The organism is Actinomycetospora aeridis, assembly GCF_037400275.1.
Taxonomy (GTDB): Bacteria; Actinomycetota; Actinomycetes; order Mycobacteriales; family Pseudonocardiaceae; genus Actinomycetospora; species Actinomycetospora aeridis.
Window position 1 is genome coordinate 224,989 of record NZ_JBBEGL010000006.1, and the last position, 56,689, is coordinate 281,677.

Below are 56,689 nucleotides of genomic sequence, written 5' to 3' on the forward strand. Positions count from 1 at the left end.
TCCTGCCGGACGGTGAAGGCCGACGCCGCCGAGCGGACCTACGGCGCGGACGGCCGTGGCGTGGTGTGGGCGGTGATCGACTCCGGGGTGGACGTCGGACACCCGCACTTCGAGGGCGGGGATCCCGACGGCGGCGCCCTGAGCCACCCGGACGTCGCCGAGCTCCACGCCGACTTCACCTGGCTCGTCCGCGGCGAGCAGCCCCCCGCGCACACCGACCCCAAGGCCGCCCTCGTCGACCCCGACGGCCACGGCACGCACGTCGGGGGCATCATCGCCGGGCGCCTGGCCGCGGACCGGACCGCGCTGATCGCCAGCATGCCCTCGACCGACGACCAGGACGACGACCTGCCGTCCTGGGAGGAGCGCCGCCTCGAGCGGGGCGCCGAGCTGCGGGGCGTCGCCCCGGCCGCCCACCTGGTCAGCCTGCGCGTCCTCGACGCGACCGACGGTGAGCCCACCACCACGTCGAGCGCGGTGATCGCCGCGCTGCGCCACGTCCAGGACGTCAACGCCTACGGGCAGGACATGCGGATCCACGGGGTGAACCTCAGCCTGGGCTGCCCGTGGTTCTACCGCGACTACGCGGCCGGACGGAGCCCGCTGTGCCGCGAGATCGACCTGCTCGTCGCGAGCGGGGTCGTCGTCGTGGTGAGCGCGGGCAACGGCGGCTACGGCACGGGCCTCGGGCCGGGCGAGGGCGGCGACGTCCGCGGCGTCCTGTCGACGATCACCGATCCCGGCAACGCCGAGCGCGCCATCACCGTCGGGTCGACCCACCGCGACCGCCCGCACACGTTCGGCGTCACCTACTCCTCGTCGAAGGGCCCCACCCTCGACGGGCGGCTGAAGCCTGACCTCCTCGCGCCGGGTGAACGCATCACGTCGGCGGCGGCCGGGCGCCTGCGCGAGCGCAACCCCGTCCTGCAGGCCGCCGACCCCACCGCGGCCTGCTACGCGGAGGACAGCGGGACGTCGATGGCCGCCGCGCACGTCTCGGGGGCCGTCGCGGCGTTCCTCTCGGTCCGCCCGGAGTTCCAGGGCCGGGCCGAGGACGTCAAGGAGCACCTGCTGGAGAGCGCGATGTCGCTGCAGCGGGAGCGGTTCTTCGAGGGCCACGGGCTGGTCGACCTCATGGCGGTGCTGGCGCGGGTGTGACCCGGTCGCCGGCCGGACGGGACGGGAACGAGGAGACGGCATGCAACCCATCGCGGGGCGCCCCTTCTGGGTCGTCGACTTCGACCAGGACGGGCGGCCGCTCGGCGACGACGGGCTCGCGCAGAGCCCGCAGCGCGGGCAGGTGCGGGACCTCGTGGTGCTCTGCCACGGGTGGAACAACTCCCGGGAGGGCGCCCTGGGTCTCTACGCCGACCTGTTCGGGCGCATGGCCCCGCTCATCGCCCCCGACCGGTCCGTCGGGTTCGTCGGGGTCCTGTGGCCGTCGCTGCTGCTGCCCGACGACGTGCCGGCCGCGACGGGCCCGGTGATGGCAGGGTCCGCGGGGGCCGGCGGCGGCGCCCAGGCGTCCGGCGCCGCCCCCACCCCCGTCCCGCCGGGGCCCGCCGCGTCCGGCGCCGCGATCGCCGAGGCCCTCGCGCCCGCCTTCCCCGGGCGGGAGGACACCCTCGCCGAGATCGGGGCCCTGCTCGACCGGGCGCCGGAGGACGGGGCGGAGCTCCGGCGCTGTCACGACCTCGTCGTCTCGCTCGTGGCGCGGCCCGACGCGGGCAAGGACGAGGACACCGGCGAGCTCGCGCTGCTGGACGCCACGCCGCGGGAGGCGTTCGAGACCATGGCCGGTCTCGCCCGGCCGGACGTCGGCGACGCCCAGGGCACCAACCCCTTCGCGGGCCTGTGGCGCGGCGCCAAGGAGGTGCTGCGGACGCTGAGCTACTACGAGATGAAGGACCGGGCCGGCGTCGTCGGCGCCTCCGGCCTCGGCCCGCTGGTCGCCGGGCTGGCGCGCCCCGACCTGCGGGTGCACCTCGCCGGGCACAGCTTCGGGGCGCGGCTGGTGTCCTTCGCCCTCACCGCCCTGGAGCCCGCGACCTCGCCGGTGGCCTCGCTGACCCTGGTCCAGGGCGCGTTCAGCCACTTCGCGTTCTCCGCGACGGCGCCGGTCGCCGCGGGAGCGGGCCGGCTCGCGGGCCACGTCGACCGGGTGCACGGCCCGCTCGTCAGCACCCACACCCCGAATGACCGTGCCGTCGGCTGGTGGTACCCCAACGCGAGCGTCCTGGCGCGGCAGGACAACCAGGCCTCGACCTCGGCGCTCTACCGCTGGGGCGCGGTCGGCCACGACGGCTACCAGCAGGTCGCCGCGGCGGAGACCCGTGTCGTCCCGACGCGCACGCCCTACGGCTTCCCGGCCGGGCGGTTCACCAACGTCGAGGTCAGCGACGTCGTCCGGCACGACCTGTCGTGGTTCTCCGGGGCCCACAGCGACATCCGCCACGACGAGATCGCCTGGCTGCTCGTGTCGGCGGCGGGACTGGCATGAGCTTCGACATCCCGCTGCAGGGCCCGATCGGGCCGGTGACGATCGCGGGGATACCGACCCAGTTCGGGCTCGGCGTGACGGCCCTCCCGCCGGTGTCGGCCGACGCCCACGTCGCGCTCGACCCGGTCGCCGCCGACGCCCACGTGGCGCTGGACCCCGTCGCCGCCGACGCGCACGTCGCCCTCGACCCCGTCACCGCGGACGCCCGCGTCGCGCTGGAGCCGGTGGCGGTCGACCTCGCGGTGTCCCGCCTGCCCGACGTCCGCGCGCACGTCCCGGCGAACTTCTCGGTGAGCCTGTGCCTGTTCGGGATCACCGTGTTCTCGATCCATCTCTGCGGCGAGGCCCAGGTCGTCACCGAGCCCTACCGGCCCACGCCGTCCGAGCTGGCGACCGGCACGGGCGGGCCGCCCCCGTGACCCCACCGGACGGGCCGGCCACGATCCGCTTCCACGGCCCGCCGGGGGCGCTGCGGGCGCTCGCGGCCGCCGACGACGCCCCGACCGGCTCCGCCGAGCTGGCGCTGGGGGCCGCGCCGGGCGTCCCGGTCTCCGTCGCCCCGGCCGGGCCGGGGGCGGTGTGGCTGACCGCCTCCCTGCCCGCCGACACCGCCCCGGGGCCGTACCCCGCGACGCTCACCCCGGCCGGCGGTGCCGGTGCGACCGCCGCCGAGATCGCGGTCGAGGTCCACCCCGAGCCGCGGGTGGTCGTCTCCCCGCCGTCGCTGGTGGTCCGCGGGGCGCCGGGCGAGCACGTGCCGGTGGTGCTCACCGTCGCCAACGTGGGCAACGTCGCCACGCCCCTGCCGCGCTTCGGCGCCTTCGGCGTCATGGCCCGCCGCGGCGTGGAGGACGCGATCGGGGCGGCACTGCGCTCGTCCCGCGACGGCATCGACCGCGTCGCCGTCCTCGCCGACGCCCTCGCCCGGCGCCACGGGGGCCTGGTGGTGGTCTCCGACATCGCGGGGCACGGCGATCTCGCCCCCGGCGAGGTCCGCGACCTCGCCGGCACCCTGCGCATCCCCGGGGACCAGGAACCCGGCCGCTCCTACGCCGGCACGTGGCTGCTGGCCGGCACCACCTACCGCGTGGAGATCCACGTCGGGCGGACCTCGACACGGGCCTCGACGGGAAGGGCACCGACATGAGCGTGCTGCACCACCTCCTCGCCGGCGTGCGCTGCACCCACCCCGGGTGCCGCGGGGCCGCGTCGACCCCGATCTGGGTGCCGCGGTGGCTGGGCGAGCTCCACACCGCCCACGGGCCGGACGCCACGCTCCACCTCGACGTCCGCAACGCCTCGGCGTGGTCGCGCACGCTCACCGTCGAGTCGGACTCGCCGCGCGCCCTGCCCGAGGTCGCCGCGCTGCAGCTCGCCCCGCACAGCGCCCGGTCGATCCTCGTCGCGCTCACCGACGCCGACGGTGTGCGGGACCCCCTCGACGCGCTGATCCGCGTGCGCGGCGCGCACGAGCACCAGCTGCGGTGGGTGGTGCGGGCCGCGAAGGGCCTGCCCCGGCGGACCGGCGCGACGATCGTCGACGCCCCCGTGCTCGTCCACGAATGGAGCGACCATTTCTCGGCGTCCCCACCGTGATCACCGGCCGGGCACCCCGTGCACCGGGTGCGCCTGTTCGGGATCCTTGGGGCCGGCGAGATTGTCGAGGATGGTCCGCGCCCGCCGGTCGATGAGTCCGGTGAGGAGCTGCTGCGCGTATCCGAACACCAATGCGTAGGCGAGAATCTGTTCCTGGCTGTCCAGTGCACTCAGACCCGGGATGAACTGTCCGCGAATGGCGATGAGCGCCCCGACGGCTGTCAGCGCCCCGGTCGGCACCTTGAGCAGCGCGAGGCACACGGGGATGTCGTACGGCGTGGCCGTGGCGCGCATGTTGCGGATGGACACCGCCGCGGCGAGCGAGCCGCCGAGCAGCCCGAGCAGCGCGACGACGACCATGTCGAGCCGGTCGGGGACGCGGCCGAACCCGTCGCCGGTGGGACACGCGACCTCGACCGCCACCGTGCTCGAGGCGCTCGGCTCGAAGCAGAGCGGGAGGATGGCCGGGGTCTCGAACGCGATCCAGCCGAACAGCAGGTCGAGCACCGTGATCAGCACGGTGGCGATCAGCAGCACGTTGCGCAGGTTGCGCACGCGCGTGAGCTGCCGGTCCGCCGCCTCGAAGCCGTCGGCGACGACCGTCCGCAGCAGGGCGCGTGTGGCGGGCGTGGCCGGCGCGGCGTGGTCCACCTCCGCCAGACGGCCCGCGGCGATCCGCACCGGGTCGTCACGCTCGAGGGCGATCTCGACCCGGGCGAGGGCCGCCGGGATCTCGGCCGCGATGTCGGCCTCGTCGTACAGGCGGATCGCCTCGACCTGCGCCTTGTGCAGGTGGCCGAAGGCCGCCTCGATGTCCGTGCCGCGCCACCAGCTCACGAGCCACACGCGCTTCGGGTCCTGCCCCCGCGCCGCCTCCTCGGCCCGGACCAGCAGCCGCTCGACGTTGTCGCGGACCACGGCGACCTCGCGCGGAATGCCCTCGGCCGTCGTCCTCTCGGCGACCGTGACGCACATCTGCGCGCGCAGCGCCGCCACCGACACCTCGACCTGTTGGGCCCAGGCGCGACCGACCCGCGGTTTCGGCGCGGCACCGGAATACTGGTCCTGCGACATCCCGACCCCCTCCGGGAGGACCATTCCTCCCATTCATCGTCCTCCTTCCCGGGCGCGGCCCCGGCAACGATGCTGCGACGATTCCCGCCATTCCCGGAAACCGGGGACGGCGGGACGCTCTTGACACCGTCGGGCCCGCGGCCCTACCTCTGGGGCGGACACACCGGCGAGGACGGGCGGGCCGATGACGACTGGTGCGACGACCGGAGTGATCACCGGCCGGGGCATGACCCTGAGCGACATCCAGGCCCGCTGGGCGCGGGTCACGCCGGACGCGGAGTTCCTCGTCGACGGCGGCGGCGAGCGGCGGACCTACGCACGGTCCGGCGACCGCATCACGCGGCTGGCCAACGTCCTGGCCGCCGAGGGCGTCGAGCCCGGCGACCGCGTCGCGGTGCTCGGGCTCAACGCGGCCGACCTCCTCGAGTCCTACCTCGCCGTCCTGCGCGCCGGGGCGATCTGCGTGCCGGTCAACTTCCGGCTGGTCGCGAAGGAGGTCGCGTACGCGCTGGACGACTCCGGCGCGGTCGTCGCGATCGCCGACACCGCGACGTCGGACCTGCTCCGCGACGCCCTCCCCGACGCGCCCGGCGTGCGGCGGACGATCACGATCGGCGGTGACCTCGAGCAGGTCCTCGCCGCCGCCGACCCCACCTACCGCGAGCTCGCGGTCCCCGACGACGCCACCGCGTTCATCATGTACACCTCCGGCACCACCGGGGCGCCGAAGGGCGCGATGCTCACCCATCGCAACCTGTACCTGCACGCGTTCTCGTCGACCATGCACCTCGGCGGACCCGGCGGCCCGGGCGTCTGGCTCTCGGGCACCCCGCTGTTCCACATCGCGGGCGTCGCCGGCTTCCTGCCGTCCCTCTTCGCGGGCGGCACGACGGTGATCCCGCCGTCCACGGGCTTCGACCCCGACGCGATGCTCGCGACCCTCGAGCGCGAGCGGGTCTCCGCGTGCTTCTTCGTCCCCGCGCAGTGGGCCGCGCTCTGCGCGCGGGTGGGCGCCCGGGAGCGCGACCTCTCGGCCCTGCGCAAGGCGTCGTGGGGCGCCGCCCCCGCGTCGGACGCCCTGCTCCGCACGATGATCGAGACGTTCCCCGACGCGGAGATCGTCACGTCGTTCGGCCAGACCGAGTGCAGCCCGGTGACGACGACCCTGCGCGGCGAGGACGCCGTCCGCAAGATCGGGTCGGTGGGCACGCCGATGATCAACGTCGAGGTCCGGGTGGTCGACGACGACATGCGCGACGTCGCTTCGGGCGAGGTCGGCGAGATCGTCTACCGCGGCCCGCTCGTCATGTCCGGCTACTGGAACAAGCCCGAGCAGACCGCCGAGGCGTTCCGCGGGGGGTGGTTCCACTCCGGCGACCTGGTCCGCCAGGACCCGGACGGCTACTACTACGTGGTCGACCGCAAGAAGGACATGATCATCTCCGGCGGCGAGAACATCTACTGCGCCGAGGTCGAGAACGTGCTGGCCGGCCACCCGCAGGTCGCCGACGTCGCCCTCATCGGCGTCGCCGACCCGACCTGGGGCGAGACCCCGCTGGCCGTGATCGTGCCGAAGGACCCGGACGACCCGCCCACCGCGGCGTCGATCGACGACCACTGCCGCGAGCACCTCGCCCGCTACAAGCGGCCGCGCCGCATCGCGCTCGTCGACGTGCTCCCCCGCAACGCGACGGGCAAGGTGCAGAAGACGGTGCTGCGCGACCGGGACCTCGAGGGCTCCCTCGCCTCCGAGGTCGTGGCCTGAGGAGTCGTCCGGGGGTCGTCGTCCCGCGGCTCGTCAGGTCCGGCGTTGCGGGGTCGTCTCGTCGACCAGCCACTGCGCCACGTCCACCAGCTTGAGGTTGGTGTCCTGCGAACTGCGCACCAGGCGCTGGAAGGCCTCGTCGTCGCCGATGCCGAAGCGCTCCATGAGGATGCCCTTGGCCATCCCGATCACCCCGCGCGACGCCACCGCCTGGTCGAGGTGGGCGACGCGCTGCGCGCCGCGGAGCGCGAGGCCCGCCTGGTTCGCGAACAGCGCGCCGAGGATGCGGTCGTCCTCGCCGAAGGCCCGCTTGCGGTGGCTGAACAGGTTGAGCGACCCGGCCTGCTTGCCCTCGCTGTAGAGCTGGAAGGACAGCGAGCTGTGGACGTCGTGGTCGAGGGCGCTGCGGGCGAAGTGCGGCCAGCGCTCGAGCTCGTCGGAGAAGTCCTCCACGACCACGATCTCGTGGTCGAAGATCGACTCGACGCACGGGCCCTCGGTGTACTGCGCCTGCACCCGGTCCAGCTCGTTGACCACCTCGTCCGTGGTGGCCGGGGACGTGATCGTGTTGCGCCCCTCGAGCAGGAGCACACCGGCGAGGTCGGTGGCCGGTGAGGTGTCGACGGCCGACGTGAGGATCAGCTGGAGCGTCTCCTCGACGCTCGTCGCGGCGACGAAACGTCGTCCGGTGGCCAGGAAGTCGCGCAGTCGTCCGTCCTGCTCGGTGAACACGGACGGGACGTACCCACGGAACGCACGCCCCTACGCCCGCCGTCCTGCGGCCGACATGAGGACCTCAGGCGGGGTCGTGGGCACGGGCGATGAGGTCGTCCAGGCGCCGGTAGGCGTTCTGCTGGCAGCAGCCCAGCTCGCGGCGGGTCTCGAGCAGCCGCGCGACCGCCCGGCCGGTGTCGACGTCGACGACCCGCACGGCCGAGGGCAGGACACGCTCGGCGTGCTGGAGCACGACGGCCGCGAGACGGGCGTCGGGGAGCAGGCACACGCGGGTGGTCAGCACGGCCGGACCGGCGCGGAGGCCGCCGCCGCGGAACCCGCGGCGGCGGCTCGTCTCGTCGCCATGCTCAGCGTTCGTAGACCGCGGTGATGGTCGCCCGGGCCAGGGTGTGGCTGAACAGGTTGAACCCCAGGTACGCCGGGGAGGCGCCGCGCGGGATCCCCAACGTCGGCACGTCCACCGCGTGCACGACGAAGTAGTAGTGATGGACCCCGTGGCCCTCGGGCGGCGCGGCCCCGAGGTACTGGTGGATGCCGGCGTCGTTCGGGAGGGCGATCGCGCCCTGCGGCAGGCGCGAGCCGTCCGGGTCGCCCGCCGCCGCGACGAGCTCGGTGACGTCGGCCGGGATGTCGGCGACGGCCCAGTGCCAGAAGCCGCTGGCGGTGGGCGCGTCGGGGTCGTAGCAGGTCACCGCGAAGCTGCGGGTGGCCGTCGGGAAGCCCTGCCAGCGCAGCTGCGGCGAACGGTCCTCGCCGCCGGGCACGCCCATGATCCCGCTGGTGTACGGCGGGGCCAGGGGCGTGCCGTCGGCGATGTCGGTGCTGGTCAGGGTGAAGGTCGGCACCTCCGGGAGGAAGGTGTACGGGTCGGGCGGAGCGAGAGCGGTGGTCATCGTGTCTCCCCTCAGGCCAGGGTCTTGTTGAGCTCGGTCGCGATGTACTCGGCCTGGCGCGTCGCGAGCGCGACGATCGTCAGGGTCGGGTTCGCCGCGGCGCCGGTGGTGAAGACGCTGCCGTCCGCGACGAACAGGTTCGGCACGTCGTGGGCGCGCCCGAACCGGTCGACGACGCCGTCGCGGGGCCGCTGGCTCATGCGGGCGGTCCCGAGGTTGTGGGTCGACGGGTACGGCGGGGTCTCGATCGTCTTCAGCGCCCCGACGGCCTTGTAGACCGCCGCCCCCTGGCGCTGGCCGTGGGCGCGCATGGCGACGTCGTTCGGGTGGTCGTCGAAGTGCACGTTGGCCACCGGCAGGCCGTGCTGGTCGACGGTGTCGCCGGAGAGCGTGATGCGGTTGTCCGCCCGCGGCATGTCCTCGCCGACGATCCACATCCCGGCCGTGTTGCGGTAGCCGTCGAGCAGGTCGGAGATGTGGCTGCCCCAGCGGCCCGGGGCGATGAACTTGGCCAGGAACGCCGGGCCGAGGCTGATCGTCTCCATGTAGTAGCCGCCGACGAAACCGCGGTCGGTGTCGAGGCGCGACTCGTCGGCGATGACGCCGGCCATGGTCTCGCCGCGCCACATGCGCACCGGCTTGTCGAACTGGCCCCACACCGTGCCGGTCGTGTGGCGCATGTAGTTGCGCCCGACCTGCCCGGAGGAGTTCGCCAGACCGTCCGGGAACTGGGGCGACCCGGAGAGCAGCAGCAGGCGGGCCGTCTCGATGGAGTTGCCGGCGACGACGACCACCGCGGCGCGCTGGCGGCGCAGCGTCCCGTTGCGGTCGATGTAGAGCACGCCGGTCGCGCGCCCCTTGGCGTCGTGCTCGATCTGCGCGACGTGGCTGTCGGGGCGCAGGTCGAGGTGGCCGGTCTTCTCGGCCTTGGGCAGCTCCGCCACGAGTGTCGACCACTTCGAGCCGTGCTTGTCGCCCTGGAAGTTGAAGCCGTCCTGCAGCGTCGCCGGGCGCCCGTCGTAGGGCTCGGCGTTGGTCGCGTAGGGGCCGGTCGAGTAGTAGCGGTAGCCCAGCTTCTCGGCGCCGTTCGCGAAGACCTTGTAGTTGTTGTTCGCCGGCAGCGGCGGGCGCCCGTGCCGGTGGGTGACGCCCATCTTGATCTCGGCCTTGTCGTAATAGGGCTCGAGCTCGCCCAGCGCGATCGGCCAGTCGAGCAGCGACGTCCCCTCGAGGTCGCCGTACGTCGAGCGCGCGGTGAACTCGTGGGCCTTGAACCGCGGGCAGGCGCCCGCCCAGTGCGTGGTCGTGCCGCCGACGGCCTTGACCAGCCACGCCGGGAGGTTCGGGAAGTCCTTGGCGACCTGCCAGCTCCCCGACGTGGTGCGGGTGTCGCCCCAGGCCATCTGCGCGAAGGCGGGCCACTCGTCCTGGTGGTAGTCCTCGCCGGTCAGGTGCGGCCCCGCCTCCAGGACCACGGTCTTGAGGCCCCGCTGGCAGAGCTCGTTGGCCACGGTGCCGCCGCCGGCCCCGGAGCCGACCACCACCACGACGTCGGAGTCGTCGTAGGAGAAACGCGTCATGCCGGCACCTCGTCCTCGAACTCGATCTTGGGGTCGGGCAGCCAGTCGAGGTCGTCGAACCCGCGGTCGACGTAGCCGCCTTTGTCGTAGGAGGGCCCCTCGTAGCCGAGCAGGTCCCAGACCTCGGGGTCGCTGTAGAGGGTCACGATCGCGCTGTCGACGATCGAGGTGAGGAACGGCGACCCGTCCGCCCCGCGCAGCACCGCGCCCGCGGTCTCCGCGTCGAGCTCGGAGAAGCGCACCTCGCGCTGCGCGTCGAGGTCCGTGAGTCCCTGCAGCAGCTGCGCGAGGAACCTCGGGTCCGTCCCGGCCTGGGCGATCACCGCGTCCGCGGCGCGCTCGTAGGGCCCTCGCGGGAACGTGCTGTGCGGGAACGCCGCAGACACGACGTTCACCAATGTCTGACGGTCCTGTGCCGTCACCAACGTGCTTCCCACCGCACCCGTCCTCTCTCGTGATGGCGTACTCGGGGCGTGCTCGTCCGGCCGGCGTCCCGGGCGGGACGTCGGAAGTGGGTGTGGTGGTGGTGTTCTTCTGTGCTCCGGGCTACGACGGGCTCTCGGCGGGCAGCCGGATGCCGTAGCGGGCGATCCGCCGGTAGATCGTCGAGCGGCTCATCCCCAGCCGGCTCGCGGCCAGGGCGGGCGTCGCGCCGGGCTCGGCGAGCGCGCGGACGATCTCGTCGCGCTCGAGGGTCTCCAGGCGGGTGAGCCGGCTGTGGGTGCCGGTGAAGACCTCCGGCGGCAGGTCACGCTCGGAGACGAGGTCGGTGCGGTCCACCGCCCGGCGGACCACGTCGCGCAGCTGCGCGGCGTTGCCCGGCCAGTGGTAGGTGGCGAGGACCTGCTCGGCGCCGGCGGTGAACCGCACCGGGCGGCCGCGGGCGTCGCGGGCGAACCGCCGCGCGAGCGGCAGGACGTCGTCGCGCCGGTGGCGCAGGGGCGGGACCTCGACGACCGCACCGACGACCCGGCGCAGGACCTCGGGCACCGCGGCCGGGTCCTCAGCGGTGATCGACAGCTGGGCCCCGTCGCCGGTGACGAGCCCGGCGAGCTCGCCCGCGGCCCACGCGGGGAGCCGGTCGACGCGCCCGACGATGACGCTCGTCCCCGGCTTGCCCAGCTCGGGCGACCACAGTGACCACCAGGACGTCACGTCCTCCGGCTCGGGGGGCCGGACGTGCAGGACCCGGCGTCCGCGCGCCTGGACGCCGCCCAGAAGCACGGTCTTGCCCACGCCGGGCTCGCCGACGACGGCGACGCCCCGTCCCGCGAGCAGGGCGGCGCGCGCCGCGTCCGCGGCCGCGCGCCACTGGGCGCCCAGCTCCTCGGGGCACGCCGCGTCGCCCTCGTCGCGACCCGTCCGGACGCGGACCACACGCCCGCGCGACGCCGGGCGCGCCTCGCGACCGTGGCCGCGGGCGAGCATCAGCGCCTCGGTGGTGCGGGCGGCCGTGCGCGCGAGGGCGAGCAGGAGGTTGTAGGACTGCTGCGACCAGGTCGTGAGGTTGACGCTGCCGACGAGGTCGCCGGACACGGGATCCGACACCGGCGCGGCCGCGCAGGTGTAGCCCCAGAGGCGGGTCGAGTAGTGCTGGTCGGCGCGCACGAGCGTCGGCACCCGGTCGGCGAGCGCGAGGCCGAGCCCGGTGGTGCCGGTGGTGCGCTCGGAGTAGTCGAAGCCGGGCGCGAGGGAGACGCCGTCGAGGGCGCCCAGCAGGACCCGGTTGCTGCACACGCGGTTGAGCACGAGGCCGTCGGGATCGGTGAGCATGAGGCTCACCGGCTCGTCGGCGAGCGTGTCGTGCAGTTCCGCGAGGACCTGGTGGCCGGACTCGAAGAACAACGACTGGTCGTCGACGGCGCCGGCGAACTCCGGTTCGACCGCGTCCAGCGGGACGCCGTAGCCCGCGCTGCGCTTCCAGGAGGCGACGAGCCGGTGCGGCAGGACCGCGGGGTCGTGGTGCTGCGCGAGCGCGAGCCGCTCGCGCTCGCACGGCACGGTGCCGGTCATGTCGCCTCCCCCGCGCCTCGTCGCGCCTCATCAGCAGGAATTCGACTGTGGCAGACACGACATCCGGGGACAGGGCCTCCGAGTGTCAACCTGAGACGCACCGCGGCGGGGCGGTGGTCGTCGGCGAACCTCGGTGACATGAGGTGAGGCTAACCTCACAACGCCGCATCGAGATAGCCCTCGTTCCGGAGCGGGGGTCAGCTCTCGGCGCCGTAGCGCAGGCCGCGCACGCCCGTCCCGGCGTCGGTGACCGTGAGGACCACCAGGCGGTCGAACTCCGTCTCGAGGATCGGCGGGACCGTGTCGCCCGCCAGCGCGAGGACCAGCGCGGGCACCGTGTTGCTGTGCCCGGCCACGAGGACGACCTCACCCAGGTCGCCCGCCCGGAGGGCGTCGGCACGCACGGCGGGGTCGTCCTCGACGAGCGGCTCGAGGCCGGGCCGCTCGTCGAGGACCGGCGCCACCGTCTCCCGGGTGCGCCGCAGCGACGACACGACGACCGTGTCGACGACGAGGTCGCGGACGACGTGGGCGAGCGCGGCCGCCCGCCGCCGTCCGGCCGGCGACAGCGACGGATCGCCGCCGGCCGCCGGCGCGGCGACGTCGGCGTGCCGGACGGCGAGGACGGTGATCACGGGCTCAGCGCGGGGTCCGCGGCGAGCCGTTCGTCCCGCTCGACCGACATGTCGAATCCCCCTCGTGGCGATGGATGTCGCACGAGGAGCATGCGCCGCGATCCGCAGATCACCGGACTCGACACCGACCTGTGACCGAACACTTCCACTCGTGCCCGCGCGGTCGCCGACGGTCACGGTTCTTTCAGCGAACCCGCCGTTCCGTGGGCCGGGACGAAAGTCGATCTGGTCCGTCCGGGGCGTCAGACCTGCGCCCAGGTGGGGTCGCGCAGGAGCTCCGCCGCGACGTCGACATCGGCGGCGAGGGGCCGGTCGCCGGTGCGGGGGTCGAGGACCTCCTCGGCGCGGGCGAGGGCCTCCTCGACGGGCACCGGACCGCCGTTCGCCGCGCTCGCCGTGACTGCCCCGGCCTCCCGCCGCAGGCGCAGGGCCCGCACCGCCGCCACGAGCTCGCACGCCAGCACCCGGGTGTAGGCCGTCGCCACCTCCGTCGTCGCCCGCGCCGCCTGGGTCGAGAAGCTCGCGTGGTCCTCGAGGCCCCGGGACACGACCGCGCTGCCCAGCGTCACCGGCAGCGCGGCCTGCCGCAGCGCCGCGAGCGCGTCGTGGCTCATGTACTCGAGGATCATCACGCCGGAGCTGCCGGGCGGGCCGTCGGCGAGGAACGCCCGCAGGCCCGTCTGCTCGGGCTCCACGAGGTCCCCGAGGCGGGCCGCGGACAGCTCGGCGACGCCGTGGACGCACGCGCGGACGTGGTCGAGCGCGCCCGCCACGTAGGCGGTGTGGAAGTGGGCGTGGTGGTACGCGTCGTCCTCGGCGACGGCGATCATCGGGTTCTCCGCGCCGGCGTTGATCTCCACGTCGAGCACGCCGTGCAGCGTCGCCAGTGCGTCGATGGCGGGCCCGTTGACCTGCGGGAACGCGCGGAGGCCGAACGGGTCCTGGATGCGGCGACCCCGGGGCGGGGTGCGCTCCATCCCGAGCAGGTGCCGCATCCGTTGGGCGCAGCGGACCTGGCCGGGGTGCGGGCGGGCGCGGTGCACGGGGTCGGCGTAGGCCTCGGGGCTGCCGTCGAGCGCGAGGTAGGACAGCGCCGCGACCGCGTGGCTGGAGGCGAGGACGACGTCGAGCGTCCCGGCGGCGAGCGCGGCCTCGGCGAGCGTGACCGCGTTGCTGGAGACGAACGCGAGCGCGTCCCCGGCACCGACCTCGACGCGCGCGGGAGGTGACACCGGCGCCGGCGTGTCCCAGGCCCCCTCCCCCGCGAGCGCCAGCGCGATCTGCGCCAGCGGCGCGAGGTCCCCGGTGCCGATGGCGCCGAGGCGGTGCACCACCGGCCGGGCGCCGGCGGCGACGGCGTCCGCCAGCGCCCGCACGAGGGCCGGGGACACCCCGGAGCGCCCGGCGAGCAGCTGGTTGAGCCGGATCAGCAGCGCCGCGCGCACGAGCTCGGGGTCGAGCGGATCGCCCGTCCCGCCGGAGTGGCTGCGCAGCAGGCGCAGGCCGTGCTCGCCCTGCTCCGGCACCAGTTCGTCACGGTTCGCCCCGACGCCGGTGGTCCGCCCGTAGACGGCGCGGCGGGTGCTGAGGTCCGCGCCGAGCCGGGCGGCGCGCTCGACGGCGACCAGCGCGGCGCGGTCGAGGTGCAGGTCGGTGGGCCCGACCGTCCGCGCCACCGCCGCGACGACGTGGGCGGACAGCGACGCGCCGTCGAGCCAGAGCGGGGGTCGGCCGTCGAGGAGCGGGAGGTGCGCCCCGGGGTGGGCGGTGTCGGTGCTCATGGGCGGGCCTCCTCGGTGATCGGACAGCGTGGGGCGGGCACGCGGCGCCCGGCCCGCCAGACCGCGGCGGTCAGCGGGACGCCGGGGCGCTGGGCCAGGTGCACGACGGTCGGCGCGTCCAGGACGTGCAGGTCCGCGCGGGCGCCGACGCGCAGGTGGCCGACGTCGTCGCGGCGCAGGGCCCGGGCCCCGCCGAGCGTCGCGGCGCGGACGGCCTCGGGGACGGACAGCCCGCACTGCAGGACGGCGAGGGCCACGCAGAGCGCCATGGAGGTGGTGTAGCAGCTCCCGGGGTTCGCGTTGCTGGCCAGCGCGACGGTCGCCCCGGCGTCGAGCAGCCGGCGGGCCGGCGGCGGGGGCTGGCCGGTGGAGAGGTCACAGGCGGGCAGCAGCGTCGCGACCGTGGACGAGCCGGCCAGGGCGTCGATGTCGGCGTCGCCCAGGTGCGTGGCGTGGTCGACCGACGCCGCGCCCGCCGCGACGGCGACGCCGACCCCCGGGCCGGGGCCGAGCTGGTTGCCGTGCACCCGCCCGCCGAGACCGCGCGCGGCGCCCGCCGCGAGCACCCGCGCGGCGGCGTCGCCGCCGAACGCCCCGTCCTCGCAGAACACGTCGATCCACCGGACGTGCCCGGCCTCCTCGACCACGGCGTCGAGCATCGGTCCGCAGACGAGGTCGAGGTACTCCTCCGGCGTGGTGCCGGCCGGGGTGAGGTGAGCGCCGAGGTAGGTCACCTCGTCGACCGCGGCGGCGGCGATCCGGGCCGCCCGGACCTCGTCGGCGACCGTCAGCCCGTAGCCGGTCTTCGTCTCCAGGCAGGTGGTGCCCTGCCGCGCGGCCTCGTCGACGTGGCGGCGCAGCCGGGCGGCGAGGTCGTCGTCGGACGCGGCGCGGGTCGCGTCGACCGTGTCCTGGATCCCCGAGGCCGCGTAGGGCCGGCCGGCGACACGCTGCGCGAACTCCTCGCCCCGGTCGCCGGCGAAGACGAGGTGGGTGTGGCTGTCGACCCAGCCGGGCAGCACCGCGCGGCCGCCGACGTCGACGGCGGTGTCGGCCGCGGGCGCATCCCGGGCCCGCCCGGTCCAGGCGACGTGCTCGTCCTCGATCACCACCGCGCAGGGACCCGGTCCGGCCGGCTCGTCGTCGTGGGTGGTCAGCTCGCCGATGCCGGTGACCAGCAGGGACGTCACGCGTGCACCGCCGCGATCTCCCGAGCCAAGTCCGCGGCGGGACGCTCGACGAGCTGGTGCTCGCCGTCGCGGACCACGACCCGGCCGCCGACGCGGACCTCGCGGACGTCCGCCGACGCCGCCGCGAGCAGCACCCCGTCGGGCCGGGCGCCCGCGGTGCGGATCGTCTCCGTGTCCAGGGTGACGAGGTCGGCCGGGGTGCCGACCACGATCGCGTCGCCGTCCGCGCCGGCGGCGAGCAGGTCGGCGGGCGTGAACCGTTCCCGGACGCCGTGCGCCAGGCGCTCGTGCATCTCCAGGGCGCGCATCTCCTCGAGCGGGTCGATCACGGCGTGGCTGTCGCTGCCCAGGCACAGCCGGACGCCCGCGACGGCCAGGGCGCCGGCCGGGCCGATCCCGTCGCCCAGGTCGCGCTCGGTCGTCGGGCAGAAGCAGACCCGCGTGCCGGAGCGGGCGAGGGTCTCCACGTCACCGCTGGTCAGGTGGGTCGCGTGCACGGCCGTGGTGGCCGGGCCGAGCACGCCCTCCGCGTCGAGCAGCCCGGTCGGGCTCAGGCCGTGGGCAGCGAGGCACGCGGCATTCTCGGCGGGCTGCTCGGAGAGGTGGACGTGCAGCGGGCGGCCGCGGGTCCACCGCGCGACCGTTCCCAGGGCCGCCCGGGGCACCGCCCGCACCGAGTGGATCGCCGCACCGACGCGGGTCCGGTCGCCGTCGTCCAGCTTCGCGACGAGCGTGGCGCGCTCCGCCCACGCGTCGACGTCGGCGTCGGCGAAGCGCTGCTGCACCCCCTCGGGCGGGCGGTCGAACCCGGCGGCGAGGTAGCAGGTGTCGAGCAGGGTGATCCGCAGTCCCGCGGCGTCGGCGGCCTCGACGAGCGCGCGGTCCATCGCGATCGGGTCGGCGTACGGGCGCCCGCCCGGTGCGTGGTGCAGGTAGTGGAACTCGGTGACCGCGGTGTGCCCCGCCAGCGCCATCTCCGCGTAGACGGCGGTGGCGAGGCGCCGGTAGGCGTCGGGGTCGAGGGCCCCCGCGACGCGGTACATGCCCTCGCGCCAGCTCCAGAACGAGTCCGCCGCCCGTGCGGGCCGGCCGCGCAGGGCGCGGTGGAACGCGTGCGAGTGCCGGTTGACCAAGCCGGGGACGGTGAGGCCGGGCAGGACGGTGCCGCTCCGGTCGGCGCCGGTCGTGATGCTCGTGATCGCGCCGTCGGTGATCTCCAGGAGGACACCTGCGACCGGCCCGCCCGGCAGCCAGGCCTGCTCGCACCACAGCGTCGTCGATCCGGGGGTCAGCGACACAGCTCCTCCAGGACGTCGGCGAGAGCGGTCACGCCGGCCTCGGCGTCGGCGTCCTCGGCGTGCTCGTCGGGGGCGTGGCTCACGCCGGTGGGGTTGCGGACGTGCAGCATCCCGGTCGGGACCTGCGCGGCGAGCACGCCGGCGTCGTGGCCCGCGGCGGTGGCCAGCCGTCCGGCGCCCGTGACGGCGGCGAGCGTGTCGGCGAGCGCGGGGTCGAGGGTGACGGCGCCCGAGCTCGACTCGGAGCGGACCTCGAGCGTCACGCCCTCGGCGTCGGCGGCCTCCCGCGCCGCGGCGACGACGTCGTCGACGAGCGCCTGTGGCAGCGGCCCGCGGGCGTCGAGCCAGAGGTCGACGCGGGAGGCGACGACGTTGGTGCCGTCCGGGGTCGCGTGCAGGCGCCCGACCGTCGCCCGGGCCTCGTCGCCGTGGCGCACCATCGCGGCGCGGGCGGCGAGCACCGCGGCGGCCGCCGCGAGCATCGGGTCGCGCCGGTCGTCGAGACGGGTGGTGCCGGCGTGGTCGGCGCGGCCCGTGAACGAGAGCCGCCACCGCCCGTGGGCGACGATCGTCGAGCCCACCGCCAGCGCCTCCCCGCGCGGGGCCAGCACGCGGCCCTGCTCGACGTGCAGCTCGACGAACCGGCCGATCCGGGCGAGGCGCTCCGGATCCGGCCCGAGCCGTGCCGCGTGGCCGCCCAGCGCCTCGACCAGCGTGATCCCGTCGGGGTCGCGCAGGCCGCGCGCCCGGTCGGGGTCGAGCGCGCCGGTGAGCAGCCGCGACCCCAGGCACGGGACCCCGAAGCGCCCGCCCTCCTCCTCGGCGAAGACGACGACCGCGAGCGGCCTCGACGGCCGGACGCCGCGCTCGCGCAGGGCGTCGACCGCCGCCAGCGCCGAGACCACCCCCAGTGGTCCGTCGTAGGCGCCGCCGCCGGGGACGGAGTCGAGGTGGCTGCCGGTGACGACGGCGTCCGGGCCCGGAGAACCCCACCAGGCCCAGAGGTTGAGGTTCGCGTCGGTCTCCACCTGCAGGCCCCGGCGCTGCGCCTGCTCGGCGAACCACTCCCGCAGCGTCGCCTCCCCGTCGTCGCCGAGGTGGCGCGACCAGCCGCCGCGGCGGGCGTCGCGGCCGACGTCGGCGATGTCGTCGAGGAGCGTCACGGCTGCGTCTCCCGTAGCGGGATCCGGACCCCGCGCTCGTCGGCGACCTCGAGGGCGCGGGCGTAGCCGGCGTCGGCGTGGCGGATCACCCCGGTGCCGGGGTCGTTGGTGAGCACCCTGGTGATCTTGTCGCGGGACAGCGCCGTCCCGTCGGCGACGCACACCTGCCCGGCGTGGATCGAGCGCCCCATCCCGACCCCGCCGCCGTGGTGCAGCGACACCCAGCTCGCCCCGGACGCGGTGTTGAGCAGGGCGTTGAGCAGCGGCCAGTCGGCGATCGCGTCGGAGCCGTCGGCCATCGCCTCGGTCTCGCGGTGCGGCGAGGCGACGCTGCCGGCGTCGAGGTGGTCGCGGCCGATGACCACCGGCGCGGACAGCTCGCCGGAGGCCACCATGTCGTTGAACCGCTCCCCCGCCCGGTGGCGCTCGCCGTAGCCGAGCCAGCAGATGCGCGCGGGCAGGCCCTGGTGGCGCACCTTCTCCCCCGCCAGGCGCATCCAGCGCGCGAGGGGCTCGTCGTCACCGAACAGGTCGAGCACCGCGCGGTCGGTGGCCGCGATGTCGGCCGGGTCGCCGGAGAGGGCGGCCCACCGGAACGGCCCGCGGCCCTCGCAGAACAGCGGGCGGATGTAGGCGGGGACGAACCCCGGGATGTCGAAGGCTCGCTCGACCCCGGCGAGGCGGGCCTCGGCGCGGATCGAGTTGCCGTAGTCGAAGACCTCGGCGCCGTCGTCGGCGAACGCCAGCATCGCCTCGACGTGGGTGCCCATCGACGCCCGCGCGCGGTCGGTGAACTCCTCGGGCTTGGCGCGGGCGTACTCGGCCCAGTCGGCGAGGTCGACGCCGATCGGCAGGTAGGAGAGCGGGTCGTGCGCCGAGGTCTGGTCGGTGACGACGTCGACCGGCGCCCCGGCCCGGCGGATCGCGGGCAGCAGCTCGGCGGCGTTGCCGACGACGCCGACGGAGACGGGTTCCCCGGCGCGGCGGGCGGCGTCGACCCGGCGCAGCGCCGCGTCGAGGTCGTCGGCGACCTCGTCGAGGTAGCCCGTCGCCACCCGGCGGTGCGCCCGGGCCGGGTCGGCCTCGACGACGAGCGCGGTGCCGCCGTTCATCGTCACCGCGAGCGGCTGCGCGCCGCCCATGCCGCCGAGGCCCGCGGTCAGGGTGAGCGTGCCGGCGAGCGAGCCGCCGCGCGGCCGGGCGACGGCGGCGAAGGTCTCGTAGGTGCCCTGCAGGATCCCCTGGCTGCCGATGTAGATCCACGAGCCGGCGGTCATCTGCCCGTACATCGTCAGGCCGAGGTGCTCGAGGCGGCGGAACTCCGGCCAGGTCGCCCAGTCGCCGACGAGGTTGCTGTTGGCCAGCAGCACCCTCGGCGCCCACTCGTGGGTGGTGAACACCCCGACCGGCCGGCCCGACTGCACGAGCAGCGTCTCCTCGGGGCCGAGGTCGACCAGGCACCGGCGGATCGCCGCGAGGCTCGCGTGGTCGCGGGCGGCCTTGCCGGTGCCGCCGTAGACCACGAGGTCCTCGGGCCGCTCGGCCACCTCGGGGTCGAGGTTGTTGTCGAGCATCCGCAGCGCGCCCTCGGCGCTCCACGTGCGGGCCGACCTGGTCGTACCTCGGGCTGCTGGCATGGGTGACAGTGCAGCGCGGTCGAGGCATCCCGGACAGCCCCTCTGGCGTCCGTCTGTCTCGGATACGAGACTCCGGTGACGTGGCGGGTGTCCCGGGGTTGCGGCGCGGGCTCGGGATCCTGCGCCTGCTCGCCGCGGGCGAGCCGTTGACGGCGGCGACGCTGGCCGCGCGCCTCGGCCTCCCCCGCTCGACGACCTACCACCTGCTCACCGAGCTGGAGGCCGCCGGCGTCGTCGCCCACCTGCCCGACACCGCGCGCTGGGCCGTCGGGATCGGCGCGTTCGAGATCGGGACGGCGTACCTGCGCCACCACCCGCTCGACGAGGTGGCGGGCCCGGCGCTGCGCCGCCTCGCCCGCCGCACCGGCCACGACACGCACCTCGGGGTGCTCGACGGCCGCGAGCTGCTCTACCTGCTCCGCGAGCGCCCGCCCCGTCCGCAGACGCTCGTCACCGCGGTCGGGGTCCGGCTGCCGGCGCACCTCACGGCGTCGGGACGCGCCGTGCTCGCCGGACTCGCCCCCGGTCAGCGCCGGGCCCTCCTCGCCGGAGCCGGACCCCTGGCACGCCGGACCGACCGCGGGCCGACCTCCCTGCGGGCGCTCGGCGGGGTGCTCGCCGCCGAGGCCCGTCGTGGCTGGTCGGTCGAGGACGGCGAGGTCAGCCGCGGCTACGCCTCGGTCGCCCGCCCGATCTCCGGCGCCGACGGGCAGGCGGTCGCGGCGATCAGCGTGACGTTCCCGCACGGGTGCGACCCGCCGTGCGGCGCGGACTTCGCCGACCTCGCCGCCGTCGTCGGGCGGACCGCCACCGAGGTCACGCGGCGGCTGGGTGGCGGTCCCCCGGCCGTCAGGCCGCCTGCACGACCTGCCCGCGGTAGCTCTCGATGATGTCCATGAACTCCTGGCGCTCCGCGTCGGGGACCCCGAGGAAGTTCAGCGTCGCGTCGATCTCGGTGAACACCGCGTCGAAGCCCGCACGGTCGATGGCCAGGTCGTCGTGGGCCTTGATCATGTCGTCGCCGATGTAGCACTTCGGCCCGCCCGCGGCCTCGATCGACCAGGCGGTGACGAGGAACTTGTAGCCGGGCGCGTTGGCGGCGACGCCGTGGTGCTCGTGCACGGCCGGGTTGGCGTTGACCGCGGCGTTCGCGAAGAGCCGGTCGACGAGGACGTCGACCGCTCCCGCGATGCCGTAGGTGCCGCCGAGGCGCTCGTACAGGGACTGCTCGGGCATCGGACCCCCTGGAGACGTCACCGCCGGTGATGTGGTGGAACGGCGGCGTGATCGGGCTCACTCTGACACCCGGGGTCGGTGGTGCACAACCGTTCGGGGTCAGCCGGGACGGACCCAGCCCTTGATGAACGCGAAGTGGTCGTCGAAGCGCAGGACGGGGTCGTTCCGGTAGGCGTGGCGGAACTGGTCGATCCCGGCCCGCAGCTCCTCGTCGGAGAACTCCCCCAGCACCGACATGTACCGCGACTCGAGCATCCGGACGTAGCGCTCGCGGTCGATCGTGGTGTGGAAGGTCCGGTAGCTGACGACGGCCCGCAGGCCCACCGCGGACACCATGTCCACGACCTCCGCGGGCTCGGGCTGGAGCTCCTCGAACCGCTCGTGGGCCTCCCGGAACAGCGGGTGGCCGATGGTGCGCGGCAGCATCACCACGAGGATCCGGCCGTGCCGCGAGAGCAGGCCCGCGAGCCCCTCGAGGGTCGCCCGCCGGTCGGCGACGTGGTGGAAGGACTCCTTGAGGACGATCGCGTCGAGCCGGTCCGGCGCCGCCACGCGGCCCGTCGCCAGGTCCTCCGCGCTCGCGACCAGCGGCTGCAGGCTCCGCGACCGGGGCAGCCGGTCGAGCATCGCCGGCACGGGGTCGACGCACAGGATCGGCCGCTCGGGCTCGACCTCCGCGGCGAGCCGGCGCGTGTAGAGGCCGGTGCCGCAGCCGACGTCGGCGATCGCGTCGGTGGCCGTCAGGCGCAGCGAGTCGACGATCGCCTGGGAGAACCGCCGGATGTGGTCGGGGTCGTAGGACCAGTGCTCGTCGTAGTCCGCGGCGATCCGCTCGTAGTGCTCGACGGTCTGGTCGCTCATGACGGTCTCCCGTTCGCGATCGACGGCGGTGGCGTCGCGACAGGGTGACACGTCGCTGGTCCGGACGGGCGAGAGCCCGTCAGGTCGCGGCCACCGTGGCGGGGAGGCGCAGGACCTCGGTGAGGTAGCGACGCACGAGGTCGGGGTCGGCGGTGTCGGCGACCAGGCCGAGGTAGCCGTCGGGGCGGACGAGCGCCATACCGTGCTCGTCGGCGTCGAGCCGGACGACCGTGCCGAGGTCGCCGAGCACGTCGCCGAGCTCGCCGAGGTCGCCGTCGTCGCCGTGCACCAGCAGCACGAACCCGGGCCGCTGCAGGAGCTCCTCGACGGCGACCGGGGTGCCGTCGGCGCGGCGCAGCCCCGCGGGGTCGGGGGCGTGCTCGCCCGCGCGGGCGGCGCCACGCCGGTGTCCGCCGTGCTGCACCGCCAGCGAGCTGCCGGGGTGGCCGATGGTCAGTTCGGCCAGGCGTTCGGCCGCGGCCTCGCCGAACCCCGGCAGGTGTCCGGCGACCGCCATCGCCGCGTTGCGCAGGACCCCGAGCGGGCCCGAGGCGGTGCCGATGTCCGTCAGGCGCGTGGTCACCCGGACCACCTCGGCGCCGACGGGGTGCCGTTCCTCCTGGTAGGAGTCGAGCAGCGCCGGGTCCGCCCCGTGCCGGGCGACGAGGGCGAGCTTCCACGCGAGGTTCGCGGCGTCCTGGATGCCGGTGTTCATGCCCTGGGCGCCGGCGGGGCTGTGGATGTGGGCGGCGTCGCCGGCGAGCAGCACCCGGCCGTGACGGTACTGCGGGACCTGGGCGTGGTGGATCTCGAAGTAGGTCAGCCAGTGGGACCCGGTCACCCGGACCCGGCCTCCGGTGCGCTCGTGCGTGAGAGCCTCGATCCGCTCCGGGGTCGGCGCCGGCGCGTCGCCGGGGTCGTCGACGAGGAAGATCACGCGCGCCCGGGTGCCGCGCAGCGGGAAGAGCATCGCGAGGCCGTCGGGGTGGGTGAACATCCGCCCGGTCCCCGGGTCCAACGACGTCTCCACCTCGACGTCGGCCATCGCGAAGTGCTGCCCGTGGAAGTCGCCCTCGAGACGGGTGCCGACGAGGTGGCGGGTGGTGCTGTGCGCGCCGTCGGCACCGACGACCCAGCCGACGCGGGCGCGCTCGTCCCCGGCGGAGGTCCGCAGGGTGACCTCGACGCCGTCCCCGTCCTGGGTCAGCGCCGTGAGCTCGACGCCGCGCTCGACGACGACCCCGAGCTCGGCGGCCCGCTCGGCCAGCACCCGCTCGGTGTCGGGCTGGGCGATGTCGAGCATGAACGGGTGGCGGGACGGGATGCCGGTGAGGTCGACGGTGGCGCGGGTCGCGCCCGTCGTGCCGTCGGCGATCTCGAAGCCGTCGACGCGGCGCCCGCGGGCCTCCAGCCGGGGGCACACGCCCAGCGCGGCGAGCATCTCCAGGCTGCGGGCGTGGATCACGACGGCGCGGGACTCGTCGGTCGGCGCGCCGAGCGTGTCGATGATCCGCACGGGAACGCCGAGCCGGGCGAGCTGGCTCGCGGCCACCAGCCCCACCGGCCCCGCCCCGACGACCAGCACGCCGCTCGTGATGCTCATGTCGTCCCCTTCATTGGTAGAGCTACCAATGATCGAAGCGGCGTCCGGATCGACCGTCAACGGGCACTTCGAGCCGTGCCCGGACGACCACGCAGCGGCACACTGACGTCCCCGACCGAGGAGGCCACGAGGTGATCACCGGAGCGCACGCCATCCTGTACAGCGCCGACGCCGAGGCGGACCGCGCGTTCCTGAAGGACCTGCTCGACACCCGGACCGTCGACGCCGGCGGCGGCTGGCTGATCATCGGGCTCCCGCCGGCCGAGGTCGCCGTCCACCCGACCGACGGCCCGCCCGAGCACGAGCTCTACCTGATGTGCCACGACGTCGACGCCACCGTGGCCGACCTCGGCGCCCGGGGCGTCGGCGTCGACCCCGTCACCGACCAGGGCTGGGGCCGGCTGACCGCGATCCACCTGCCCGGCGGCGGCCGGCTCGGCCTCTACGAACCCCGGCACCCGGTCCCGTGATCGTGCGGCCGAGCGGGTGATGTCGTCGGCGTCTCACCGCCGCCCGGCGGCCGGGCTCTGGTGCGGCAGCGGGGCGCGTGTCTAGCGTTCCGGCCATGGACATCGGCCCCGTGCGTCGGCGGCTCACCGCAGAACCCGTCAGCTCGCCCGTTCCCGGCGAGGAGTGGCCCGTCGAGCCCGCGCCCGTGAGCGAGCAGGCGGCCGGCACCACCGTCCCGACCCCGCGGCCCGAGCCCGCGCGGTGATCCACCCGCCGGCGACCACCCTCGACGCCGCCGGCGTCCCGGACGTCTCCGAGGCGATCCTGGGCTGGCGCACCTGGCGCGTGGGACGCCGTGCCCAGCGCCGTGCCGAGCTCGTCGCCCCGCTCGCCCAGGTGATCTGGCCGGCCCGCCGGGCGATGGTGGCCACCTGCGGCTCGTCGAGCCACGAGGCGCCGGGCGACCGGTGCCGGTGCGGGCTGTACGCCGTCCACGACCCCGGAACGCTGGAGTGGGGCCCGTCGGACTTCGAGGTGATGGGCGTCGTGGCGCTGTGGGGGCAGGTGGTCGAGGGGTCGCGGGGCTGGCGCGCGTCGCACGGCTACCCGCGGTTCCTCGTCACCGGCCCGGCCATCCCCGCCGAGCAGCGGGCGGCGCTCGCCCGCCGCTACGGGGTGCCGGTGCACGGCGCCGACCTCCCGGCGCGGGCACTGGCCCGGCAGCTCGGCGGCGACCCCCTGGCGACGACGCTCCTCCGGAGCACGGAGACCGAGGCACTGCTGGCAGCGCACATGGCGGAGTGGGCCCGCCGGTGGCACGACCGCCAGGCGCGGCTCGAGGCCGGCCGGGGCTCGAGGTTCCGTCCGCTCGCGCGGGTGTGGCGGCGCTGACGTCAGCCGAACAGGTCGCCGGCCAGGTACTTCAGGCCCGTGTCGGCGGCGACGGTGACGACCGTGCGACCCGGCCCCGCCTCACGGGCCAGCTCGAGGGCGCCGGCGACGTTGAGCGCCGACGAGGTCCCCACGAAGAGTCCCTCCTCGCGGGCGAGGCGCGGGGCGAGCACGCGGGCGTCGTCCTCGGAGACCGCGCGGGCGTCGTCGTGCGTCCCGGGACCGAGCAGCGGCGGCACGATCCCGGTCGCGGTGCCCTCCACCCGGTGCGGCCCGGCGACCCCGGTCGTGAGCACCGGTGAACTCGCCGGCTCCAGCGCGACCACCCGCGTGGCGCCCGCGGCGTGGAGCACCTCCGCCACCCCGGTGAGCATCCCCGCCGTCCCGACCGCCGCGCAGAACACGTCCACGGCCGGGGCCTGGGCGAGGATCTCCCGACCCAGCTCGGCGTAGCCGGTGAGCGCGTCGGTGTTGTGGAACTGGTCGGTCCAGAACGCGCCCTCGTCGGCGACGATCCGGTCCACCTCCGCGCGCATGCGCACGAACAGGTCCGGCGTGATCTGCCCGCCGTCGCTCGGGACGACGGTGAGGTCGGCCCCGAAGGCGCGCATCGTCCGCAGCTTCTCGGGGGAGAACGCGTCGGAGGTGACGAGCGAGAGGGGGTGGCCGGTGATCGCGCAGACGAACGCGAGCGACGACCCGGTGCTCCCGCCCGTGAACTCCACGACACGGCGGCCGGGCGCGAGCTCACCGCGGCGGCGCCCGCCGTCGACGATCGCCCGCGCCATGCGGTCCTTGCAGCTGCCGGTGGGGTTGGCGCCCTCGAGCTTGACCAGCACCGCGGCGCTCTCCTCGGGCACGAGCCGGCGCAGGCGGACCAGCGGCGTGTGGCCCACGGCCTCGAGCACGGAGCTCGCGACGGCGTGGTGCCCCATGTGTGCTCCTCGTGGTGAGGCTCCCGAGGATGGCGCCGGGGCGGGGGTGCGGTCCAGATGCGTGCGGGGAGCCGGCGCCGACGTGTCAGCGGAGTGGCTCCGCAGACGTTGAGTGTCCGTAACTCCCCGCACTCGCCTCCCGGTGGTGGGAGTGTCAGCGGTGGGCCACCGCGGACACTGGGCGTCCGCAACGCCACACGCTCGCGGCGGTGAAGGCTCGGCGTGGTGACGCAGGGTGTACCTCCAACGGCGTCTGATTCGAACGCGGCAACGCCCCTCGGAGCTGCGCATCGTTACCGTTCCGTGATCTGGTGTTCGAGGTCGACGAGCCGTTGGCGGCGCGGCGTTGTCGGGGGTCCGGTCTAGAGTCGAACACATGAGCGAACAGGATGTGCGGGACGGCCGGATGGCCGACCTGGATGCCCTGGAGGCTGGCCCGGAGCTGCTCACGGCCCTGGATGCGCTCTCGCCGGACACGCTGATCGGAGAAGACCTGGCCGCCTACGTCCGGGCCTCGGCGCGGCTCGCGAACCACGGCACCGCGCGGCTGCTCGACGGGATGCACCACCTGGGGCGCGCTCAGGAAGGACGCAGCGAGCGCCACGCGGGCCTCGACGAGTACTCCGGCGACGAGGTCGCCGTCGCGCTGGGGTGGTCGCGGTCGATGGCCTGCCGCAAGCTCGACCTCGCCGACGACCTCGCCGTCCGCCTGCCTGCGGTGGGCGAAGCGTTGTGGGAGGGGTGGCTCGACGAGCCCAAGGCGACCCGGCTCTGCGAGTGGACCCGGGATCTCTGTGACGACCACGCCCGCCATGTCGCCCAGGAGCTGCTGCCCGAGGCACCGGAGCTGCCGGTCGGGGAGCTGATCCGGCGGATCGAACAGACCGGCGCGGCGATCGACCCGGAGTGGGCCGCGCGGCGCGAGGCGCGGGCGGCGAAGAACCTGCGGGTGATGCTGACCGCGAACCCGTCGGGCACCGCCACCTTCGCGGTCTGCGACACCACCGCGCCGCGGGGGCTGGCGATGCGCGACCGCTGCGACGCCATCGCCGCCGCGGTGCGGGCGCTCGGGGTGCGCATCCCGATCAAGGACCTGCGCGGCGAGGTCGCCGCCCGGTTGCTCGACGGGTCGACCGCCGGGCTCACCGACCAGCAGATCGTCTGCCTCCTCGCCGCCGAGTACCACGCCGCCGGCCAACCGCCCGAGGACTCCCGCGACGAGGGGTCCGGTGACGACCCGGACGGTGACGACTCCAGCGGGCCTCGCGACGACGGACCCCGCGACAACGGTCCTGCGGACCCCGGGCCCGGCGACGAGCCCAGTAACGACGACGGGCCTGACGACGGCGACCGATCCGATGGCAGCACCCCGCCTGAGGACAGAGACCGCGCCGCTGGCACCGGCGAGGACCCGGTCGGTCCAGCAGGTCAGGGTGTCCTCGACCTGCCCGGGATGCCGCTTCCCGAGGAGTCCGGCGAGTCCGACGAGTCCGACGAGTCCGACGAGCCGCCGGTGCCGGACTCCCCGACGGAGATCACCGGGCCCGACCCCGGACCCGGGGTCCCCCGCAACGGCACCAGCGAGCTGCGCCTGCGCCTGACCACCGCGCTCGGACTCGACCAGCTCCCCGCCACCGTCCCCGGCTACGGCACCGTCCTGGCTCACCACGCCCGCACGCTGCTGACCGACGCCCGGTACGGCGAATGGCGCATCGTGCTCACCACTCCCGACGGCCACCTCCAGCACGTCCTGCTCGCCCGACACCGACCAGCCCGCCCCCACGGCCGACACGAGCCGCGGGGGCCAGGGCAACGCCGCGCCATCGTCGAACTCCAGGTTCCGACGACGCTGCTCGCCGCCCTCGACCCCGAGGCCCACCCCGCGTGGACCGCAGTGCTCCGCGAGCTCCAAGCCCGGCTCGGAGAGCTCGAGCACCCCGGCCCGCCGCGCGAGAGCCTGGCCGAGCGGTGGCGGCGGCGGCCCAGCGCGGAGGTCGACCGCTGGACCCGGGTCCGCGACCGGCACTGCATCATCCCGTGCTGTCACCGCCCCGCCCATCGCGCCGAGCTCGACCACACCCGCGACTGGGCCCACCACGGACCCTCCGCACACGGGAACCTCGGCGTGCTCGACAAGCACCACCACCGCGCGAAGCACCACGGTGGGTGGCAGATCACCCAGCCCGCCCCGGGACACTTCACGATCCGCACGCGAGCCGGGCAGCGCCTCACCACCACCCCGAAGAAGATCCTCGAGCACCTTCCCGAGCCCAGGCCCGCGCGCCGGCCACGACCCCTGCCCGACGACGGCCGACCGACCCACCCCGACCGCACCGACGACGACAGCACCGACGACCTCGCCGCCGCCGAGGACGCCCATTGGCGCGAGCGGTTCCTGCGCCGCACCGGCGGCACGGTCCGCGGGAAGCGGATCCCGGCGGAGCGCACGACCCCCGCGACACCACCCGCGGTCCACGACCCCGACGATCCGCCACCGTTCTGATGGACCGACTGATGGACCGACCGCCCCGACCTGCTGCGCGACGACCTACGGGTCGCTGACGGCCTCCACCGGCTGCTCCCCCGCCACGGTCGGCGTCCCCGGCGTCTCCGGCACCTCGTCGCGGGCGACTTCCGGGAGCTCGTCCTCGCCGAGCTCGGGCACCTCGTCGCGAGCGACCTCCGGGACCTCGTCCTCGCCGAGCTCGGGCACCTCGTGATCGGGCACCCGCGGCACCGGACGCTGAGGGACCGGAGGCACCGGCGGCACCTCGTCCTCGGGCTCGTCGCCCCGGCGGCCGCTCCGTGTCTGCGTCATGGGCCCACCTCCAGCCGACCCCGACCCTACGGACCCACGACGCTGACCGTCCCCGCGTCGCCGTCGACCCGCACCCGGTCGCCGGTGCGGATCCGCTCGGTCGCCGACCCCGTGCCCAGCACCGCGGGGATGCCGTACTCCCGGGCGACGATCGAGCTGTGGCTCAGCGGGCCGCCGATGTCGGTGACGACCGCCGCCGCCCGGGCGAACAGCGGCGTCCAGGCCGGCGTGGTCATCCGGGCCACCAGGACCTCGCCCGGCGCCATCGCCCCGAAGTCCTCCGGGCCCCGTAGCACCCGCGCCACGGCGGTGACCGAGCCCGTCGAGCCGGGCACCCCCCGGAGCTCCCCGCCCGCGGGCGTCTCCGCCCCCGGCATGAACCGGCCGAACACCGTCCTGAGCCACGGGACGTGCGGCAGCATCTGCGGCGGCGAGACGAGCGCACGCCCCCGTCGCAGCGCCTTCCGCTCGGCCACCGGCGGGTCCACCTCCGCACCCCGGATCGCTGCGCGCAGCTCCGGCTCGGTGAGCCAGAAGACGTCCACGGCGAGCCGGTCGCCGAGCTCCCGCAGCATCCGGCGCATCACCGGCCACGCGAGCCCGACGTCGGCCAGCGCGTCCTCCCGGACCGGGCCGAGGGACCGGGCGCGCGCCAGCAACGCGTCGAACACCCGGAGGCGGACCGGACCGAGCCGGGCCCGCAGCTCCTCGGTCCGGACGTCCCTCTCGGCCCGCAACCGCTCGCGACGGGCCTCCGGGTCGACGCCGGCCGGGGACATCTGGAAGCGGATGGTGTCGAGCAGCGTGCTCGGGTCGTCAGCGGGCACCGGCTCGGCGAAGTCCAGGTCGAAGACGGTGTGCCCGAAGCGCTCGAGGTGCTCGGCGAACCCCCGCTGCCAGGCCTCGGTCTCGGTGCCGGACGTCCGTGCCGCCACGGCCAGCGCGTACAGCGACCGCTCCGCCCGCAGCGGCTCGCTGTCCTCCCCGACGAGCAGCACGTGGGCGGCGGGGTCGCCCGCCCGCCGGACCGCTTGGTCGTAGAAGGCGGTGAAGCCGATCTCCGCGGTGGCGGCGAGCGGGATCACCGACTGCACCGCCGTGTAGTACGTCGCGCCGGCCCCGAGCAGGGTGACGACGCCGTCGAGCAGCTCCGCCGACGACAGCCCCGCGAGCTCCTTCGCCGACCACGCGGCCACCGTCGCCGCGTACGCCGGGTGCGCCCGCTCCCGCCAGCCCCGCACACCGCCGCGCGTCTCGGGTCGGGTGAGGCCGCGCGCCGCCCACGGGAGCCGCACCGTCATCCAGAGCAGACCGCGGGTCCGGTAGAAGTAGTAGGCGTAGCCGTTGATCGTCGGGAAGGCGATGTCGCCCTCGGGCACCGGGCGTCCGAGCATCTCGGCGAACAGCCCGCGGATCGACCCCGTGACGGCCGGCCCGATCAGGTCCGCGAACAGCGGCGTCAGCGGGCTCGGCATCTGCTCGACGATGCTGGCCCGGAAGTACGCGCCGCCCGGGTACGGCACCGGCCAGGACTCGGGCGGCGGGGCGGTCGGCGGGGGCAACGCCGTGATCGGGCGGGCCTGGACCAGCGCGAACGCCCCGTCGACGCGCACCCACTCGACGTCCTGCGGCACCCCGAAGTGCTCCTCGGCCCGCACGGCGAGGCGGGCGAGCTCCGCCACCTCGTCCGCCCGCAGCACCGGCACCCGCTGCCGGTCCGACGGCACCGCGACCTGGTCGGTGCCACCACCCGTCGCGACGGTCATCTCGGTCTTGACCGCCACGGTGCGACCGACCTCGGCGAACGTCGCCCGGTCGACGACGAGCTCGTCGGTGGCCGCGAGCCCGCCGACGACCGACTCCCCCAGGCCCCACGCCGCGCTGACCACGATGCGGTCGCGCCGGCCGGTGGTCGGCTCGGCGGTGAACAGCACGCCGGACGCGCCGGCGTCGGCCATCCGCTGGATCACCACGGCGAGCCGCACGTCGGTGGCCGCGACGCCCTGCCGCGAGCGGTAGTCGATCGCCCGCGGGGTCCACAGCGACGCCCAGCACCGCACGACGGCGTCGAGCACCGCGTCCTCACCGCGGACGTCGAGGAACGTCTCCTGCTGGCCGGCGAAGCTGGCGTCGGCGAGGTCCTCGGCCGTCGCGGACGAGCGCACCGCGACCGGTCCCCCGCCGAGGTCGGCGTACGCCGCGCGGACCTGCGCCGCCACCCCGGGCGGCACGGAGACCCCCAGGAACGCCTCGTGGACCTCGGGCGAGCCCACGTCGAACCCGGCGGCCGCCACGGCGTAGGCCTCGGTCGTCAGCACCACGCCCGGCGGCACCGGCAGCCTGGCCCGCACCAGCTCGCCGAGGTTGGCCCCCTTGCCCCCGACCAGCGCGACGTCGTCGCTCCCCACCTGCGCGAACGCACGGACGTACTCCACCCCGCCAGTGTGCTCCCGACAGCAGGCCTGGGCTGCGATCATGAGGTCATGGGTGCAGGACGGCTCGCCGCGCTGCCGCCGGTGCGCGCCGTGCCGCACGAGCGGGTCGCGGAGGCGCTGGCCGGGACACCGACGCTCGTCGTGCTCGACGACGACCCGACCGGCACGCAGACGGTCCGCGACCTGCCGGTCCTCACCCGCTGGTCCGCCGACGACGTCGGCTGGGCGCTGGCACAGGGCACGCCGGCATTCTTCGTCCTCACCAACACCCGCAGCCTCGCCCCCGGGGACGCCGCCGCCCGCGACCGCGAGGTCGTCCGGACCTGCCTCGAGGCCGCCCGGCGGGCCGGGGTCGAGGTCGCCTTCGCCAGCCGCGGCGACTCCACCCTGCGCGGGCACTTCCCGCTCGAGACCGACGTGATCGCGGAGGAGACCGGCGAGCCCGACGCGGTGATCCTCGCCCCCGCCTACACCGACGCGGGCCGGGTGACGCTCGACGGCGTCCACTGGCTGCGCGACGGCGACGAGCTCACCCCGGTCGCCGAGAGCGAGTTCGCCGCCGACGCGACCTTCGGCTACCGCTCGTCCCGGCTGGCCGACTGGGTGGCAGAGAAGAGCGACGGCGCGATCCCCGCCGGCGACGTCGCGGAGGTGCGGATCGACGCGCTGCGCGCCGGCCCGGTGCGGCTCCCGGACGCCCGCGTGATCGTCCTCGACGCCCTCGTCGACGACGACCTGCGCGCCGCCGTCCTCGCGATCCTCGCCGCCGAGCGCGCGGGCGCCCGGTTCGTCCACCGCGTCGGCCCGTCCTTCGTCCGCGCCCGGGTGGGCCAGCCCGAGCAGCCGCCGATCCCCGACGCCGAGCTGCGGGACGCCGTCGGGCGCGGTCACGGACTCGTGGTGGCCGGCTCCCACGTCGGGCGGACCAGCCGCCAGCTCGAGCGCCTCGCCGACCGCCGCGACCTCGCCCGCGTCGAGCTCGACGTGCAGCGCGTCCTCGAGGAGGACGCGGACCACCTCGAGCAGGCCGCCGCGCACCTCGAGCACGAGCTCGGCACCCGCACCGCCGTCCTCGCCACCTCCCGCACCCTCGTCACCGGCCGCGACGAGGCGGAGAGCCTCGACATCGCCCGCCGGGTCAGCGCCGCCCTCACCGGCGTCACCGCGCGGGTCGTCGCCGCGGGCCCACCCGCGTGGGTCCTAGCCAAGGGCGGCATCACGTCCTCCGACGTCGCCACCGCGGCGCTGCGGGCCGACCGGGCGTGGGTCCGCGGCTCGCTGCTGCCGGGCATCGTCTCGCTCTGGGCACCGACCAGCGGCCCGCCGCTGGTGGTGTTCGCCGGGAACGTCGGCGACGACGACGCCCTGGCCGACGTCGTCGACCGTCTGGAGGCCGCGGCATGCGCGTGATCGTCACCGGCGGGGCCGGGTTCCTCGGGACGCTGCTGTGCCGCCGGCTGCTCGACGGTGCCGTCGGCATCGGCGGGGCGGCCGCGCGGGTCGACCGCCTGACCGTCGTCGACCTCGTCGCCCCGGACGACGACGTGGCCGCCGACCCGCGGGTGGAGCACGTGTCCGGCGAGCTCAGCCGCACCCTCGGCGACGAGGCCGACGCGATCTTCCACCTCGCGGGCGTGGTCAGCGGCGCCGCGGAGGCCGACTTCGACGCCGGCATGCACACCAACCTCGACGGCACCCGCGCCGTCCTCGAGTACGCGCGCGGCCACGCCGTGCCCCCGGTGCTGGTGTTCACCAGCTCGCTCGCGGTGTTCGGCAGCGACCCCGCGATCGGCCCCGTGGGCCCCGTGGACGACGACACCCTGCCCCGCCCGCAGTCGAGCTACGGCATCCAGAAGTTCATCGGCGAGCAGCTCGTCGCCGACTACACGCGCAAGGGCTTCGTCCGCGGGCGCTCGGTGCGGCTGATGACCGTGTCGGTCCGCCCCGGGCGTCCCAACGCCGCCGCCTCGAGCTTCCTGTCGAGCATCGTCCGCGAGCCCCTCGCCGGCGAGCGCGCCGTGTGCCCCGCGCCCCTCGACATGCCCGTCGCGCTGTCGTCGCCGGACCGCACCCTCGAGGGCATCCTGCGGGCCGCCGAGCTCGACGACGCGACCTGGGGCAGCCGCACCGCGATGAACCTCCCCGCGCTGACCACCACGCCGCGGGAGATGACCGCCGCCCTCGACCGCGTCGCGGGCCCGGGGACGAGCGAGCTCGTCGACTGGGTGGAGGACCCGACGGTCGTCGCGATCGTCGGCAGCTGGCCCCCGCGCTTCGCGACGCCCCGCGCCCACGCGCTGGGCCTGCGGGCGGACGAGTCCTTCGACGACGTCGTGCGGGCGTACGTCGCCGATTACACCTGACACCGCATTCAGGCAAGCCTGCCCTAAGATCGATCCGGACAGAACGTCACGGATCGTTCACGAGGGGTGTCATGAGCAGCAGCGTCCGCACCAGCACCGTCCCGCCCGCCGCGCCACCCGCCCGCATCGCGCTGGCGGTCGTGCTCGCGGCCGTCGTCGCCGCCGTGGTCAACACCCTCATCGGGCTGCTGGTCGGCCTGATCGAGGGCACCGGCTACAACCCGACCACGGCGATCATCTACAGCGTGATCGGCGTGCTCGTCGGGCTCGTCGGCTGGGTGCTGATCCGGCAGTTCGCGCCCCGCCCGGCGGCCGTGCTGCGCTGGGTGGTGCCGCTGGTGGTCGTGCTGAGCTTCATCCCGGACCTCTACCTGCTCACCTTCGGGATGTCGGTGCTGCTGGTGATCGCGCTGATGATCATGCACGTCGTGGTCGCGGCGGTCGCGGTGCCGGCGTTCCGGCGCGTGCTCCCCGTCTAGCTCCTCCCCGTCCGCGTCACTGCATCCCCGACGCCGCCAGCGGGTCCCACCCGGCCGTCCGGAACAGGTCCTGGAGCTGGCGGCGCCGGACGCCGATGTTGCTGCCCTCGATCACCGGGTACGCGAGCGCGGCGTGCAGGTGCCCGACGATCGGGAAGCCCGTGTCGTAGGCGGTGACCCCGACGAGCTTCACCAGCGCGTTCACCACGTCGACGCCGGTCTCGGACCCGAACACCTTCGCGTGCAGCGCGAGCTCCGGCCCGCTCGGGTGCTGGGCCATGACGGCGTCGAGGGCCCGCCAGGCCAGCAGGCGCACCGCCTCGATGCGGCCCTTCGCGTCGGCGAGGACGTCGGACACCGCCTGGTGCTCGATGATCGGCCCCGGGCCGCCCCGGCTCTCGGTGGTGGCGAAGCGGTAGGCGACGTCGAACGCCTCGCGCATCGCGGCGACGGCGAAGATGCCGATCGACGCCCCGCTCGGGAAGAAGGCGTTGCGCGTGAGCGCGACGCCCTGCCCCTCGGCCCCGAGCAGGTTCGCGCGCGGCACCCGGACGTCGTGCAGCCGCACCCGTGAGGTCAGGCAGCCCCGCAGGCCCGGCAGGTCGTGGTGCTGCTCGACCTCGACGTGCCCCGCCAGGTGGTCGCGCTCGGCGACGACCAGCGAGACCCCGCCCGGAGCGCGGCACACGATCGTCATGAGGTCCGGGCCGTCGCCGTCCCAACCCGACAGGTGCGACGCCCACGCCTTCCGTCCGTTGATCACGTAGTGGTCGCCGTCGACCACGGCCGTCGTGCGGGTGCCGGCGGCGGGCGGTTCGGCGTCGAAGTTCGCGCTGCCCTCGGGCTCGCTGTAGGCCATCGCCGCCAGTGGCGCCCCGGAGTCCGCGAGGAACGGCGCGACGAAGCGCCCCACCTGGTCCGGGGTGCCGGCCTCGTAGACCGGGGCGAGCGCGATGAGCGGGCCGGCCATCGAGATCACGAAGTCCGGGCTCTTGGCGGCCCACTCCTCGATGAAGATCGCGGCATCGACCCCGCTCGAGGCGGCGCCGCCGACCGGCGCCGGGATCAGTCCCTTGAGGAAGCCCTGCCCGACCGCCTTCTCGAACACCGGCCGGGCCAGCAGCGCGCGGGCGAGCGGGTCGGGCTCGGCGCGCACGGCCGCGGCGAGGTCGCGGAGGTGCTCCTCGGCGAACCCCCGCGCGGCGGCCTTGAGCTGCTCCTGCTCCGGGCTCAGCGTGAACGACACGACCATGACGACTCCTCCTCGGCGCGGGTGCGTCGAGCCTGGCCCGGCGACCCGCGCGCGTCTCGGCCGTCCGTGCACGCCCGGCGTCCCGTTCGTGCACCCCGCGGGTCAGGAGGGCCGCACCTCCCGTGGCGAGACCCCGAACCGTCGGCGGAAGGCCCGGCTGAACGACGTCGGGTCGTCGAAGCCGTGGGCGGCCGCCACGGCCGTCACCGTCGCGGTGGTCGCCGGGTCCGCCAGCAGGGACGCGCAGCGCTCGAGCCGCCGGCGGCGCACGGTCGCGGCGAACGACTCGTCGGCGTCGGCGAACAGGTTGTGCAGCGTCCGCGGTGAGATCGCGAACCGCCGGCAGACGCCCGGCACGGTGAGGTCGCGGTCGCCGAGGTGGGCGTCGACGTGGGCCAGGACCGCCTCGCGGGTGACCCCGGACGGGCCCGTCCCGGGCGCGGCCACCGCCCCCGCGACCGCCGCCGCGAAGGAGGTGGCGAGCTCCGGGGCGCCGGGCGCGTCCGCCTCGACCGACCAGAGCGCGGACATCAGCGCGGTCACCGCGGCGCCGGACCCGGTCGGGGCGATCGGGCGTCCCAGGTCGGGGCGCCGCCCGCCGAGGTCACGGCGCGGCACCCGGAAGGACACCATCCGCCACGCCCGGTCGAAGCGGAAGAAGTAGGGCTCGGTGGTGTCGACGACGACGAGCTCACCGGGCCGCACGACGGTCGTCCGGTCGCCGACGGTGGTGACGCACCGCCCGGCGAGCTGCAGGTTCACGAAGTAGTACTCACCCGCGGTGCGGGCGACCTCGCGGGGCCCGTGGTCGGTGCGCTGGGCCTGCGCCGCGATCCGTGCGCGGTTCAGCCCCGCGAGCGGCCGCGTCTCCACCGTCGCGGCGAACCCCGGGGCGTCGGTCGTGCGGTGCGGCGTCAGCGGCACGAAGGCCTCGCAGATGACCTCGCGCCAGTACCCGAACTGCTCGCACGCGGGCAGCTCCGCGATGTCCCAGACGCCCACGTCGCATCACCTCCGCAGCACCATCCTGGCCCGGTACCGCCGGGTCGGGAACGCAACGCCGGCGTCACACGGAGGTCACGTCCGTCTCGTCTCCTGTCAGGAGACACGAGTTCATCACAGGAGCAGCGAGCTCTAGGCAATCTCCTGTGGAGAGACTAGATTTCTCGACAAGAGACGAGAAGGGACCCCGATGACGACGGACACCTCCCCGCTGGCACCACCCGCGCCGCTCCCGACCGGCATCACCCTGCCGGAGCCGTCCCTCGCCGAGCGCGCGCGGCAGGACGGGGTCCGCTTCCTCCTCGCGATGTTCGTCGACCTCACCGGCAAGCCCTGCGCCAAGCTCGTCCCCGTCGAGTCCGCCGACGAGCTGCAGCACGAGGGCGTCGGCTTCGCCGGCTACGCCGTCGGCGCGATCGGCCAGCAGCCGTGCGACCCGGACCTCGTCGCCATCCCCGACGTCACCAGCTACACCCCGCTGCCGTGGGTGCGCGACGGGCTCGCGCTCGTGCACTGCGACCCGCACGTCGAGGGCCGGCCCTGGCACTTCGCCCCGCGCGTGATCCTCCAGCGGGTGCTGGAGCGGGCGCGGGCCCGGCAGCTGGAGCTCTTCGCCGGTGCCGAGATCGAGTACTTCCTCGTCCGCCGCGACGAGGACGGCGCCGTCGCCCTCGCCGACGCCCTGGACCGCGAGACGAAGCCCTGTTACGACGCCCGCGGGCTGACCCGGATGTACGAGCACCTCACCGGGATCTCCGCGGCGATGAACGCGCTCGGCTGGGGCAACTACGCCAACGACCACGAGGACGCCAACGGCCAGTTCGAGCAGAACTTCGCCTACGCCGACGCCCTCACCACGGCCGACCGCGTCATCACCGCCCGCTACCTGATCTCCATGCTCGCCGAGGCGCGCGGCATGACCGCCACCTTCATGCCCAAGCCGTTCGCCGACCGCACCGGCTCCGGCATGCACCTGCACCTCTCGCTCTGGCAGGACGGCGCGTCCCGCTTCCCCGACGACGCCGACCCCCGCGGCTTCGGCCTCTCCGAGCTCGCCTACCGCTTCCTCGGCGGCGTCCTCGACCACGCAACGGGGATGCAGGCCGTCCTCGCACCGACCGTCAACTCCTACAAGCGCACCGGCGCCACCTCGACCCGCTCCGGGGCCACGTGGTCACCGCGCCGCCCCACCTACGGCGGCAACGACCGCACCCACTACGTGCGGATCCCCGACGGGCAGCGCATCGAGCTGCGCGGCGGCGACGGCGCCACCAACCCCTACCTCGCGCTCGCCGTGGCGCTCGCCGCCGGGCTCGACGGGATCGAGCGCGAGACCGACCCGGACGCCACCACCGAGCGTGCGGAGCTGCCGCCGACGCTGCTGCACGCCGTCGACGCCCTCGGGCTCGACCCCGTCGTCACCGGGGGCCTCGATGCCGCCGGGCCGGGCGTCGCGGAGTACTTCGCGGCCCGCAAGCGCGACGAGTTCTTCGACTGGCACGCCACGGTCGGGCCCTGGGAGCACGACCAGTACCTGACGGCCTTCTGAGACAGGCCCTCCGCCACCCCGAGAACGAGAGGAGACCGCCCGTGTGCGGGATCGTCGGACTCCACCTGCGCGACCCCGAGCTGTACCCGCAGCTCGGCCGGCTCCTGGAGTCGATGCTGTGCGGCGTCGTCGAGCGCGGCCCCGACTCCGCCGGGGTCGCCGTCTACGGCGACACCCGCCGCGTGCCGGACGGCCACGCCGCGGTGTCGGTGCTGCTCCCGTCCGAGGCGACGCCGGAGGCGCTCAAGGACGCCCTCGCCGCGCTCGCGCCGGAGGTCACCCCGGCCGGTGACACCACCGTGGTCGCCGCGCCGACCGGCGTCGACGAGCTCGTCGCCGCGGTCCGGACTGCGTTCCCGGCCGCGACCGTGATCGGCTCGGGCCGCGACCTCGCCGTCTACAAGGGCACCGGCCACCCCCGTGAGCTCGCCGCGACCTACGACCTCGCGGGCGCCCACGGCTGGCAGGGCCTCGCGCACACGCGGATGGCGACGGAGTCGGCGGTGACCCCGGAGGGCTGCCACCCGTTCTCGGTCGGCCCGGACCAGTGCCTGGTGCACAACGGCTCGTTCTCCAACCACGCCACGATCCGCCGCGACCTCGTGCGCGAGGGCGTCACCTTCGACTCGGCGAACGACTCCGAGGTCGGTGCCCGCTTCGTCGCCTCCCGCCTCGCGCAGGGCGAGGACCTCGAGAAGGCGCTGCTCGCGCTGCGCGAGACGTTCGACGGCTTCTACACGCTGCTGGTCACGAGCGCGGACGGGTTCGCCGTCGTGCGCGACCCGATCGCCTGCAAGCCCGCGGTGATCGCCGAGACGGACGCCTGGGTCGCCATGGCCTCGGAGTTCCGCGCGCTCGCCCCGCTGCCCGGCATCGACGACGCCCGCCTCTACGAGCCCGAGCCCGGAAAGGTCTACGCATGGACTCGCTAGACACCGTCACGTTCGACCTCGCCGACACCGGCGGCGTGCGCGCCCTCAACGCCGAGCTCCACCGGCCGACGTCGAAGTCGTACGCGGTGGCGAACCCCGCCGGTGCCCACGCGATCGCGGCCGGGATCGACGCCGACCTCGCCGTCGAGGTCCACGGCCACGCCGGCTACTACTGCGCCGGCATGAACGACGGCGGCACCGTGACCGTCCACGGCAACGCCGGCACCGGCGTCGCCGAGAACATGATGTCCGGGACCGTGCGGGTCACCGGCGACGCGTCCCAGTCCGCCGGCGCCACCGCCCACGGCGGCCTGCTCGTCATCGAGGGCTCGGCGTCGATGCGCTGCGGGATCTCGATGAAGGGCGTCGACATCGTGGTCGGCGGCTCGGTCGGCTCGATGAGCGCGTTCATGGCTCAGGCCGGCCGGATGGTCGTGTGCGGCGACGCCGGCGACGGGCTCGGCGACTCGATCTACGAGGCGCGGCTCTACGTCCGCGGCTGCGTCGGCGCCCTCGGCGCCGACTGCGTCGAGAAGGAGATGCGCGACGAGCACCGCGCCGAGCTCGCCGAGCTCCTCGCCGACGCCGGCCTCGACCACGACCCGGCGGAGTTCCGCCGCTACGGGTCGGCGCGCTCCCTCTACCACTTCACCAGCGAGCACTCGGGGACTTACTGATGGCCCTCAGGGAGTCGGCCACCTACGGCCGCGGCGTCATCGCCGACATCCAGCGCGCCGCCGAGACCGGCGTCTACGACATCCGCGGCTGGGGCGCCAAGCGCGCCGTCCCGCACTTCGACGACCTGCTCTTCCTCGGCGCGAGCATGTCCCGCTACCCGCTCGAGGGCTACCGCGAGCGCTGCGACACCGACGTCGTCCTCGGCGACCGCCACGCGAAGTTCCCGCTGCACCTGCAGACCCCGGTGACGATCGCCGGGATGAGCTTCGGCGCCCTCTCCGCCCAGGCGAAGGAGGCCCTCGGCCGCGGGGCCAGCGAGGTCGGCACCTCCACCACCACCGGCGACGGTGGCATGACCGACGAGGAGCGTGGCCAGTCCAAGCACCTCGTCTACCAGTACCTCCCCAGCCGCTACGGCATGAACCCGACGCACCTGCGCTCCGCGGACGCGATCGAGGTGGTGCTGGGGCAGGGCGCCAAGCCCGGCGGCGGCGGCATGCTGCTCGGCCAGAAGATCTCCGACCGGGTCGCCGAGATGCGCACCCTCCCACCCGGCATCGACCAGCGCTCCGCCTGCCGCCACCCCGACTGGACCGGCCCCGACGACCTCGCCATCAAGATCGGCGAGCTGCGCGAGATCACCGACTGGGAGAAGCCGGTCTACGTCAAGGTCGGCGCGACCCGCACCTACTACGACGTCAAGCTCGCCGTCGCCGCGGGCGCCGACGTGGTGGTGGTCGACGGGATGCAGGGCGGCACCGCCGCCACCCAGGAGGTGTTCATCGAGCACGTCGGCATCCCCACCCTGGCCGCGATCCCGCAGGCGGTGCAGGCGCTGCAGGAGCTCGGGCTGCACCGCAAGGTCCAGCTGATCGTCTCCGGCGGCATCCGCACCGGCGCCGACGTCGCCAAGGCCATGGCCCTCGGCGCGGACGCGGTCGCCATCGGCACCGCCGCCCTGATCGCGCTCGGCGACAACGACCCGCAGTACGCCGCGGAGTACGAGGCGATGGGCTCGGCGGCGGGGTACTACGACGACTTCCAGGACGGCCGCGACCCCGCCGGGATCACCACCCAGGACCCCGAACTCGCCCAGCGCCTCGACCCCGTCGACGCCGGACGACGCCTCGCGAACTACCTGCGCGTCCTCACCATGGAGGCCCAGACCATCGCCCGCGCCTGCGGGAAGGCCCACGTGCTGCACCTCGAGCCCGAGGACCTCGTCGCCCTGACCATCGAGGCCGCCGCCATGGCCCGCGTCCCGCTCGCCGGCACCAGCTGGATCCCGGGGGTGACCCGGTGAGCGCCGACACCGCCGAGGTCGTCATCGTCGGAGGCGGCCTCGAGGGCTGCGCCGCCGCCTGGGCCCTCGCCGAGCGCGGCACCACCGACGTCGTCATCGTCGAGCGCTCCACCGTGGGCTCCGGCGGCACCGGCAAGTCGTCCGGGGTCGTGCGCTGCCACTACGGCGTCTCCTCGCTGGCCGCCATGGCGACCCGCGCGCTGGAGGTCTTCGAGAACGCGGCCGACGTGCTCGGCGAGGACGTCGGCTTCCACCAGACCGGCTACGTCGTGGGCGTCGGCGAGCCGAACGTCGACGCCCTGCGCGCCTCGATGGCCGACCAGCGCGCCGTCGGGGTGCGCACCGAGGACATCGACGCCTCCGAGGTCGCCAAGCTGTGGCCGTCGGCCGACCTCGAGCCCTTCGCCGCGTTCGCCTGGGAGGAGCGCGGCGGCTACGGCGACGCCTACCAGACCGCCCAGGCCTTCGCGGGCGCCGCGCGCCGCGCCGGCGTCCGGCTGCGCCAGGGCACCACGGTCACCGACCTCGTCACGCGGGGCGGCGCCGTCACCGGGGTCCGCCTCGCCGACGGCTCGGAGATCCACACGGGCACGGTCGTGCTGACGGCCGGCCCGTGGTCGGTGCCGCTGCTCGCCAAGCACGGCATCACGCTGCCGATCACCGTGCACCGCGAGCAGATCGTGCTGATCGACCCGGGCGAGGCGCTGGGCCCGGTGCCGGTGTTCTCCGACCTCGTCTCGCTGCAGTACGTCCGGCCCGAGAGCGGCGGGGAGATCCTGTTCGGCAACTCCGACCTCGCCGAGCTCGAGCCCGCCGACCCGGACCGCTACTCGAACCAGGCCACGCCGTCGTTCCTGGACCTGGCGGTGGAGAAGGTCGGGACGCGCTTCCCGGGGCTGGAGGACGCGGCGATCGCGTCGACCTACGCCGGGTGCTACGACGTCACGCCCGACTTCAACCCGGCGATCTCGGAGACCGAGATCGAGGGGCTGATCGTCGCCGCCGGGTTCTCGGGGCACGGGTTCAAGATCGCGCCGTCGGTGGGCAGGCTCGTGGCGGACCTGGTGATGTACGGCACGAGCCGCGACCCGGACATCCCGGCGTCGGACTTCCGGCTCTCCCGCTTCGCCGAGGGCGAGCTCCTGCGCAGCCCGCACCCCTACGTCGGCGCCGGGGAGATGCGCTGACGGCATACTCCCCGTCATGAGCCAGGAGGACGGTGTCGACCCCGGGGGGCCGGCAGCGCGGGAGGTCGCGACGCCGACCTCCCAGGAGGGGCGGCTCGAGCGGGCCATCGGCGCGGAGGTCCGGCGGCTGCGCCGGGCCTCCGGGGCCACGCTCGCCGAGATGTCGGTGCGCACCGGCATCTCCAAGCCGATGCTCTCGAAGATCGAGCACGCGCAGACGTCGTGCAGCCTCACGACGCTCGCGCGGCTCGCCGACGCGCTCGACATCCCGGTGACGGCGTTCTTCCGCGGCGCCGACGTCGAGCGGGAGGCCGTGCACACCCGCTCGGGTGCCGGCGCGCGGATCGTCGCGCGCGGCACCCGGGTGGGGCACGACTACACGCTGCTCGGCGGCCTGCGCGGCCAGCACAAGCGCATGGAGGCCCACCTCGTCACGCTCACCGAGCGCAGCGAGGAGTTCCCGCTCTTCCAGCACCCGGGCACCGAGCTGCTGTACATGCTCGAGGGCCACATGGTCTACAGCCACGGCGAGTCGAGCTACGACCTGCTGCCCGGCGACGCGCTCCAGCTCGACGGCAACGGGCTGCACGGCCCGCAGGACCTGCTGGAGCTCCCGATCCGCTTCCTGTCGGTGGTCGCCCACCCCGACGCGGGGAACGGCGAGGACTAGAACACAGCCAGGTCAGAAGACAATCGTCGAGTGCCCGTCGAGCAGCACCCGGTCCTCGCAGTGCCACCGCACGGCCCGCGCGAGCACGGTCCGCTCGACGTCGGCACCGCGGCGGGTGATGTCGGCGACCCGGTCGCGGTGGGAGATCCGGGCTACGTCCTGCTCGATGATCGGGCCCTCGTCGAGGTCCTCGGTGACGTAGTGGGCCGTCGCGCCGACGAGCTTCACCCCGCGCGTCTTCGCCTGCTCGTAGGGGCCCGCCCCCGCGAACGCGGGCAGGAACGAGTGGTGGATGTTGATCGCCGGCACGCCGATGCGCTCGAGGAACCCGCCCGTGAGCACCTGCATGTAGCGGGCGAGCACGACGAGGTCGACCCGGCCGTCGAGCAGCTCGGCCTGCTGGCGCTCGGCCTCGGGCTTGGTGTCGCGCGTGACCGGGATGTGCGCGTAGGGCACGTCGAAGGTCGCGACCTCCTTCTGCAGGTCGGGGTGGTTGGAGACCACCTGCACGACGTCGATCGGCAGCTCCCCGCGTCGCCACCGCCACAGCAGGTCGAGCAGGCAGTGGTCGTAGCGCGACACGAACAGCGCCACGCGCGTCGGGACCGACGCGGCCCGCATCCGGAACGACATCCCGAAGCGCTCGGCGACCTCCGCGCCGAACTCCTCCTCCAGGGCCGGGAGCCACGTCGTCAGCTCCGGCATCCGGAACACGATCCGCAGGAAGAACCGGCCCCCGACGGGGTCGGTGGTCTGCTGGTCGGACTGGACGATGTTCGCGCCGCGGGCGAGGAGGAAGCCGCTGATCGCCGCCACGATGCCGGGCCCGTCCGGGCAGGAGACGAGGAGACGCCCGACCTCGGGGTCCGGCAGGGAGGCTTCCATGATCAGCTCCAGGGGAACGGCGAGTGGCTCGTCGGGTGGAGCTCTCCCGCCGCGTAGCGCGCGAAGCGGAAGGGCTCCAGCAGGTCCTGCGGCTCGCCGAGCAGCTCCTTGGCCACCAGCGCGCCGACTCCGATCATCTTGTACCCGTGGTTGGAGTCGGCGATGACGTACGCGTTCCCCCGGAAGGAATCGAAGACCGGGAAGCTGTCCGGCGTGAACGCCCCGAGCCCGCCCGAGGGCTCCTTGCGGTAGACGTCGCGACGGCCCTGGAAGCGCTTGTGGCACACGGCGAGCGCGGAGGTCCACATCCGCACGAAGTCCTCGCCGACCACGAACTCGGGGCTGGAGACGCCGTAGGGGTCGACGGCCACGGTGTCGGCCGGGCGCCCGACCTGCTCGGGTGACGCGCCGCCCTGGACGCCGCCGAAGTGGAAGTCCGGCTTGTAGTAGATGCCCCAGATCTGATCGGTGATCAGCTCGCCGTCGATGTCGTCGTAGAGCGGGGCGTCGGAGTCGACGTGGATCACCGGCGGCAGCTCGCCGCGGTTGTCCATGAACTCGTGGGGGTCGACGCCGAGGATGCCCTCCTGCAGCGCCCAGTAGGTCCACATCGGGACGTCGACGGTGCGGCCGTCGGGCATCCGCACCGGCGTCGTGGACGGGAGCTCGAGCATCGACCACAGGTCGCGGACCCACGGCCCGACCGCGGCGACGACGTGCTCGCACGTGATCGTCCCGGCGTCGGTCTCGACGGCGCTGACACTCGGGCGAGCGGAGCGACGGGATGAACTCGAGTCGTCGGTGAACTGCAGCCCGGTGACGGTCACGCCGGTGACGATCGAGGCGCCGGCCGCGCGCACCTTCTCCTCGAGCCCGCGCAGCGAGGCGACGTTGTTGGCGTAGCCTCCGCGCAGCTCGTGCAGGATCACCGAGACGCCGGGCGCCTGCCAGTCCGAGAACATCTCGCGCATGTAGTCGTGGCAGGCGTCGACGCCCTCGACGAGCACCGAGTCGTAGCCGATCGCCTGCTGCTCGGCGTGGATCTGCACGACGTCGGCGTGCATCGCCTCCGGCGCGGCCTGGACGTAGCCCACCCCGTGGTAGGAGAACGCCTCGGGATCGGACTCCCACACGTCGACCGAGTGCGCCATCAGCCGGCGCATCGCGGGCTGGAAGTAGTTGTTGCGGATGACGCCGCACGCCACGCCGGAGGCGCCGGCGCCGACGGCGGTCTTGTCGATCACCAGCACCTCGCTGCCGTCGCCCAGGCCGCGCTCGCGCAGCTCCGTGGCGAGGTGCCAGGCGGTGGACAGGCCGTGGATGCCCGCGCCGATGATCAGGTACTGGGTCTGCGAGGGGACCATGCTGCTCACCCGTTCCGCGCTACCATTGCCCTAGAGGCAACGGTATTTCTCTCTGGGAGACGAAGCTAACATGGCGAGAACCGGTCGACCAGCAGATCGGCAGGTCGAGTCCGTCCAGAAGGCGATCGCCGTCCTGGACGTCCTGGCGGCCGCCGGCGAGGAGCTCGGGACCAACGAGATCGCCCGCCGGACGGGGATCAACGCGAGCACCGTGTCGCGGCTGCTCGCGACGCTCGCCGCGCCCGGCCTCGTGACCCACCACGTCACCAGCGGGCGCTACGGCCTGGGGATCCGCATCCTGCAGCTCGCCGGCGCGGCGCGGGAGACGCTCGACATCCGGCGGATCGCCCGCCCGTCGCTCGAGGACATCGCGGCCGTGAGCGGCGAGACCGCCACCCTGTCGGTGCCCGGCGAGCACGACGTCATGACCTTCGACTTCGTGCAGAGCCCCCAGTCGGTGCGCAGCGTCGCCGAGGTCGGGCGCAACAGCGTGCGGCACGCCACGGCCGTCGGGAAGGTCTTCCTCGCCCACGGCGGCACGGCCCCGGCGGAGCTCACCCGGTTCACCGAGCACACGATCACCGACCACGCGGTCCTCGAGCGCGAGATCGCGCGGATCCGCGAGGCCGGCTGGGCGCTCTCCCTGGGCGAGCGCGAGGCCGACCTCGTCGGGGTGGCGGTGCCGGTGTGCGACGCCGATGGCGACCTCATCGCGATCCTCGGCGTGCAGGGCCCGCGCGGGCGGCTCGACGCACCGCGCGCGGAGGTGCTGGCCGGGACGCTGACCGAGCACGCCCGGACGGTCGCCTCGGCGTTCTGAGGGACGGCTCAGCGCACCGCGGTCAGGCGCGTCCGCGCCCACGGCTCGGCCGCGCTCTCCTCCCCGGCGACGAGGGCCTGGCGGTAGTACTGCTGGGCCGCCGCGACGCCCGAGCCGGCCTCGAGCGGCACGCCCGCGTCGAGCAGCGCCATCTCGGCCGCGGCGAGCGCGCTCAGGCAGGACACCTCGTTGACGTCGCCGAGGTGCCCGATGCGGAACACCTTCCCGGCGACCTTGCCGAGGCCGCCGCCGAACGACGTCCGGTACCGGTGGTAGGCGATGCGGCACACCGCGGCCCCGTCGACCCCCGCCGGCACCCGCACGGCGGTGACCGTGTCCGAGTACCAGCGCGGCGACAGCGCGCACAGGTCCAGTCCCCACGCCTTCACGCCCTGCCGGACCCCCTCCCCCAGCCGGTGGTGACGGGCGGCGACCTCGTCCATGCCCTCGTCGAGCAGCCGGTCGAGCGAGGCCCGCAGGCCGTGCAGCAGCGGCGTCGGCGGGGTGTAGGGGAAGTAGCCGACGTCGTTCGCGGCGATCATGTCGCGGAACGCGAAGTAGCACCGCTCCGTCGTCGTGCGCTCCGCGGCGGCGAGCGCCTTCTCGCTGACGCCCAGGATCGCGAGGCCCGCGGGGAGCATGAACCCCTTCTGGCTCCCGGCGACCGCGACGTCGACGCCCCAGTCGTCCTGGCGGAACTCGATCGACGCGATCGACGAGACGCCGTCGACGAACAGCAGAGCGTCGGACCCGGCGGCGTCCATCGCGCTCCGCACGGCCCGGACGTCGCTGGTCACGCCGGTGGCGGTCTCGTTGTGGGTCACGAAGACGGCCCGGATGGACGGGTCGGCGCGCAGCGCCTGCTCGTAGGCCTCGACCGGGACGCCCTCGCCCCACTCGACGTCGTGGAGGACGACGTCGAGCCCGAGCCGCTGCGCCATGTCGGCCCAGAGGGTGGAGAAGTGGCCGTACCGCGACATGAGGACCCGGTCGCCGCGGGAGAGGCAGTTGCTGATCGCCGCCTCCCAGGCCCCGGTCCCGGACCCCGGGTAGAGCAGCACGCGGCCCTCCCTGAGCCGGAGGACGCGCGAGAGGTCACCCAGGAGGTCGAGGACGAAGTCCGGGAAGTCCGGAGCGCGGTGGTCCTCCATCGGGACGTTCATCGCCCGGCGGACCACCTCGGGCACGGTGGTCGGGCCGGGGACGAAGAGGTGCGTCGTTCCGATCTTCACGGCCGTTCCTCCCGACGAGCGGCATGCGGTGCCCTCGACGCTAGGTCGCCCCGCCCTCCCCCGACTCCCCCGTCACGGGGAGAGGCAGGGGGGAGCTACTCCTTCACTCCTTGCCTGATTCTCTGGCCAGGAACGTCGTGAGGGAGTCGTCGTGCGCCTCCCACCAGGCGGTGTGGTGGATCGGCGCCTGCGTGCCGGTGCACGGTGAGGAGAACCCGCGGTCGCGGTAGCCGATGATGCTCTCCTCCTTGTCGTGCTCCCACTTCTTGAAGTGGGCGCGCGTGAGGTCGAGGTCGAACTCGGGGTAGTCGGTGCCGACCATGAGGTCGGCGATGTGGTCGGCCTGGAAATCGATCTGGGCGAACGGGTCGGGCAGCGCGTCCTCCCGGGCCCGCCATTCCGCGACGTCCTTCGCCATCTCCTCGCGCGAGGGCAGCGTGACGCGGCCCAGCACGAAGTCGCGGGCGACCCACGCCTCCGCGTCGAAGAGGGTGAACGTGTAGAACTGGTCCTGCATGCTCAGGTACATCATCTTCGGGTTGTCGATCCAGAAGACGCCCTTGTAGAGGTCCGGCGGGTAGAGCACGTTCGCCGTCCGCAGCCGCAGCTCCGACGCCACGAACGGGAAGTGGTGCTGGTAGCCGGTGCACAGGATGATCGCGTCGACGTCGCGGGAGCTGCCGTCGGTGAAGTGCGCCGTGCGACCCTCCAGGCGCGCGAGCAGCGGGACCTCGCTGATCCCGTCGGGCCACGGGAAGCCCATCGCCGCGCTGCGGTAGCTGATGGTCACGGTGTTCGCGCCGTACTTCTTCGCCTGCAGCGCGATGTCCTCGGCCGAGTAGCTGCCGCCCACCACGAGCAGGTCCTTGCCCGCGAACTCCTGGGCGTCGCGGAAGTCGTGCGAGTGCAGGATGCGGCCCGGGAACCGGTCGAAGCCCGGGAAGTCGGGCAGGTTCGGCACCGAGAAGTGCCCCGTCGCGACGATGACGTAGTCGAACTGCTCGACCCGCGAGGCCCCCTCGGCGAGCGCCTCGACGGTGACGTCGAACGTGTCGCGTGCCGCGTCGTGCTCGATCCAGCGCACCGCGGTGTCGAACTGGATGTGCCGGCGCACGTCGCTGTTCTCGGCGCGCCCCTTGATGTAGTCGAAGAGCACCTCGCGCGGCGGGAACGACGGGATCGGGGTGCCGAAGTGCTGCTCGAAGGGGTAGTCGGCGAACTCGAGGCACTCCTTCGGGCCGTTCGACCACAGGTAGCGGTACATGCTGCCGTGGCACGGGTTGCCGTACTGGTCGAGGCCGCTGCGCCACGTGTAGTTCCACAGGCCGCCCCAGTCGCTCTGCTTCTCGAAGCAGACCAGCTCGGGCACGTCGGCGCCCGCCGCCCGGGCCTGCTCGAACGCGTGCAGCTGGGCCAGCCCGCTCGGTCCGGCGCCGACGATGGCAACCCGTGTCATGGACAGTCCTCCTGTGTGGGTGAGCCGCGTTCAGGAGCGCGGGCGTTCCTTGTCGGGGTCGTAGAACGGGAAGCGGACGACCTGGGCCGGGATGCGCTTGCGGTGGCCGTCGAGCTTCCCGACCTCCACCTCCGTGCCGATCTCGGAGTGCTCGACGGCGAGGCGGCACAGCGCGATGTTCCTGCGCAGGATCGGCGAGCGGGTGGCGCTGGTGACCACGCCGACCTGGTGGCGGCCGACGTGGACGCAGTCGCCGTGGTGGGCCGGCTCGTTGCCCGCGAGCTCGAGGCCGACCAGCCGCCGCTGCGGGCTCGCCTTCCGCGCGACGAGGGCGTCGCGGCCGACGAAGTCGTCCTCCTTGGTCTTCAGCGGCACGGTGAACCCGACGCCGGCCTCGAAGGGGTCGACGTGGTCGTCGAAGTCGTAACCGGCGAAGACCAGGCCGGACTCGATGCGCAGGATGTCGAGGGCGTCGAGACCCAGCGGGAGCATCCCGTGCGGCTCGCCGGCCGCCCAGACCGCGTCCCACACCGCCGGGCCGTCCGACGGGTGACAGAAGATTTCGTAGCCGAGCTCGCCCGAGTAGCCCGAGCGCGAGACGACGACGGGGATGCCGCGGTGGTCGCCGAGCCGGCCGATCGTGAACCGGAACCACGTCAGGTCCCCGAACGCCGGCTGGGTGCCCGGGGTCCAGACCAGCTCGCGCAGGATGTCGCGGCTGGCGGGCCCCTGGACCGCGATGTTGTGCATCTCGTCGGTCGAGTGCTTCACCCAGACCCGGTCCAGCCCGAGCCGGTCGGCCTGCTCGCGCAGCCACGTGCCGGTGTACTCGTCGCCGCCGATGAACCGGAAGTTCGTGTCCGCGAGCCGGAAGACCGTGCAGTCGTCGATCATGCCGCCGGTCTCGTTGCAGACCGCCGAGTACACGAGCTGGTTGATCGAGAGCTTGCGGACGTTGCGGGTGACGCAGGCCTGCAGCAGCGCCTCGGCGTCGGGCCCCAGGACCTCGAACTTGCGCAGCGGCGACAGGTCCATCACCGCGGCCCGCTCACGGCACGCCCAGTACTCGTCGAGCGCGCCGTGGCCGTCGAAGCTGGTCGGCAGCCAGTAGCCGCGGTACTCGGTGAACTGGCGCGTCAGGGCCCGCGTCCGCGGGGCGAACGCCGTCTCCTTGGTCAGCGACGCGGGGTGCTCGGGCGTGGGGCGGTGCGCCATGGCCATCGAGAACTTCCGTTCGGCGGAGTAGACACGCAGGTGGATGTCGGTCGGCGTCCAGGCGTTGGCGGGGTCGATGTCGTCGGGGCACGCCGAGGTCGCGCACACGAGGTCGACGCCCGCGCGCATCAGCACGTAGTCCCCCGGCCGCGACCACGGCTCGTCGAAGACCAGCTGGTTCTGCGCGTCGAACGCGGTGTTGTAGAAGAGGTTGAGCGCGGGCCACCCGGCGCGCTCCTCGATGCCGTAGGACCGCAGCTGCGCGTTGAAGTTGTCGGTGCAGTTGATGTGGCCGAAGTAGCCGAGGTCCTCGTAGTACTTGGTGTTGCAGGCCAGGCCGAACGTGTCGTGGCGGCCCACCGTGTCGCGGACGATCTCGACCAGCGGCTCCATGTCCTGGTCGTAGAACTTCCCGTGCAGCCCGGGCTGCGGGTACGCCTGGCCCATGAAGTACCGGGTGGCGGTCGCGTCGAGCCCGCGCTCGCGGCCCTCCTGCAGGCGGTGGGCGTGGAAGGCGAGGAAGTCGGAGCACTGCCGGCCCTCGACGTCGAGGACCTGGATGTACTGGCCGGCCTTCACCTCGTAGCTGAGCGCGGTGGCCGCGTCGACGCGGACGTCGAGGATCGGCTCGGCCAGCGGCGGCGGCAGGGGCGGGACCTCCGGCACCCGGGGCCGGGCGCGACGCACCTCGAGGACCAGGTCGGACGGCGGGTTGCCCGTCGTCTCGTCCACCGCCATCGGTCCGGCCGGGGCCGCGACGAGCACGATGCCCGGCCCCGCGGCGCGGAGGGTCTCGCGCGATCCCGCCGGCGACCACTCCCCGAACAGGTACGCGGCGCGGAGCGCCGTGGGGTCGAGGCCGTGCGCGACCAGGGCGGCGAGTACCGGGTCCTCGATCCCGTACGGCGCGCTCGGGAGCGCCCGCAGCACGGTCGCCGGGGCGTCCGCGGTCAGGCCGAGGAGCTCGCGCGCCGACGCCCCGTCCTGCCCCAGCGCCGTGACCTCCGCCCGCTGCCGGCCCTGCCGGTCGACAACGGTGACCTCGTCGCCGCCGTGCACCCGCACGGCTGTGACGCCAGCGGGGCGCACCCAGTAGGTCTCGACCCCCGGCACCGCCTCGAGCAGGCCGGGCAGGCGGAGCCGACGGGACGGGACGAGCGGTGCGGTCGGGACAGCCATCGGCGCTCCCCTGCTACAGGCGGCGGACGAAGAGGCGCGCCATCACGAGGGCGGCCACGGGCAGACCGATGAACAGGAGGGTCGCCAGCACGGGGCCGGCCCCGTAGGCGAAGAAGTCGCTCATGCCTGTGCTCCTTGCGTGGCCAGACCGGACTGCGCCATGCGCTCGCGCCCGAAGTCGGTGAGCGCGTACCGGAACAGCACGCGCTCCTCGGACTGCGTGCGGGCCGGGTCGACGGTGGCGTCCTGCTCGCTGAGCAGCCCACCGGCGTAGAGGTCGACGAGGGTGAGCCGCACCGTCCCCCGCCAGTAGGCGCCCGAGACGCCGTACTCGGACTCGACGGCGTCGATCACCTCGTCGGTCCACAGCGGCCCGCGGTCGGCGAAGAGCCGCAGCACGTATCCCTTGATGTGCAGCATCACGCCTCCTGCCGCGCCGAGGTGGAGGAGCCCGTCCGGGTCGAGCGGGCCGGGACCGCGCGGATCACCTCGAGGACGTCGCGCTTCTCGGTGAAGAGCACGAAGCTGCCGATCACCGCGATGAGACCGCCGATGACGAACTCGAGACCCGGCGGTTCGAGGGTGAACACGTAGAGCCAGACGAGCGCGAGCGGGCCGTAGAGCGCCGCGATCGCCTGGCCGCGCCCGACGCCGATGAGCGGGAACGACTTGTACCAGGACACGTAGCAGAAGCCGAAGGTCAGCCCGAGCAGCACCAGCAGCAGGAGGACCGTGGGGCTGGTGAGCGCCGCCCCGACCGTCGACCAGAACGTCGCGCCGGCGGCGATCGAGCAGATCGGCACGACGATGACCACCCAGATCGCGACCTCGGCGACGAAGCGCAGGGTCAGGCCGACGTCGGGGTCGCTGACGTCGAGCGCGCGCCCGGCGATGGCGCCCTCGAGGCCCCAGCCGACGATGGCGCAGACACCGCCGAGGTAGCCGAGCCAGGCGCCGCCGCCCGCGCCGCTGATCTCGCCGAGGATGCCGGGCGCGAAGATCACGACGCCGCCGAGGACGATGACGACGATGCCCAGCGCGGCCCGCTTGGTGATCGTCTCGCCGTACCAGGCCCGCGCGGCCAGCGCGCCGACGATCGGGTAGAGCAGCGCCGCCACGGCGGAGAAGCCCGCCCCGATGTAGGCGATCGCCACGACCGAACCGAAGATCGCGAGCATGCCCGCCAGGCCGGCGGGCAGGTACCACCGCGAGATCTTCACCTGGCGCAGGGTGCGGCCGAAGTCCTTCGTCTTGCCCAGGACGGCGACCCACACGCCCATCGCGACGAGCACCGCGACGGCATTGAGGATCGTCACCACCACGGCGGCGAGCAGGTAGCCCCCGCCGCTGGTCGGGGCGTCGACGAAGGGCGACTCGGCGTAGATCACCGAGCCGGGCACGTACCAGGCGCCCCACAGCACGGCGCACGTCAGCGCCCAGATGAAGCCCCACCGGACCTGACGGTTGCGGTACTCGTTGCGGAGCTCGTCGATCTGCGTCGGACTCGTCATGGTCACCTCCGAGCAGACGGCGCCGACGGCCGGACGCTGCTGCGGTCGATGGGCGACGCCGTTCGGGCCGGGATGTGCTGGCAGCGGTCCGGGTCGGCCTCGGATGTGACCCAGATCATGGCCCCACGGTGAGCTTCGTGTAAAGCCCCAGTGGACGCCGTCTCCTGAGAGTGGTGCCGCTGTCCCGGATCTCCGTCGACGGTTCGTCGCGAGGTCGATCACAACAACTTCCGGACAGCCGGTTGTCTCCTGTCGGTGAACACGGTCTACTCGATGTGGCCGCGCTCACAAGGTCCACACAGGACCGTGACCCGGGAGGGCAGTGACTTGCCGACCGACATCGAGGACTTCGTCGCCCAGGACGGACGCGCCGACGCCGTCGCGGAGGTCAGACGGAAGATCGACGAGGGCGACGTCAAGTACATCTACTACCAGTTCGCCTCGGTCACGGGCCGGATCATGGGCAAGGGCGCGCCCGCCGACCACTGGGAACGGTTCACGCAGAAAGGCTTCCAGCTCGTCTACGGGTCGACCGCGAATCTCTTCACCGACCGCCACGGCGAGTACATCGGTTACGGGGCCGAGGCCACCGAGCTCGTCGGGATCCCCGACGTCGAGACGTTCCAGATCCTCCCGTGGGACCCGAAGACCGCGCGGGTCTTCTGCACGCTCTTCCGTGGCCGCGAGGAGGTCGAGGAGCCGGGCGCCTTCCTCACGTCGGACTGTCGCGGCAACCTCAAGCGCATCCACCGGGATTTCGAGGAGCGCACCGGCTACCACCTGCGGATCGGCACCGAGCCCGAGATGATGTGGCTCAAGTGCAACCCCGACGGCACGCCGTCGGTGGACGGCATGACCAAGCCGTACTGCTACCACATCGACCAGTTCAGCGAACTGCAGCCGTTGATCCACCGGATCATGGAGTACAGCGAGGCGATGGGTCTCGACATGATCCAGGGCGATCACGAGGACGCCCCGGGCCAGCTCGAGCTCAACTGGCAGTTCGACCGCGCCGAGCTCACCGCCGACCGCCTCACGACCTACCGCCAGATCTGCCGACAGGTCGGCCGGGAGTTCAACGCCTTCCCGTGCTTCATGCCCAAGCCGTTCACCGGGGTGTCGGCCAACGGGTGCCACCACAACATGTCGTTGTGGGACCGCGGCGGCACCAACGTCTTCCTGCCCGAGGGCGACGACCCCCGCATGCCCAGCAAGATCGGGCTGGCGGCCATCGGCGGCGTCCTGGAGCACCTCTCGGCCCTGACCTGCATCACGTCGCCGACGGTGAACTCCTACCGGCGGCTCTGGGACGCCGGTTTCTGGGCACCGCTGTTCGCCGACTGGGGATTCCAGAACCGCACGACGGCGCTGCGCGTGAGCTCACCGGACCGTTTCGAGTACCGCTCCGTGGACTCGGCGGTGAACCCCTATCTCTCGTTCGCCGCGCTGATCCAGGCGATGGGTGACGGCATCCAGCGCAACCTCGATCCGGGACCGCCCGAGGAACGCAACATCTACAACGCCATGGCCGAGGGCAAGGAGGTCCGGAAGATCCCCATGAACCTCGGGGACGCCCTGCGCGCCCTCGACGCGGACGAGGTGGTCCGCAGCGCGATGCCCGGCGACATGTACCGCGTCTTCGAGCACTACAAGCGCGACGAGTGGGAGCGCTTCTGCGCGGCCGTGACCGACTGGGACGTCAAGGAATACCTCGACATCCTCCCCTGACCGAGAGGAGACCCCACATGTGTGGGATCGCCGGAATCATCCACACGGACGGGCCGGGCGACGTCGGTGCCGAGATGACGAAGATGCTCCAGTCGATGAAGCACCGCGGACCCGACTCCGCCGGGTACGCCCTCTACGGCGAACCGTCCGAGCTCGTCGTGATGCGCTTCAAGCTCGCCGATCCGAACGAGACGTCGGACTTCGACTACACCGAGCGCCTCGAGCGCAACCGTCGTGAGGTCGAATCGCGCCTGTCCAAGATCGGGGCGACGGTCGACCGGGTCGAGGGCGAATCGGCCTACGCCTACCGCGCGACCTTCCGCTACGAGGGCGAACTGAAGCCCCTCGCCGACTACGTCGAGGACATCCCGGGCTGCGAGGTGCTCTCGCTCGGGCATTCGCTGGAGATCGTCAAGGATCTGGGTGACGCGCAGACGGTCGCCGACCAGTACCGCCTCGACCGGTTCCGCGGGACGCACGCCATCGGGCACGTCCGGATGGCCACCGAGTCGGACGTCGACATCGCCGGCGCCCACCCCTACTGGGCCTACCCCTTCTCCGACGTGGCCGTCGTGCACAACGGACAGCTGACGAACTACCACCAGTGGCGCCGGCGCCTCGAGCGCAACGGCCACCGGTTCCAGTCCGAGTGCGACTCCGAGATCATCGCGGTCTACCTGGCGGAACGCCTCGCCGACGGCACCAGCCTCGAGACGGCGATGAAGCAGAGCCTCGAGGACCTCGACGGGGTCTTCACCTACCTCGTCGTGACCGAGGACAGCCTCGGCATGGCGAAGGACGCGATGGCCGCGAAACCGCTCGTCCTGCACGAGGGCGAGGACCTCGTCGCCCTCGCCTCGGAGGAGAGCGCCATCCGCGCGGTCCTGCCCCACGAGATCGACTCCTACGACCCCTACGAGTCGGAGGTGCTGGTGTGGTCGCGATGAACCCACCGACGGACCAGGACCGCGGGGTGCGCCGGGACATCCGCGGGCTCGCCGAACCCGACGCCGAGGCCCCGAAGGTGGCCCGCGTCGAGGGCGGGACGGCGACGTTCGACGCCGCGGACCTGAGCCCCCGGCAGGTCAACCTCGAGCTCCGCCGGCTGATCTACGACGAGGGCGTCCGGGAGGTCACCGTCGAGAACCCCGGCGCGAAGCACTCGCTCGCCGTCGGCCTGCTCGCCCGCTGCCGGATCACCATCGACGGCAGCCTCGGCTACTTCGGGGCCACCCTCGGCGACGGGCCGGAGATCCACATCACCGGCCGCGTGGGCTGGTCGGTGGCCGAGAACATGATGTCCGGCGTCGTGGTGATCGACAAGAACGCGGGCTCGCTCACCGGCGCCGCGATGCGCGGCGGCGACCTCGTCGTCCGCGGGCACGTCGGGGCACGCACGGGCATCGACCAGAAGGGCGGCACGATCGTCGTCGGCGGCAACGCCGGGTCGATGACCGGCTTCATGATGCAGCGCGGCCGGCAGATCATCTGCGGCGACGTCGGGCCCGGGATGGGCGACTCCATGTACGACGGCGCCATCTACGTCGGCGGTTCCGTCGCCACCCTCGGGGTCGACTGCATCGAGGCGGAACTGACCCCGGACGACGAGGAACTGCTCGACCGGAAGCTCGGGATCTACCGCATGGACCGGCCGGACACGTTCCGCAAGTTCGTCTGCGGCAAGCAGCTCTACAACTACGACAACCTCGAGCCGTCCGAGCGCAAGCTCGTCCTCTGAGGGGAGAGGGTCACATGGCCGACGAGATGGCGAGCTCCGAGAGCATGGGGCTGGGCAAGAGCAGGATCTTCACCCCCGAGGTCATCAACGACATCCACGTGAAGGCCGATCTCGGCCGCTATCGGATGCGCGGGGGCGGCATCTTCAAGAAGATCCCGCACTGGGACGAGCTGGTGTTCCTCCCCGGCACGCTCACGCGCTTCGTGATCGAGGGCTACCGCGAGAAGTGCACGACGAGGACCGTCCTCGGGTCGCGGTTCGCGAAGAAGCCGCTCGAGCTCGACATCCCGATCTACATCACGGGGATGAGCTTCGGCGCGCTGTCGCTCGAGGCGAAGATGGCGCTCGCCAAGGGCGCGTCGATGGCCGGCACCGCGACGTGCTCGGGCGAGGGGGGGATGATCCCGCCGGAGCGCGATTTCTCGACGAAGTGGTACTACCAGGTCATCCAGAGCCGCTACGGGTTCAACCCGCACCACCTGATGCTCGCCGACGCCGTCGAGTTCTTCATCGGGCAGGGCTGCAAGGTCGGCATGGGCGGGCACCTCATGGGCCAGAAGGTCACCGAGCAGGTGGCCGAGATGCGCTCGCTGCCGGCCGGGATCGACCAGCGCAGCCCCGCACGGCACCCGGACTGGCTGGGCCCGGACGATCTTTCGTTGAAGATCCAGGAGGTGCGCGAGGCGACGGACTACCAGGTCCCGATCCAGCTCAAGCTCGGCGCCTCGCGCGTCTACGACGACGTGCGGATGGCCGCCAAGTGCGGCCCGGACGTCATCTTCCTCGACGGCGCCGAGGGCGGCACCGGTGCCGGCCCGCACATCGCCACCGAGGAGACCGGGATCCCGCTGCTGGCGGCGATCCCCGAGGCCCGGCGGGCCCTGGAGGACGTCGGCCTCGCCGACGAGATCGACCTCGTGGTCGCCGGCGGCATCCGCAACGGCGGTGACGTCGCCAAGTGCATCGCGCTCGGCGCCGACGCCATCGCGATCGGCAGCGCCGCGCTCATGGCGCTCGGCTCGAACAAGGAGGTCGAGGGCGCCGACTACCAGGGCAC

Annotated in this window: 53 protein-coding genes (2 of these 53 running past the window's edge); 25 read left to right on the forward strand and 28 right to left on the reverse strand. The window is 73.9% G+C overall.

The window, feature by feature from the left end; translation table 11 throughout:
- The 5 genes in view from WCD41_RS22335 to WCD41_RS22355 are tightly spaced (at most 40 nt apart) and all read left to right on the forward strand, a layout consistent with a single transcriptional unit that may run on beyond the window.
- On the forward strand, positions 1-1,158 hold the 3' portion of the coding sequence (locus WCD41_RS22335) for a S8 family serine peptidase (RefSeq protein ID WP_337716553.1). It extends 324 nt beyond the left edge of the window; 1,158 of the gene's 1,482 nt are visible here — the last part of the coding sequence; its start codon lies off the left edge, out of view; it ends in the stop codon at positions 1,156-1,158.
- A gap of 40 nt (positions 1,159-1,198) precedes the next feature.
- Positions 1,199-2,500: a hypothetical protein gene (locus tag WCD41_RS22340; protein ID WP_337716555.1), complete on the forward strand. Its 1,302-nt coding sequence runs from the start codon at positions 1,199-1,201 to the stop codon at positions 2,498-2,500.
- Positions 2,497-2,919 carry a hypothetical protein gene (locus WCD41_RS22345; RefSeq protein ID WP_337716557.1) on the forward strand — a complete coding sequence of 141 codons (423 nt, stop codon included), beginning with the start codon at positions 2,497-2,499 and terminating at the stop codon, positions 2,917-2,919. Before WCD41_RS22340 ends, WCD41_RS22345 begins: the two co-directional genes overlap by 4 nt.
- The gene (locus WCD41_RS22350) at positions 2,916-3,647 is read left to right on the forward strand and encodes a COG1361 family protein (protein ID WP_337716560.1); all 732 of its coding nucleotides are present in this window, start codon (positions 2,916-2,918) and stop codon (positions 3,645-3,647) included. Before WCD41_RS22345 ends, WCD41_RS22350 begins: the two co-directional genes overlap by 4 nt.
- The gene (locus tag WCD41_RS22355; protein WP_337716562.1) at positions 3,644-4,096 is read left to right on the forward strand and encodes a hypothetical protein; all 453 of its coding nucleotides are present in this window, start codon (positions 3,644-3,646) and stop codon (positions 4,094-4,096) included. Before WCD41_RS22350 ends, WCD41_RS22355 begins: the two co-directional genes overlap by 4 nt.
- On the opposite strand, the gene WCD41_RS22360 is transcribed toward WCD41_RS22355, so the two are convergent.
- Positions 4,097-5,203: a hypothetical protein gene (locus WCD41_RS22360; RefSeq protein ID WP_337716564.1), complete on the reverse strand. Its 1,107-nt coding sequence runs from the start codon at positions 5,201-5,203 to the stop codon at positions 4,097-4,099.
- A gap of 151 nt (positions 5,204-5,354) precedes the next feature.
- Between WCD41_RS22360 and WCD41_RS22365 the strand changes: the two genes are divergently transcribed.
- A complete protein-coding gene (locus WCD41_RS22365) occupies positions 5,355-6,935 on the forward strand; it encodes a long-chain-fatty-acid--CoA ligase (RefSeq protein ID WP_337716565.1) in 1,581 nt (526 codons plus the stop codon).
- Between the two features lie 33 nt (positions 6,936-6,968).
- On the opposite strand, the gene WCD41_RS22370 is transcribed toward WCD41_RS22365, so the two are convergent.
- The 12 genes from WCD41_RS22370 to hutU all read right to left on the reverse strand — a co-directional run bounded on the left by WCD41_RS22370 (position 6,969) and on the right by hutU (position 19,860).
- Entirely contained in the window at positions 6,969-7,667 is a 699-nt protein-coding gene (locus tag WCD41_RS22370; protein ID WP_337716567.1) for a GAF and ANTAR domain-containing protein, read from the reverse strand.
- 64 nt (positions 7,668-7,731) lie between these two features.
- A complete protein-coding gene (locus WCD41_RS22375) occupies positions 7,732-7,953 on the reverse strand; it encodes a hypothetical protein (protein ID WP_337716569.1) in 222 nt (73 codons plus the stop codon).
- A gap of 64 nt (positions 7,954-8,017) precedes the next feature.
- Positions 8,018-8,563 carry a YbhB/YbcL family Raf kinase inhibitor-like protein gene (locus tag WCD41_RS22380; protein ID WP_337716572.1) on the reverse strand — a complete coding sequence of 182 codons (546 nt, stop codon included), beginning with the start codon at positions 8,561-8,563 and terminating at the stop codon, positions 8,018-8,020.
- 11 nt (positions 8,564-8,574) lie between these two features.
- Positions 8,575-10,143, reverse strand: a complete 1,569-nt coding sequence (locus tag WCD41_RS22385) for a GMC family oxidoreductase (protein WP_337716574.1) — start codon at positions 10,141-10,143, stop codon at positions 8,575-8,577.
- Positions 10,140-10,538 (reverse strand): hypothetical protein, encoded by a 399-nt coding sequence (locus tag WCD41_RS22390; protein ID WP_337716576.1) that lies wholly within the window; start codon positions 10,536-10,538, stop codon positions 10,140-10,142. Before WCD41_RS22390 ends, WCD41_RS22385 begins: the two co-directional genes overlap by 4 nt.
- A gap of 151 nt (positions 10,539-10,689) precedes the next feature.
- Positions 10,690-12,156: an AAA-type ATPase lid domain-containing protein gene (locus WCD41_RS22395; protein WP_337716577.1), complete on the reverse strand. Its 1,467-nt coding sequence runs from the start codon at positions 12,154-12,156 to the stop codon at positions 10,690-10,692.
- Between the two features lie 197 nt (positions 12,157-12,353).
- Positions 12,354-12,791 carry a phosphoglycerate mutase family protein gene (locus tag WCD41_RS22400; RefSeq protein WP_337716580.1) on the reverse strand — a complete coding sequence of 146 codons (438 nt, stop codon included), beginning with the start codon at positions 12,789-12,791 and terminating at the stop codon, positions 12,354-12,356.
- 242 nt (positions 12,792-13,033) lie between these two features.
- Positions 13,034-14,572, reverse strand: coding sequence for an aromatic amino acid ammonia-lyase (locus WCD41_RS22405; protein WP_337716581.1), 1,539 nt, complete (start codon positions 14,570-14,572; stop codon positions 13,034-13,036).
- A complete protein-coding gene (gene hutI, locus WCD41_RS22410) occupies positions 14,569-15,762 on the reverse strand; it encodes an imidazolonepropionase (RefSeq protein WP_337716583.1) in 1,194 nt (397 codons plus the stop codon). The genes WCD41_RS22405 and hutI overlap by 4 nt, the downstream gene beginning before the upstream one ends.
- Positions 15,759-17,060, reverse strand: coding sequence for a formimidoylglutamate deiminase (locus tag WCD41_RS22415; protein WP_337716585.1), 1,302 nt, complete (start codon positions 17,058-17,060; stop codon positions 15,759-15,761). Before WCD41_RS22415 ends, hutI begins: the two co-directional genes overlap by 4 nt.
- Positions 17,051-18,223, reverse strand: a complete 1,173-nt coding sequence (locus WCD41_RS22420) for an allantoate amidohydrolase (RefSeq protein ID WP_337716587.1) — start codon at positions 18,221-18,223, stop codon at positions 17,051-17,053. The genes WCD41_RS22415 and WCD41_RS22420 overlap by 10 nt, the downstream gene beginning before the upstream one ends.
- Complete coding sequence (hutU, locus tag WCD41_RS22425; protein WP_337716589.1) at positions 18,220-19,860, reverse strand: urocanate hydratase; 1,641 nt, start codon at positions 19,858-19,860, stop codon at positions 18,220-18,222. The genes WCD41_RS22420 and hutU overlap by 4 nt, the downstream gene beginning before the upstream one ends.
- 80 nt (positions 19,861-19,940) lie before the next feature.
- On the opposite strand from hutU, the gene WCD41_RS22430 reads away from it, so the two are divergent.
- Positions 19,941-20,750, forward strand: coding sequence for an IclR family transcriptional regulator (locus WCD41_RS22430; protein WP_337716591.1), 810 nt, complete (start codon positions 19,941-19,943; stop codon positions 20,748-20,750).
- Here WCD41_RS22430 and WCD41_RS22435 read toward each other — a convergent pair.
- The 3 genes from WCD41_RS22435 to WCD41_RS22445 form a co-directional block, all read right to left on the reverse strand.
- Positions 20,710-21,096, reverse strand: a complete 387-nt coding sequence (locus WCD41_RS22435; RefSeq protein ID WP_337716593.1) for a group I truncated hemoglobin — start codon at positions 21,094-21,096, stop codon at positions 20,710-20,712. The genes WCD41_RS22430 and WCD41_RS22435 overlap by 41 nt on opposite strands.
- Positions 21,097-21,195: 99 nt before the next feature.
- Positions 21,196-21,957 (reverse strand): class I SAM-dependent methyltransferase, encoded by a 762-nt coding sequence (locus WCD41_RS22440; protein ID WP_337716596.1) that lies wholly within the window; start codon positions 21,955-21,957, stop codon positions 21,196-21,198.
- A 79-nt stretch (positions 21,958-22,036) separates the two neighbouring features.
- On the reverse strand, positions 22,037-23,560 hold the full coding sequence (locus tag WCD41_RS22445; RefSeq protein WP_337716598.1) for an FAD-dependent monooxygenase: 1,524 nt from the start codon (positions 23,558-23,560) through the stop codon (positions 22,037-22,039).
- 131 nt (positions 23,561-23,691) lie between these two features.
- Here WCD41_RS22445 and WCD41_RS22450 point away from each other — a divergent pair, with 131 nt between their 5' ends.
- The 3 genes from WCD41_RS22450 to WCD41_RS22460 all read left to right on the forward strand — a co-directional run bounded on the left by WCD41_RS22450 (position 23,692) and on the right by WCD41_RS22460 (position 24,901).
- Positions 23,692-24,030, forward strand: coding sequence for a VOC family protein (locus WCD41_RS22450; RefSeq protein ID WP_337716599.1), 339 nt, complete (start codon positions 23,692-23,694; stop codon positions 24,028-24,030).
- Between the two features lie 95 nt (positions 24,031-24,125).
- A complete protein-coding gene (locus WCD41_RS22455) occupies positions 24,126-24,275 on the forward strand; it encodes a hypothetical protein (RefSeq protein ID WP_337716601.1) in 150 nt (49 codons plus the stop codon).
- Entirely contained in the window at positions 24,272-24,901 is a 630-nt protein-coding gene (locus tag WCD41_RS22460) for a hypothetical protein (RefSeq protein WP_337716603.1), read from the forward strand. Before WCD41_RS22455 ends, WCD41_RS22460 begins: the two co-directional genes overlap by 4 nt.
- A 2-nt stretch (positions 24,902-24,903) precedes the next feature.
- On the opposite strand, the gene WCD41_RS22465 is transcribed toward WCD41_RS22460, so the two are convergent.
- Entirely contained in the window at positions 24,904-25,836 is a 933-nt protein-coding gene (locus tag WCD41_RS22465; protein ID WP_337716606.1) for a PLP-dependent cysteine synthase family protein, read from the reverse strand.
- Positions 25,837-26,212: 376 nt separating this feature from the next.
- Here WCD41_RS22465 and WCD41_RS22470 point away from each other — a divergent pair, with 376 nt between their 5' ends.
- Positions 26,213-28,339, forward strand: coding sequence for an HNH endonuclease signature motif containing protein (locus WCD41_RS22470; RefSeq protein WP_337716608.1), 2,127 nt, complete (start codon positions 26,213-26,215; stop codon positions 28,337-28,339).
- 45 nt (positions 28,340-28,384) lie between these two features.
- Here the strand turns inward: WCD41_RS22470 and WCD41_RS22475 are convergent, their stop codons facing one another.
- Complete coding sequence (locus WCD41_RS22475) at positions 28,385-28,654, reverse strand: hypothetical protein (RefSeq protein WP_337716610.1); 270 nt, start codon at positions 28,652-28,654, stop codon at positions 28,385-28,387.
- A gap of 26 nt (positions 28,655-28,680) precedes the next feature.
- Positions 28,681-31,089: a PEP/pyruvate-binding domain-containing protein gene (locus WCD41_RS22480; protein WP_337716612.1), complete on the reverse strand. Its 2,409-nt coding sequence runs from the start codon at positions 31,087-31,089 to the stop codon at positions 28,681-28,683.
- A 48-nt stretch (positions 31,090-31,137) separates the two neighbouring features.
- Here WCD41_RS22480 and WCD41_RS22485 point away from each other — a divergent pair, with 48 nt between their 5' ends.
- The 3 genes from WCD41_RS22485 to WCD41_RS22495 all read left to right on the forward strand — a co-directional run bounded on the left by WCD41_RS22485 (position 31,138) and on the right by WCD41_RS22495 (position 33,931).
- Complete coding sequence (locus WCD41_RS22485; protein WP_337716614.1) at positions 31,138-32,499, forward strand: four-carbon acid sugar kinase family protein; 1,362 nt, start codon at positions 31,138-31,140, stop codon at positions 32,497-32,499.
- The gene (denD, locus tag WCD41_RS22490) at positions 32,490-33,452 is read left to right on the forward strand and encodes a D-erythronate dehydrogenase (RefSeq protein WP_337716616.1); all 963 of its coding nucleotides are present in this window, start codon (positions 32,490-32,492) and stop codon (positions 33,450-33,452) included. Before WCD41_RS22485 ends, denD begins: the two co-directional genes overlap by 10 nt.
- Before the next feature lie 71 nt (positions 33,453-33,523).
- Complete coding sequence (locus WCD41_RS22495) at positions 33,524-33,931, forward strand: DUF6069 family protein (RefSeq protein ID WP_337716618.1); 408 nt, start codon at positions 33,524-33,526, stop codon at positions 33,929-33,931.
- Between the two features lie 16 nt (positions 33,932-33,947).
- Here the strand turns inward: WCD41_RS22495 and WCD41_RS22500 are convergent, their stop codons facing one another.
- Both WCD41_RS22500 and WCD41_RS22505 read right to left on the reverse strand, forming a co-directional pair.
- Positions 33,948-35,183 (reverse strand): acyl-CoA dehydrogenase family protein, encoded by a 1,236-nt coding sequence (locus WCD41_RS22500; RefSeq protein WP_337716620.1) that lies wholly within the window; start codon positions 35,181-35,183, stop codon positions 33,948-33,950.
- A 102-nt stretch (positions 35,184-35,285) separates the two neighbouring features.
- Complete coding sequence (locus WCD41_RS22505; RefSeq protein ID WP_337716622.1) at positions 35,286-36,185, reverse strand: helix-turn-helix domain-containing protein; 900 nt, start codon at positions 36,183-36,185, stop codon at positions 35,286-35,288.
- Positions 36,186-36,375: 190 nt separating this feature from the next.
- Here WCD41_RS22505 and glnT point away from each other — a divergent pair, with 190 nt between their 5' ends.
- From glnT to WCD41_RS22535, 6 genes are read left to right on the forward strand one after another with little or no spacing between them, the layout of a single operon-like run.
- The gene (gene glnT / locus WCD41_RS22510) at positions 36,376-37,734 is read left to right on the forward strand and encodes a type III glutamate--ammonia ligase (RefSeq protein ID WP_337716623.1); all 1,359 of its coding nucleotides are present in this window, start codon (positions 36,376-36,378) and stop codon (positions 37,732-37,734) included.
- 41 nt (positions 37,735-37,775) lie between these two features.
- Positions 37,776-38,666: a class II glutamine amidotransferase domain-containing protein gene (locus WCD41_RS22515; RefSeq protein ID WP_337716625.1), complete on the forward strand. Its 891-nt coding sequence runs from the start codon at positions 37,776-37,778 to the stop codon at positions 38,664-38,666.
- Positions 38,654-39,343: a GltB/FmdC/FwdC-like GXGXG domain-containing protein gene (locus WCD41_RS22520; RefSeq protein ID WP_337716627.1), complete on the forward strand. Its 690-nt coding sequence runs from the start codon at positions 38,654-38,656 to the stop codon at positions 39,341-39,343. Before WCD41_RS22515 ends, WCD41_RS22520 begins: the two co-directional genes overlap by 13 nt.
- A complete protein-coding gene (locus tag WCD41_RS22525) occupies positions 39,343-40,647 on the forward strand; it encodes an FMN-binding glutamate synthase family protein (protein WP_337716629.1) in 1,305 nt (434 codons plus the stop codon). Before WCD41_RS22520 ends, WCD41_RS22525 begins: the two co-directional genes overlap by 1 nt.
- The gene (locus WCD41_RS22530) at positions 40,644-41,834 is read left to right on the forward strand and encodes an NAD(P)/FAD-dependent oxidoreductase (RefSeq protein ID WP_337716631.1); all 1,191 of its coding nucleotides are present in this window, start codon (positions 40,644-40,646) and stop codon (positions 41,832-41,834) included. The genes WCD41_RS22525 and WCD41_RS22530 overlap by 4 nt, the downstream gene beginning before the upstream one ends.
- 16 nt (positions 41,835-41,850) lie before the next feature.
- Positions 41,851-42,504, forward strand: coding sequence for a helix-turn-helix domain-containing protein (locus WCD41_RS22535; RefSeq protein ID WP_337716632.1), 654 nt, complete (start codon positions 41,851-41,853; stop codon positions 42,502-42,504).
- Between the two features lie 12 nt (positions 42,505-42,516).
- Here WCD41_RS22535 and purU read toward each other — a convergent pair whose 3' ends face one another.
- Both purU and WCD41_RS22545 read right to left on the reverse strand, forming a co-directional pair.
- Complete coding sequence (gene purU / locus WCD41_RS22540) at positions 42,517-43,389, reverse strand: formyltetrahydrofolate deformylase (RefSeq protein WP_337716634.1); 873 nt, start codon at positions 43,387-43,389, stop codon at positions 42,517-42,519.
- Positions 43,390-43,391: 2 nt separating this feature from the next.
- Positions 43,392-44,753 carry an NAD(P)/FAD-dependent oxidoreductase gene (locus tag WCD41_RS22545; RefSeq protein ID WP_337717016.1) on the reverse strand — a complete coding sequence of 454 codons (1,362 nt, stop codon included), beginning with the start codon at positions 44,751-44,753 and terminating at the stop codon, positions 43,392-43,394.
- Positions 44,754-44,823: 70 nt separating this feature from the next.
- On the opposite strand from WCD41_RS22545, the gene WCD41_RS22550 reads away from it, so the two are divergent.
- Positions 44,824-45,573 (forward strand): IclR family transcriptional regulator, encoded by a 750-nt coding sequence (locus tag WCD41_RS22550; protein WP_337716636.1) that lies wholly within the window; start codon positions 44,824-44,826, stop codon positions 45,571-45,573.
- 8 nt (positions 45,574-45,581) lie between these two features.
- On the opposite strand, the gene WCD41_RS22555 is transcribed toward WCD41_RS22550, so the two are convergent.
- The 5 genes from WCD41_RS22555 to WCD41_RS22575 form a co-directional block, all read right to left on the reverse strand.
- Positions 45,582-46,805, reverse strand: a complete 1,224-nt coding sequence (locus tag WCD41_RS22555) for a pyridoxal-phosphate-dependent aminotransferase family protein (protein ID WP_337716638.1) — start codon at positions 46,803-46,805, stop codon at positions 45,582-45,584.
- A gap of 103 nt (positions 46,806-46,908) precedes the next feature.
- On the reverse strand, positions 46,909-48,261 hold the full coding sequence (locus tag WCD41_RS22560; protein WP_337716640.1) for a trimethylamine monooxygenase: 1,353 nt from the start codon (positions 48,259-48,261) through the stop codon (positions 46,909-46,911).
- A gap of 30 nt (positions 48,262-48,291) precedes the next feature.
- Positions 48,292-50,655, reverse strand: a complete 2,364-nt coding sequence (locus tag WCD41_RS22565; RefSeq protein ID WP_337716642.1) for a trimethylamine N-oxide demethylase — start codon at positions 50,653-50,655, stop codon at positions 48,292-48,294.
- A 120-nt stretch (positions 50,656-50,775) separates the two neighbouring features.
- Positions 50,776-51,075, reverse strand: a complete 300-nt coding sequence (locus tag WCD41_RS22570) for a hypothetical protein (protein WP_337716644.1) — start codon at positions 51,073-51,075, stop codon at positions 50,776-50,778.
- On the reverse strand, positions 51,075-52,166 hold the full coding sequence (locus WCD41_RS22575) for a DMT family transporter (RefSeq protein ID WP_337716646.1): 1,092 nt from the start codon (positions 52,164-52,166) through the stop codon (positions 51,075-51,077). The genes WCD41_RS22570 and WCD41_RS22575 overlap by 1 nt, the downstream gene beginning before the upstream one ends.
- 327 nt (positions 52,167-52,493) lie before the next feature.
- On the opposite strand from WCD41_RS22575, the gene WCD41_RS22580 reads away from it, so the two are divergent.
- The 4 genes from WCD41_RS22580 to WCD41_RS22595 all read left to right on the forward strand — a co-directional run.
- A complete protein-coding gene (locus WCD41_RS22580; RefSeq protein ID WP_337716648.1) occupies positions 52,494-53,894 on the forward strand; it encodes a glutamine synthetase family protein in 1,401 nt (466 codons plus the stop codon).
- Between the two features lie 74 nt (positions 53,895-53,968).
- Positions 53,969-54,841 (forward strand): class II glutamine amidotransferase, encoded by an 873-nt coding sequence (locus WCD41_RS22585; RefSeq protein WP_337716650.1) that lies wholly within the window; start codon positions 53,969-53,971, stop codon positions 54,839-54,841.
- Positions 54,838-55,632, forward strand: coding sequence for a GltB/FmdC/FwdC-like GXGXG domain-containing protein (locus WCD41_RS22590; RefSeq protein WP_337716652.1), 795 nt, complete (start codon positions 54,838-54,840; stop codon positions 55,630-55,632). The genes WCD41_RS22585 and WCD41_RS22590 overlap by 4 nt, the downstream gene beginning before the upstream one ends.
- A 14-nt stretch (positions 55,633-55,646) precedes the next feature.
- Positions 55,647-56,689, forward strand: the 5' portion of a protein-coding gene (locus WCD41_RS22595; protein WP_337716654.1) for an FMN-binding glutamate synthase family protein. It continues 367 nt past the right edge of the window; only the first 1,043 of its 1,410 coding nucleotides appear in the window; its start codon is at positions 55,647-55,649; its stop codon lies beyond the right edge, outside the window.

Coding starts and splice junctions, on each gene's coding strand:
- WCD41_RS22435 (WP_337716593.1), bottom strand. CDS start 21,096: ATGCCCGAGCAGTCCCTGTACGAGCGCCTCGGCGGCACCTACGGCATC.
- WCD41_RS22560 (WP_337716640.1), bottom strand. CDS start 48,261: ATGACACGGGTTGCCATCGTCGGCGCCGGACCGAGCGGGCTGGCCCAG.
- WCD41_RS22360 (WP_337716564.1), bottom strand. CDS start 5,203: ATGGGAGGAATGGTCCTCCCGGAGGGGGTCGGGATGTCGCAGGACCAG.
- WCD41_RS22590 (WP_337716652.1), top strand. CDS start 54,838: ATGAACCCACCGACGGACCAGGACCGCGGGGTGCGCCGGGACATCCGC.
- WCD41_RS22355 (WP_337716562.1), top strand. CDS start 3,644: ATGAGCGTGCTGCACCACCTCCTCGCCGGCGTGCGCTGCACCCACCCC.
- purU (WP_337716634.1), bottom strand. CDS start 43,389: ATGGAAGCCTCCCTGCCGGACCCCGAGGTCGGGCGTCTCCTCGTCTCC.
- WCD41_RS22465 (WP_337716606.1), bottom strand. CDS start 25,836: ATGGGGCACCACGCCGTCGCGAGCTCCGTGCTCGAGGCCGTGGGCCAC.
- hutU (WP_337716589.1), bottom strand. CDS start 19,860: ATGCCAGCAGCCCGAGGTACGACCAGGTCGGCCCGCACGTGGAGCGCC.
- WCD41_RS22550 (WP_337716636.1), top strand. CDS start 44,824: ATGGCGAGAACCGGTCGACCAGCAGATCGGCAGGTCGAGTCCGTCCAG.
- WCD41_RS22405 (WP_337716581.1), bottom strand. CDS start 14,572: ATGAGCACCGACACCGCCCACCCCGGGGCGCACCTCCCGCTCCTCGAC.
- WCD41_RS22470 (WP_337716608.1), top strand. CDS start 26,213: ATGAGCGAACAGGATGTGCGGGACGGCCGGATGGCCGACCTGGATGCC.
- WCD41_RS22485 (WP_337716614.1), top strand. CDS start 31,138: ATGGGTGCAGGACGGCTCGCCGCGCTGCCGCCGGTGCGCGCCGTGCCG.
- glnT (WP_337716623.1), top strand. CDS start 36,376: ATGACGACGGACACCTCCCCGCTGGCACCACCCGCGCCGCTCCCGACC.
- WCD41_RS22340 (WP_337716555.1), top strand. CDS start 1,199: ATGCAACCCATCGCGGGGCGCCCCTTCTGGGTCGTCGACTTCGACCAG.
- WCD41_RS22545 (WP_337717016.1), bottom strand. CDS start 44,753: ATGGTCCCCTCGCAGACCCAGTACCTGATCATCGGCGCGGGCATCCAC.
- WCD41_RS22440 (WP_337716596.1), bottom strand. CDS start 21,957: ATGAGCGACCAGACCGTCGAGCACTACGAGCGGATCGCCGCGGACTAC.
- denD (WP_337716616.1), top strand. CDS start 32,490: ATGCGCGTGATCGTCACCGGCGGGGCCGGGTTCCTCGGGACGCTGCTG.
- WCD41_RS22365 (WP_337716565.1), top strand. CDS start 5,355: ATGACGACTGGTGCGACGACCGGAGTGATCACCGGCCGGGGCATGACC.
- WCD41_RS22385 (WP_337716574.1), bottom strand. CDS start 10,143: ATGACGCGTTTCTCCTACGACGACTCCGACGTCGTGGTGGTGGTCGGC.
- WCD41_RS22345 (WP_337716557.1), top strand. CDS start 2,497: ATGAGCTTCGACATCCCGCTGCAGGGCCCGATCGGGCCGGTGACGATC.
- WCD41_RS22445 (WP_337716598.1), bottom strand. CDS start 23,560: ATGAGCATCACGAGCGGCGTGCTGGTCGTCGGGGCGGGGCCGGTGGGG.
- WCD41_RS22395 (WP_337716577.1), bottom strand. CDS start 12,156: ATGACCGGCACCGTGCCGTGCGAGCGCGAGCGGCTCGCGCTCGCGCAG.
- WCD41_RS22495 (WP_337716618.1), top strand. CDS start 33,524: ATGAGCAGCAGCGTCCGCACCAGCACCGTCCCGCCCGCCGCGCCACCC.
- WCD41_RS22585 (WP_337716650.1), top strand. CDS start 53,969: ATGACGAAGATGCTCCAGTCGATGAAGCACCGCGGACCCGACTCCGCC.
- WCD41_RS22525 (WP_337716629.1), top strand. CDS start 39,343: ATGGCCCTCAGGGAGTCGGCCACCTACGGCCGCGGCGTCATCGCCGAC.
- WCD41_RS22455 (WP_337716601.1), top strand. CDS start 24,126: ATGGACATCGGCCCCGTGCGTCGGCGGCTCACCGCAGAACCCGTCAGC.
- WCD41_RS22575 (WP_337716646.1), bottom strand. CDS start 52,166: ATGACGAGTCCGACGCAGATCGACGAGCTCCGCAACGAGTACCGCAAC.
- WCD41_RS22520 (WP_337716627.1), top strand. CDS start 38,654: ATGGACTCGCTAGACACCGTCACGTTCGACCTCGCCGACACCGGCGGC.
- WCD41_RS22535 (WP_337716632.1), top strand. CDS start 41,851: ATGAGCCAGGAGGACGGTGTCGACCCCGGGGGGCCGGCAGCGCGGGAG.
- WCD41_RS22570 (WP_337716644.1), bottom strand. CDS start 51,075: ATGCTGCACATCAAGGGATACGTGCTGCGGCTCTTCGCCGACCGCGGG.
- WCD41_RS22500 (WP_337716620.1), bottom strand. CDS start 35,183: ATGGTCGTGTCGTTCACGCTGAGCCCGGAGCAGGAGCAGCTCAAGGCC.
- WCD41_RS22475 (WP_337716610.1), bottom strand. CDS start 28,654: ATGACGCAGACACGGAGCGGCCGCCGGGGCGACGAGCCCGAGGACGAG.
- WCD41_RS22380 (WP_337716572.1), bottom strand. CDS start 8,563: ATGACCACCGCTCTCGCTCCGCCCGACCCGTACACCTTCCTCCCGGAG.
- WCD41_RS22565 (WP_337716642.1), bottom strand. CDS start 50,655: ATGGCTGTCCCGACCGCACCGCTCGTCCCGTCCCGTCGGCTCCGCCTG.